This window comes from Sphingomicrobium clamense (genome assembly GCF_019264355.1).
Classification (GTDB): Bacteria; Pseudomonadota; Alphaproteobacteria; order Sphingomonadales; family Sphingomonadaceae; genus Sphingomicrobium; species Sphingomicrobium clamense.
In genome coordinates, this window is sequence record NZ_JAHVAH010000001.1 from 1,831,520 (window position 1) to 1,886,791 (window position 55,272).

Below are 55,272 nucleotides of genomic sequence, written 5' to 3' on the forward strand. Positions count from 1 at the left end.
CAGTTCGGCAATCGGCCGTTCGAAATCGAGATAGGTCTTCATGTGGGAGAGCGGCCTAAAGCGGGCGGGTCATTTGGTCAATCGCGCGAACGCGCCAACGGGTGGCGTGCGTTGACAAGCTCGACCAGCCGCGACGCGTCGACATGGGTGTAGATTTGCGTGGTCGCGATGTCCGAGTGGCCCAAGAGCGCCTGGAGCGCGCGAAGATCGGCGCCGCCCGAAAGTAGATGAGTGGCAAATGCGTGGCGCAGGACGTGCGGGCTGACGCGGTCAGGGGCGATCCCCGCATCCGCAGCCATCTCGCGGACCAGTTGGAACAGGCGAACGCGCGAAAGATGCACTTTTCCTCCCGGAAAGAGCCAGCGCCCGCCCGGATGCACCTCGATCCAGCGACGCACTGCTTCGTGCGCGCGCTCCGAAACGGGCACCAGACGCTCCTTGCCGCCCTTGCCCGCAAGGATCAGGAACGGCTCGCCGCGACGGAGCGCAGTCTTCGGCAACGTCACGAGCTCGGAGGCGCGCAGCCCCGACCCGTAGAGCAATTCGATCAGCGCAAGGTTTCGCAGCGCGAGGGGCCGATCGCTTGCTGCACGCTCTTCGGCTGCTTCGAGCATGCGCTCGACCTCGTGCGGGTCGAGGATGCGGGGGAGCGGTCGTTGTTGCTTAGGTTTTGGCAGGACTGCCGAGGGGTCGTCCGAGCGAATGCCTTCCTCGAACAGGAACGCGTAAAATCGACGTAGCGCCGCCGCTCTTCGCGCCACTGTCGACGGGGCGAGATCCGACCAGGCTTCGCCAAGATGCTTGAGCTGCTCGTCGCTGGCCTCGCCGAGCGGCGAGCCAAGCGCCTCGCGAGCCTTGGCGAGATCGCTTCGATAGGCGAGCAACGTGTTGCGCGCGGCCCCTGCCTCGGCCGCCAGCATGTCGCAGAAGCGATCGACCAGCGCCGCATCTTCTCCCGTCACGCCGGCGCCAGCGCCTCCGCCGCGATCATGCGGGCGAAATAGTCCTGGCCGGTCGCGCGAAGGGCGCGCAGCAGATGATAGAGGTGAAGCGGCGAAATCGAACGCGGCCCGTCGCCCTGCATCGCGACCGCAGCAATCAGCATCACCGTGCCCGCCTCGCCGCGCGCGGCGGCTGCGGTAATGTCGCGAGTATATTTGGTTTCGCTCGACAAGCCGATGTTGAGCATGTCGTTGAACGCGGCCGTCGTTTGCTCGTCCATCCGACCCGTCCCGCCGAGCGCGGCCATGAGAAGATGCGAGCGCCATTTTTCGGGGCTGTCGTCGCGATCCATGAAGTCGTCGATGCGGTCGCGGGTAAGGTCGATGGACGCAGCGTCGGTTACCCCAAGCGCCAGTTGCGCCCAGCTGGGATCGGCGGTGCTTTCGCGCATCTGTTGGATCGGCCTTGCCCAGCGGCCGGCGGTGTCGTCCAATCCCACAGCGAACATCGAGGCGACCAGCTCTGCCGCGTCGTCTTCATAGTCTTCGGACGGAACGAGGCGAGCGGCAGCACGGCCGACGAGCGCACGGCCGGCCCGGCGCTGCAGCGAGCCCTCGTCCGCGATCCAGAGGTCGCGCATGGCGGCGAGACGATCATCGATGCTGGCACCGACAAAAGCGCGGCGCAGGATCAGCGCTTCGCTATTCGCGACCGCATCGGCATCGGCGCGATCGTAGAATTGGGAGTAGAGGTCGGTAATGGCCTGGCCCGAAAAGACCCCCAAGCCGGTTGCGATCCGCGCGGCAGCGAGCCGTTGGTCGACGCCCATCAGCGGCGCCCTGGCATACCAGGCCACCAGCTGCGGGCTGGCCTCATCGACAAGACGGTCGGGTAGCGCGGTGCCGGTTGCAGTGGCGAGGCCATAGCGCCACGCGGTCAGTCGGCTGACCGGCTCCCACTCAAGCGTGACGGCGCGCGCGGTCGCCGACCCAGCCCCGACCAGTTTCTCGGCCAGAGCAAGGTCGATCCCGGACACGCGGCCCCGGCGACGTTCGCGATTGATGGCGTCCGAGGCGACTTCGGGCTGGCCCGAGAGCGCTGCGCAAATCGCGTCGACCAATGGCTCCGCCACCGGCTCGACATCGTCGAGCGTGCGCGGCACCGGGCACATCGCGGCCATGTCCGAACTGGCCAGCGCGGCCTGCAAAGCGACCTGCGAGAATTTTTCGTCATAGTCGCCCTTGTCGACCGTCGCGACCAGCAGACGGGCGGCATCGGCCTCGCCCATTCGCAGGAGCAGCCATGCACGCTCGGCAATCCAGTCGGCCTCGCTCATGCCGCGCGGCGGCGCGCCGTCGGCGAGCAGCGCATTGCGCAAGGCGATATGAACCCAGCGCGACGCAAACGGCGCATCGAGCGACCGCATCAAGGACTTCAGATAGTCGGCACGCGTCCGCCCCCACGGAGCGTCGCCATAATCGGCGGTCGTGGGTAGCGATCGCGCGGCAGTCCCGCGACTGCTGGGCGCGTCGTCGTCCGCGTCGTCCTCGAGCAAGGGCGCGAGCGGATCGTCATCGTCCGCCAAAGCCGTCTCGCCCTCGCTATCGCCAAGACCGTCATTGCTGGCCTGGGACGGCGTCGGTGTCGGCGCTGGCGTCGGGCGAGGCGGCGGCGCGGGCGCGGGTGCGGACGTTGGAGGCGGCTCGTCGAAGCCCGGCGGCAGGATCGATTCGGGGCGATCCTGCGCCAATGCGCCGGCAGCCGCACCTGCCAGCAACAGCGATCCGATCATCAAGCCGATACGGCGATCAGCCATCGCTTTCCTCTTCGGCGACCACGACCGGTTCTTCGATCGTCTCCAGCGGCACAGGGTCGGCCTGGCTGTTGAAGAAGAACAACCCGCCGACGACGAGGATGAGAAGCACGATAAGAATGACGGTCGATCGACCCATGGAACACCTTTCGGAGCAGAATTTCGTTTTACGCTTTTGCCTCAGCGAAACGGTTCAGTATAGCCCTCGCATGGCCCATTCGCTGACTCGAAGGATCGACCGCCCTATCGTGCTCGTCGGACTGATGGGCGCGGGCAAGTCGACCGTGGGCCGGCGGCTGGCGAAACGACTGGGTCTCCCCTTCGTCGACAGCGATCACGAGATTGCTCGCGCGGCAGGGCTCAGCGCCGCCGAAGTCTTCGAAAAGTTTGGGGAGAAGGAGTTTCGCGACGGCGAACGCCGCGTGGTCGCGCGGCTTGTCGATGAAGAACCGAGGGTCATCGCGACAGGCGGCGGTGCATTCCTCGATGAAGGCACACGAAAGCTGCTCGATGAAAAGACGGTGACGGTGTGGCTGGATGCGCCTGTCGAGGTGCTCGCGGAGCGCACGGGTCGCCGCGATACACGCCCCCTTCTGCGCGAGGGCGATCGCGAAAAAGTCCTGGCCGAGCTCGATGCGAAGAGACGCCCCGTCTACGAGCAGGCACATCTTCGTATCGTCAGCAACGAACAGGCGCATGGCGTCGTCGTCGAATCGATCATCTCCGCTCTCGAGGACCATCTCTCATGAATGCCAGGACCGAGATCATGGTGGGCCCCCTCGCCTCGCACGCCGAGGCGCTGGAGGAGGTCGCCAAGGGCGAACCGCTTTTCCTCGTCACCGACCCCCACGTCTGGTCGCTCCAAGGTGAACTGGTCGCGGACCTCGTCGATGTCGTTCCGCACTTCGTGCCGCGGGGTGAGGACGCCAAGAGCTGGCAACATCTCCAGGCGCTGATCGGTGATCTCGCGGCGGCCAATCATCCGCGCAGTCGACCCATTGTCGCGCTGGGTGGTGGGTCGGTTGGCGACCTTACAGGCTTTGCCGCGTCCATCTATCGGCGGGGCTGCCCCGTCATCCACATCCCGACCACCTTGCTGGCACAGGTCGACAGCGCGGTTGGCGGCAAGACCGCAATCGATGCCGAAGGCGAAAAGAATCTCGTCGGCAGCTTCCACCTGCCCGCCATGGTCCTTGCCGATCCGGCATTCCTCGCCACGCTCGACCGCCGACAGATGCGTGCGGGCCTTGCCGAGGTCATCAAATATGGCGCCATCGCCGATCCGGATTTCTTCGCCTGGGTCGGTGCGCATGGCGAGGCAATCCTGTCGGCAGACGCCAATGCCTGCACGCGCGCCGCGACGCATTGCATCGCCGCCAAGCAGGCGATCGTCGAAAGCGACCTTTACGACCTTGGCGGCAAGCGCGCCTTGCTCAATTTCGGGCATACGTTCGGCCACGCGATCGAGTCGGTCGCCGGGCTCGGCAAGGTGCTACACGGCGAAGCGGTCGCGATCGGCATGATGCTCGCCACGCGTCTCTCGGAACGGCTCGGCATCGCCGAGCCGGGGTCGATCGAGTTGATGGCCGACATGCTCGGCCGCACCGGCCTTCCCTCGCGCCTGTCGGATGCAGGACTTGGCGGGCGCGGCGAGGAATTGCTGCCCTACATGCTCAGGGACAAGAAGAACCGCGATGCGCGGGTCATGCTGATCCTGTTGAAACGGATCGGCGAAGCCTTCGCCACCGACGAAATCGAAGCCGAAACGCTTGCCAGCTTTCTGCGCGACGCCGGCTAGTCTTCCTTCGATTCCGGCTCGGGCTCGTTCTCTTCGGGCAGCGCATTGTCGTCGCTGAATGTCAGTTCCTTGCCCGCATGCAGGTCGCCGCTCTGGCTCTGCCGCTCGAGCCGTTCGGCGTCCCGCTTGCGATATTCGGTCTCGACACGTTCGACTTCGGGCTGGCTGACCCCCAGTTCGGCGAGCGCCGCCTTCCCCATGAGCACCGCACTTTCGAACAGTTCGCGGACGCAGAAAGCAAGATCGAGCCCGTCGAGCGAGATGGAATGGCGACGGTCGAAGCTGCGCACCATCACAGCGGCCTGCGGGAAATGCTCCATCACCGATTCAAGCTTTTCTTTCGTCAGTTCGCGCCCGTCGTTGCAGTACAAAATTGCCCTGGCGTTCTCGGCGCCTGCGGTCCGCAACAAGTCGATCTGCGTCCCGTCCCCATAATAGACCTTGGAGCCGAACTCGCCCGCCATTTCGATCTGGTCCGATTTGCTGTCGATCAACGTGACGCCGAAGCGCTTGGCCATCAGCATCTGCGCCACAGTCTGCCCGAACCGGCCGTAGCCGACCACGATCACGCCCTTGTTGGGCGCGCTTTCGGGTCCATCCATCCCCTCGCCGCGATCGACTTCGCGGGCCTCCATCCGGTCGATGATCATCATCAGGAACGGGGTGGAGGCCATCGACAGGGTGATAACCGCGCCGAACAGCGAGACCGCCTCACCCAAGATTAGTTGCGCGCCCTGCGCTTGCGCGAGGAGCACAAAGCCGAATTCGCCCGCCTGGCTGAGCAAGAGCGCGAACTTCAGCGCCTCCCGCTGCGCCATGCCGAACAGGCGACCGAGACCGAAGAGGATCGAGCCCTTCACCACGACAATGGCCGCGGCGATGGCGACGATCATCAGCGGTCGTTCGAGGATGACGCCGATGTCGAGCAGCATGCCGACCGAGATGAAGAAGAAGCCGAGCAGGATCGAACGGAAGGGTTCAACGTCGCTTTCGAGTTCGTGGCGGTAGGGGCTCTCGGCAAGCATCACGCCCGCGATGAACGCTCCGAGCGCGGCCGAGAGGTGCAGCGCGTGCATCAGGGCGGCTGCGCCCACGACGGTGAACAGGCCTGCGACCACGAACAGTTCGCGCTCGCCAATCTTCCCGATCAGACGGAAGAAGGGGTTCAGGACGAAGCGACCGATCAGGATCAGGCCGACGATTGCCCCTACCGTATAAAGCGCCAAAACGAAGCCCGACGGTGCGCTGGGGTCGGCGGGCGCACGCGAAAGCGCGGCGATGATCGTGATGAGCGGGACGATCGAAATGTCCTGCAGCAACAGGACCGAGAAGGCGCGCTCGCCATGCGGCTGATGCAATTCGCCGGTCGAGCGAAGCATAGGAAGGACCTGCGCGGTGGATGACAGGCCCAAGGGCAGGCCGATGGCGAGGCTGGCCTCGAGCGAGAAGCCAAGAAAGGCGTAGATCAATGCCGATAGGGCGAGCCCGCAGGTGACGACCTGCGCGAGGCCGAGGCCGAAAATATCGCGGCGCAGGCGCCAGAGGCGGCTGGGATGAAGTTCGAGTCCGACGATGAACAGCAGGAGGGCGATGCCGAATTCGGACACCGACATGACACTCTCGGCATTGCCGACCAGGCCGAGCAGGTTGGGACCGATGATCGCACCGCCGACGATATAGCCGAGCGTCGCGCCAAGCCCGAAGCGGCGGAAAATGGTGACGAACAGGAGCGCCGCGCCGAGCATGATGGCGCCGTCCATGAGGAGCAGGCCGGTCGCGGCGTGGGGGTTGGCGGCTGCGGCTGCCTCTTCACCTGCCATCGATCGTCTCCCCCAGGGCTTCACTCAACGCTTCGAACGGAAGCAGGATCGCGCCGTGGCGTCCCGTGCGAGGGCGCGCGGGCGCGAGACGGTCGATCTCGGGCCAGTCGCCGGGATCCTCGCTGCTTCCATCGAGCCAATGCTTGAGCGCGGCGATGGCTGCATCGACCTCTTCGCGCGTCTTGCCTCGTGCGTAGCGGGTCATCAGAGTCGCCGCGGCCTGGCCATAGGCGCAGGCCTCGACGCGCACGGCGATGTCGGCGACGCGACGGTCGACGGTGGCGAGGTCGAGCGCGATCGTCGAGCCACACGTGCGACTGCGGCGTTCTACAATGGCGTCGGGATCGGCGAGCTTGCCGTGATGTTCCTGCCCCGCGGCGAGCCGCAGGATGTCCTTGGTGTAAGGCGGCTCGGTCAGCCCCGCCGCCATGTCGTGCCCCCGGGGCCGTCTTCGAGGAGGATCCCGTCCGCCGCAAGCTCGTCCCGGATCCGGTCGGCAGTGGCGAAGTCGCGGGATTGCTTGGCGGCGGCGCGCTCGGCGATCTTGGCTTCGATTGCGGCACCGTCGTCGCCGTCTCCGCCACGGAACCAGTCGTCCTCGCTCCGGGTCAGCAGGCCGAGGAGGTTGGCGCTCGCCTTGAGCGCGGCCGCGTCGTCGATCTGCCCGAGACGCGAGAGGGCGAGCGGGGTGTTGAGGTCGTCGGACAAGGCATCGAGCACGCCCTGCTCGATGTCGCCGGGCGCGGCGTCTCCGACACGGCGATAAAGTCCGTCGAGCGTGGCCTTGGACTGCTCGACCAGCTTCTCGGTCCACGGCAAAGGTTGGCGGTAATGGCCTGAGAGCAGCGCAAAACGCAGCGTCTCGCCGTCATGATGCTCGAGCAGCTTCTCGGGCGTAATGGCATTGCCGACCGACTTGCCCATGCGCTCGGTGCCGAGATCGACGAAGCCATTGTGGAGCCAGTAATTGGCGAGCGGGGCATGGTTCGCGCAGCGGCTTTGCGCGATTTCGTTTTCGTGATGCGGGAAGACGAGGTCGATCCCGCCGGCGTGGATGTCGATGGTCTTGCCGAGGTGTTCGCGGATCATCGCCGAGCATTCGATGTGCCAGCCGGGGCGGCCGCGGCCCCACGGGCTGTCCCAGCCGATCATGGCGTCGGTGGACGGCTTCCACAGGACGAAGTCGGCGGGGTCCTTCTTGAACGGGGCGACCTCGACACGCGCGCCGGCCTCCATCGCTTCGCGGTCGCGGCGAGAGAGGATGCCGTAGTCGGGATCGCTAGCGACCGAGAAGAGCACGTGCTGCTCTGCCTCGTAGGCGTTGCCGCTTTCGATCAGCTCCTCGATCATCGCGATCATCGCCGGGATTTCCTGCGTCGCGTGCGGGGCGATGTCGGGCGGGCGCACGCCCAGCGCGCCCATGTCCTGGAGGTAAAAATCCTCGTAGCGGCGGGTGATGACGCTCGTCTCGAAGCCCTCGTCTGCCGCAGCCTTCATGATCTTGTCGTCGACGTCGGTGATGTTGCGCGCGAAGACGACGTGGCCATCGCCATACTCATGCTCGAGCAGCGTGCGCAGCACGTCGAAGACGACCGCGGGGCGGCCGTTGCCGATATGCGCGCGGCCGTAGACGGTGGGGCCGCAGACATAGATCGTCACGCGATCGGGGTCGGCAGGGACGAAGTCGCGCTTTTCGCGCGCCATCGTGTCGTGGAGGCGGATGGTCACAGCGCGTCCTCCTCGCGCAGGTCGCGGACGATCTCGACAGTCGCCTCGGTGCTGGCGTTAAGCAGCGCGTAGGTCTCGCTCTCGGTCATCCAGGCGGGGCGATCCCCCTCCGGCCCCTGCAGCAGGTCGACGAACAGGTTGGCGACCAGGAAGACGACGGTTGCGGCGACCAGTCCCTTGAGTATGCCGAACCCGCCGCCGAGGAAGCGGTCGATGGGCCCGATGATCGACTTGCGCGTCTTGCCGCCGAGCTTCTTCGCGAGAATGCGGACGAGGATGTAGGTCGGCAGGAAAAGGATCGCGAAGCCGGCGATCAACGCCCACGTGTCGCTCTGGGAGCGGTCACCGAAATAGGCGACCACGGTCGGCAATCCGAATTTCACCGCAAGAATGGCCGCGACCCAGGCGAACAGTGCAAGCACCTCGTGGACGAAGCCACGCACGAAGCCGAGCAGCGCGCCGCCGCCGAGCAGGATGATGACGAAGATATCGAGTGCGGTCATGTTGCAGGATCGCGTAGCGAGCCTGACCGAGCGTTTCTAGCCCCTTAGCGCTCGAGAAGATGATCGACGAGCGCGGAGAGGCGCTCGAAATGCGCGAGCGCGAGCCCGTCCTTGCCCTTCACGCCCTTGGGCACCCACCCCTTGTCGAAACCGAGCTTCGCCGCCTCGCGAGCTCGCAACGCACTGTGCGCGACGGGGCGAATTTCGCCCGACAAGGCGACCTCGCCGAAGACGACGGTGCCAGCGGGAACGGGACGCTCCGACAACGCGGAGACCAAGGCAGCGGCGACCGCCAAATCTGCCGCAGGGTCGGACAGGCGATAGCCGCCCGCGACGTTGAGGTAGACTTCGGTCGAGGCGAAGCTAACGCCGCAGCGCGCTTCGAGGACCGCGAGCAGCATGGCGAGCCGCTGGCTGTCCCACCCGACCGCGCTGCGCCGCGGTGTCGCGCCGCTGGCGAGACGGACGGTAAGCGCCTGTATTTCGACCAGCACGGGGCGCGTGCCTTCGAGTGCAGGGAAAACGGATGTGCCCGCCAATTCCTCACCGCGCTCGGTGAGGAACAAGCTCGACGGGTTGGCGACTTCGTTGAGCCCTTCCGCTTCCATCGAGAATACGCCGATCTCGTCGGTGCCGCCGAACCGGTTCTTGATGGCGCGTAGGATGCGATATTGGTGCGATCGCTCGCCCTCGAACCCAAGTACGGTGTCGACCATATGTTCGAGGACGCGCGGTCCTGCGATATTGCCGTCCTTGGTGACGTGGCCGACCAGCACGAGTGCGGTGCCGCGCTCCTTCGCGAAGCGGACGAGTTCGTGGGCCGAGGCACGAACCTGGCTTACCGTGCCCGGCGCGCCCTCGATCATGTCGCTGTGCATGGTCTGGATAGAATCGATGACGAGGAAGTCGGGCGCGTCGTCACCGAGCGTGGTGAGAATGTCGCGCACGCTAGTCGCCGCGGCCAGCTTGACAGGCGCCTTGCCCAGCCCGAGGCGAAGCGCGCGCAGCCTCACCTGGTCCGCCGCCTCCTCACCCGAAACGTAGACCGCCGATTTACCCTTGCTCGCGAGATTGGCTGCGACCTGCAGCAGCAGGGTCGACTTGCCGATCCCCGGATCGCCACCGATCAGCGTCGCGCTACCCGGCACGATCCCGCCGCCCAGCGCGCGGTCATATTCGGCGATGCCGGTGACCATACGGTCGGGCAGCGCAATCTCGGCGTCGAGCCCGACCATTTCGATCTTCGACCCGCCGCCCTGTAGATTATGCTTCTTGGAAAAGGCAGTGACGACCCCGCCGGCATCCTCGACCAGCGTATTCCAGTCCCCGCAATCCCCGCACTGCCCCTGCCAGCGCGACGTGACCGACCCGCAGGCCTGACAGACATAACGTTTCTTCGGTTTCGCCATGCGCGAATGCTAGCGGAACATTACAGGAACGCAAACCCCTTTTCACCGTGCACCATTGCCGCGCTCTCTTTCAGTCCCTACGCGACTCGCATGAGCCTCCTCCCCGCACCGCTGCGCATTCCCGATTTCCGCGCGTTTGTGACCGCCCGGCTGGCGTCGACCATGGCGCAGATGGCGATGGTGATCGTCATCGGCTGGCAGGTCTACGACATTGCGCGCGAGACGATGGGGGTGAACGCGGCCGCGCTGCGGCTCGGCTTCATCGGGGTCGTGCAGTTCGTGCCCCTGTTTGCGCTGACGCTCGTCTCGGGCCATGTCGCGGACAAGTTCGACCGGCGCTGGGTGGGACGCGCGGCCATTGCGCTCGAGCTCTTCTGCGCCGGCGCGCTCGGCGCGGTCGCGCTCGCCGACGAGATGACGCTGACGCACCTCTACGTCATCGCCGCCCTCCTGGGCGTGGCGCGCGCGTTCGCGGGACCGGCGCTGGGGGCGCTGGCGCCCAATATCGTGCCGCGCGACATCCTCCCCAATGCGATCGCGCTGTCGTCGGTGGCGTGGCAGACCGGCACCATCGTCGGGCCGGCGCTCGGCGGCTACCTCTATGTCGTCTCGCCCGCGACGGCCTATCTGGGCTCGGCCTTCCTGTTTGGCGCCTCGCTGCTGCTGCTCTTCCTGGTGAAGACGCCCGCGCTCCCCGATGCAGGAGAGGAGGCGCCCGACCCGTGGGGACGGATCAAGCGCGGCCTCACCTATGTGCGGCAAAACAAGCTGGTGCTGGGCGCCATCACGCTCGACCTCTTCGCGGTCCTGCTGGCGGGTGCAACCGCCCTGCTCCCCATCTTTGCGCGCGACATATTGCAGACGGGTCCAGAAGGCCTCGGCCATCTACGCGCCGCGCCCGCGATCGGGGCGACGCTGACCGCGGCCTTTTTCGCGATCCGACCCCTGAAGACCAATGTCGGGACCAAGATGCTGTGGGCGGTGGTCGTCTTCGGGGGCGCGACGATCGTCTTCGGCCTGTCGCGCAACATGTGGCTGTCGCTCATCATGCTCGCCATCCTGGGCGCGGCCGACATGTTCTCCGTCTATGTGCGCCAGTCGCTCATCCAGCTCTACACGCCCGACGCGATGCGCGGCCGCGTCGGTGCGGTCTCGACGCTCGCGATCAGCGCGTCGAACGAGCTGGGCGAGGCGGAAAGCGGTTTCCTTGCGGCGCTGATCGGACCGGTCGCGGCGGTCGTCGTGGGCGGCGTCGGCGCGATCCTGACCGTGGGAATTTGGGCGAGACGCTTCCCAGAACTGCGTTTGGCGCGTAACTTCGATCCACCGGACCCCGATAAGTAGCGTTCCTGACGGGAAGAACAGGAGGGCGCATAATGAACGCGGATAACATCCTCGAAACCATCGGCAGGACGCCGAATGTTCGGATGCGGCGATTGTTCGGCGACAGCGAAGTCTGGATCAAGATGGAGCGCGCCAACCCCGGCGGCTCGATCAAGGACCGTATCGCACTGCGCATGGTCGAGGAAGCCGAACGCAAGGGCCAACTCAAGCCCGGCGGGACGATCATCGAACCCACCAGCGGCAACACCGGCGTGGGCCTCGCGATGGTCGGCGCGGTCAAGGGCTATCGTGTGATCCTGGCCATGCCCGACAGCATGTCGATCGAGCGGCGGCGACTGATGCTCGCCTTCGGCGCCGAACTGGTCCTGACGCCCAAGGAAATGGGCATCAAGGATCGCGGTCGCCGAGCGGATCCTGCGCGACACCGACGGAGGCTGGATGCCGATGCAGTTCGACAACCCGACCAATGTCGCGGCGCATGTCGACACGACGGCGCAGGAAATCCTCGCCGATTTCAAGGACAACCCGCCCGATGCGCTCGTCACTGGGGTCGGCACCGGGGGACATCTCACCGGATGCGCTCGCGTGCTAAAGGAGCAGTGGCCCGACATGCTGGCCTTCGGGGTCGAACCCAAATTGTCACCGGTCATCTCGGGCGGTGAGCACACGCCGCACCCGATCCAGGGCATCGGCGCGGGTTTCGTGCCCGGCAACCTCGACACCACAACGCTCGACGGCGTGATGCTGGTCGACGAGAACGACGCTATGGACATGGCGCGACGCTCGGCGAGCGAGGAAGGCGTCCTCGTCGGCATCAGCTCGGGCGCGACGCTCGATGCGATCCGCCAGGTGATCGAGAGAATCGGCGCGGACAAGCGCATTCTCGGGTTCAATTACGACACGGGCGAGCGCTACCTTTCGGTCGAGGGCTTCCTTCCCGCCGAATAGGTTAAGCCCGAAGAAACCATCTTTGTATGAGGGCCGGTTAATAAGCCGGTCGTAAGGTCGTGCGCGCAAAAGGAGCGACCAGACCCAATGCAAGTTGAGCGTTTTCACGGGGCGAGTAGCCAGCAGGACGAGGCTGTCCCCTCGACGGGGGACGCGTGGCTGTTCGACCTGCGCGCGCCCGACAGTTTCGCCGACCGCGAAGTCGCAAGGCTACGACTGGCGCAGGTTCGCCACATCCCGCTCTTCATGATCCTGTCGCATCTGCTGGCTGCCGGCGTGCTGGTGGCCAGTCTCGGGATGGCGATCGAGCCGACGATCGTAGCGATGTTCGGCGGGCTGTTGGCCCTCGACATCTCGGCCTGCCTGATGATGCGATTTCGCAAGCGTGTCGGCCTGCGCTCGCATCATATTCACCGCATCATGGTGGGGTTCGCGCTCGTCACGACTGCGCTTTGGTGTCTGACCGGTTTCGCCGTGTCCGAACTGGATGCGCTCAAGGCCACGCCAATTCCCGAATTCATTGTCGGCGTCGGCGTGCTGGCGCTCGTCATCGCGGCGATGGCGGGCCCGATGCTGACCGTTGCCATCGGCGTCACGAGCACGCTGACGGCAATGTATGTCAACATGCCGATCTATATCTCGATGGGCATCGCGACCGTCACGCTCTTGGTCGGTCTCGTGTCGGTCACGTCGAGCCGCAACCTGCTTCGCTCGGCGCGGCGTCGACAGCAGTTGGAAGCCGACGCACGCAAGGCGCTCCAGTTCATCAACGAGTATGAGACGAGCGGCCAAGGCTGGTTCTGGGAGACTGACGCGGCTGGGCTGCTCACCTATGTCAGCGACCAGCTGGCAGAGGATGTCGGCTGCGAAGCAAAGACGCTGGTGGGACGCAAGCTGACCGAGATTCTCCGGATCGACAAAAAAATCGACGGGAGCGAGACCGAGGACCGCACGCTCGGCTTCCATCTGTCGGCGCGTTTCCCCTTTTCCGACGTCGTCGTGCGGCCGGTCGCGAACGACGATGTCCACTGGTCGATGAGCGGCAATCCGATCTACGACCAGGAGAACCGCTTCCTCGGCTTTCGCGGGCTCGGCAGCGACCTTACCGAAAAGCGCCGAACCGAACAGGAAATTTCACGGCTGGCCCGGTTCGACTCGCTGACCGGCCTGCCCAACCGCGCCAAGATGCGCCAGACGCTCGAGGAAGCCCTTCGCAGCGGGCAGCGTCGGGGCCGCGGCTGTACGCTGTTCCTGATCGACCTCGACCGGTTCAAGAACGTCAACGATACGCTGGGTCACCCGACGGGCGACGCCTTGCTCCGCGAAGTCGGGGCGCGCCTCACCAGCGTGCTGGGCGAGCATGGACAAGTCGGACGCCTGGGCGGCGACGAATTCAAGGCCGTCCTGCCGCGACTGACCGAGACGGGCCTGCTCGAATCCATCGCCCGCAACATGATCTCCGAAGTCTCGAAGCCCTACATTATCGAGGGCCACCGCGTGACCATCGGCACCTCGATCGGGATCGCAGTGGGCGACCCAGGGCGCGGTTGCGCCGACAGCATGATCCGCAACGCCGACCTCGCGCTTTACGCGGCGAAGGCTGCAGGGCGCGGCTGCCACGCATTCTTCGAGCCTTCGATGCACAGCGAGGCGACCGATCGACAGCGGCTCGAGAACGACTTGCGCGGCGCGGTCGAACGCAACGACCTGCACGTCGTGTTCCAGCCGATCGTGCGTGCGGCGAGCGAGAATGTCTGTGGCTTCGAAGCGCTGGTGCGTTGGGACCATCCCGCGCGCGGCGCGATCAGCCCCGAGAAATTCATCAGCGTCGCGGAAGAATGTGGCCTGATCGGCAAGATCGGCGAATTCGTGCTCGATCGGTCGGTCGAACAAGCCAAGCTGTGGCCGGAGAATGTGCGCGTCGCGGTCAACCTGTCGCCGATCCAGTTCAACGACCCGCGCATCGTCGACATCGTCGCCAACACGCTCGAGCGGCACAAACTTCGCGCCGATCGGCTCGAACTGGAAATTACCGAAGGCGTATTCCTGGCCGAGAGCGAGGAGACGGACGACACGTTCGCTCGGCTCAAGGAACTGGGAGTCCGTCTCGCACTCGACGATTTCGGGACCGGCTACTCCTCGCTCGGCTATTTGAAGACGGCACCGTTCGACAAGATCAAGATCGACCAGAGCTTCGTCAAAGGACTGCGCGAGACGGGCGACCGCAACCACGCGATCGTGCGAGCGATCGTGACGCTCGCCGAGAGCCTCGGCATGGATACGACCGCCGAGGGAATCGAGACGCACGACACGCTTGAGGCGATCCGCGCGCTGGGCGTGAGCCAGGTGCAGGGCTTCATCTTCGGAAAGCCGCTACCCGCCGAAGAGGCCGAGCGGGTCGCGCATCGCCAAATTGCGGTGCCCGAAGGCCATGCCGCCAATCGCGAAAAGCGCCATCGCCTGATGCGTCGCGCGGTGACCGCCATCGATGGCGAGGCGACTGAAATCCGCCTCCGCAACATCAGCGCGAAGGGCGCCTTGGTCGAGTGCACCCGTCCGGTCGCCCCGGGCACGGTTCTCGCAATCGACATTGTCGGCGTCGGTCCGGTGGTCGGCACCGTCCGCTGGAGCCAGGCAAATCGCTTCGGCGTTCAGTTCGACGACGTTTTCGACCTGGCGCGTCTCACGGCGACCAAGCAGGAAGTCAAGCCGACGGCGCCGTCGATGAAGCCCTGGTATCTGGAGCAGCCGACGGGCAGCGAAGGCTAGAAAGCCTCCACCGGCAGCGCCATGACGCTGTCCGCACCCGCTTCGACCTTGCGACGCAGCCCCGACGCCTCGCCCAGCTTGCGCGTAGCGTAATAGTTCGCGGTCGCCAGCTTGGCCTCGTGGAACGCCTTGTCCTCGCCGTCGGCATCCTTCAGCTCGGCCGACGCCTTAGCCATTTTCAGCCACATCCAGCCGAGCGTCACCAGACCCATCAGGTCCATGTAGGCATAGGCGCCCGCGCCGACATTGTTGGGATTGGACGGGCCATTCTGCGCCAGCCACATCGTCGCGGCCTGCAGGTGACCGACCGCTTTCTCGAGCGGCTCGGCAACGCCCGCCGGATCGCCCGCTTCTTTCGCGGCGGCGATGTCGGCAGCGAGAATTTCGAAATAGCCGCGGATGGCACGGCCGCCATTCTGCGCCAGCTTGCGACCGACCAGGTCCATCGCCTGCACGCCGTTCGTGCCCTCGTAGATCTGGGCGATACGCGCGTCGCGGACGAACTGGCTCATGCCCCACTCCTCGATATAGCCATGACCACCAAACACCTGCTGCGACTGCACCGTAGTGTCGAAGCCCTTGTCGGTGAGGTAGCCTTTGATGACCGGAGTCAGCAGCGAGATGAGATCGTCTGCAGCTTCCCGCTCCTCGTTGGTCTGCGCCTTGCGGGCGAGATCGACCTGCAGCGCGCCCCACAGGATCAGCGCACGCGCCGCCTCGTTGAACGCCTTGCCGTCCATCAACATGCGGCGGACGTCGGGATGCACTAACAGCGTGTCCGCCCGCGCATCCTGGTCGCGATCCTCGGGATTGAGCGCGCGACCCTGCCGGCGGTCCTTCGCGTATTCGACCGCGTTCTGATAAGCGACCTCGCCCTGCGCGAGACCCTGTAGCCCGACGCCGAGGCGCGCGGCATTCATCATGATGAACATGGCCGCGAGGCCCTTCTCCTTTTCGCCGATCAGGTAGCCCGTCGCCTCGTCATAATTCATGACGCAGGTCGCGTTGCCGTGGATGCCCATCTTGTGCTCGATCGAGCCACAGCTGACCGCGTTGCGCTCGCCGACCGAACCGTCCTCGTTGACGAGATATTTGGGCACGATGAAGAGCGAGATGCCTTTCACGTTGTCGGGGCTGTCGGGCATCTTGGCGAGCACCATGTGAATGATGTTCTCCGACAGGTCATGCTCGCCCGCCGAAATGAAGATCTTGGTGCCCGAAATCTTGTAGGTGCCATCATCCTGCGGAACGGCCTTGGTCTTGATGAGCCCCAGATCGGTGCCGCAATGCGGCTCGGTCAGGTTCATCGTCCCCGTCCAGATCCCCGCGACCATTTTGGGCAGGTAGGTCTGCTTCTGCTCGTCGGTACCCACGACCAGCATCGAGGCGATCGCACCCGCGGTGAGGCCGTGATACATCTCGAAGCCCTGGTTGGCGGCGACGAAATATTCGCTCACCGCGGTCGACAGCGCATGCGGAAGCCCCTGCCCGCCAAACTCCTCGGGGAAGGCCAGCGTCGACCAGCCCGCTTCGCAGAACTGCTTGTAGGCATCCTTGAAACCCGGGGGCGTCGTCACCGACCCGTCCTCGTTGCGTTTGCAACCCACCTCGTCCCCGACGCGGTTGAGCGGCGCAATCACTTCGCTTGCCATCTTGCCAGCTTCGGTTAGCACCGCCTCGACAATGTCCGGCGTCGCATTTTCGAAGCCCGGGAGGTTCGAATAATTCTGCAGCCCGACGATATGGTCGAGAACGTACTTGGTGTCCTTAACGGGGGCATTGTAAACGGGCATGATCAGGTCTCGCTTTGAGTTTCGAGAAGGCGAACGAAGCCTTCCAGTTCTTCGATGGTTTCGTCGATATCGGCTTTCTGACGTGTCAGCGCCTCGATCCGTTCCTTGCACTTGTCGAGCGTCGCGGCCTTCTGCGTCTTCCGCGCATCGCCGAGGTCGTAGAGATCGAGCAGGTCGCCAATCTCGCTCAACGAGAAGCCGACGCGTTTTCCGCGCAGGATCCAGGCCAACCGCGCACGATCGCGCTCCGAGTAGAGGCGCTGGGTGCCATTGCGCTCGGGCGAGATCAGATTTTCATCTTCGTAGAAGCGCAGCGCCCGGGCGGTGACCCCGAACTCTTCGCATAGCTGGCCGATGGTGAAACGCGGTTCGTCCATGGCGCATGAGTTACTTTACGTTTCCGTAAAGGTCAACTGCGTTGCGATGAGCAACCGACCCGCTGCGATCAGCAGATTTCCTCGCCTGCGACATCGGTCAGTGGCGCGGCCTCATCGGAGCGAACAAGCTCGCGCCCCGACAGGTCGACATCACCGCCGCAATAATAGGCGCATGCTGCGGGCGGTTCACCGAACACGAGCCTTTCGCCCTCCATGCGGATCGGGATTTCGCATTGCGTGTCCCCGCGAGGCTTGAACGTGAGCGCGTCGCCCTCGCCCGACAGGCCGCCCTGCGCCATGCAGTTGGCATCGTCCTCGCCGTAAATTACGAAGGCCGCTGCGCCCCCTGCCGCCACGCACAGCCCCCCACGCTCACCCGCGGCATAGATGCCGGGCTCGACTTCCACACCAGTGTCGACCGACTCATCAGGCGCCCCGCAGGATGCCAGCAGCAAGGTCGGAACAATCAGAGTAGAGACGCGCATATCCGGGGCTTTCGTATCGTCACGGGACACCTTGCGTAGGCAGGGGAAAACTTTGTGACAAGATGGCGACAAATCGCGCCGCAGCTCCTATATGAAGGCTTCTGCTCGAAATTATCCGGATTCGCCGCTGTGATGCTGACGACCAACCCGTTCGACGATAAGCTCAAGGAAGAATGTGGCGTGTTCGGCGTCTGGGGCGCCGACCAGGCCGCCAGCCTCGTCGCGCTCGGCCTCCACGCCCTGCAACATCGCGGCCAGGAGGCTGCGGGCGTCGTCACTTACGACGGCAAGGCCTATCACCAATATCGCAACATGGGCCACGTCGCGGGCACGTTCGACAAGCCCAAGGTGATCAAGCGGCTCAAGGGTGGCGCCGGGATCGGCCATGTGCGCTATTCGACCACCGGCGACACCGCGCTGCGCAATGTCCAGCCGCTTTATGCCGACCTCGCCATGGGCGGGTTCGCGCTGGCGCATAACGGCAACCTGTCGAATGCCATGACGCTGCGTCAGGAACTGAACCGTCGCGGTTCGATCTTCCAGTCGACCAGCGACACCGAAGTCATCATCCACCTTCTTGCGACCAGCCAGAAGGATACGCCTGTCGATCGGCTGACCGACGCGCTTCGCCAGGTCGAGGGCGCCTACTCGCTGGTGTGCCTCATGCCCGACGGTCTCGTCGCCTGTCGCGATCCGCTCGGCGTGCGTCCGCTGGTCATGGGTAAGCTCAACGAGACGACCGTATTCGCCTCCGAGACAGTGGCGCTCGACGTGATCGGCGCGACCTTCATCCGCGACGTGGAGCCCGGCGAGCTGATCATCGTCAACGATGACGGCCTGCGCAGTTTTCGCCCGTTCGAGCCCGTGCGCGCACGGCCGTGCATCTTCGAACATGTCTATTTCTCGCGCCCCGACAGCATCATCGAGGGCACGAGCGTCTACGAAACCCGCAAAGCGATCGGTGCGCAGCTGGCCGAGGAATCGCCCTGCGACGCGGACATCGTCGTGCCCATCCCCGATAGCGGCGTTCCGGCGGCGATCGGCTATTCGCAGGCCTCGGGCGTCCCGTTCGAATTGGGCATTATCCGGTCGCACTATGTCGGACGCACCTTCATCCAGCCGACGCAGGACGTGCGCCACCTCGGCGTCAAGCTGAAGCATAATGCCAACTCGGCGCTGATCGCGGGCAAGTCGGTCGTGCTGGTCGACGATAGCGTGGTACGCGGCACCACGTCGCTGCGGCTCGTGCAGATGATGCGCGATGCCGGTGCGCGCGAGGTTCATATGCGTATCGCCTCGCCACCGACCAAATATAGCTGCTTCTACGGCGTTGACACGCCCAAGCGCTCCAAACTCATCGCCGCCCAGATGGGGATCGAGGAGATGCGCGATTATATCAAGGCGGACAGCCTTGCCTTCATCACCCTCGAGGGTCTCTATCGCGCGCTCGGCGACGAACGTGACGACGCCGCGCCACAGCGTTGCGACGCCTGCTTCTCGGGCAACTACCCGACGTCGCTGACCGACCACGAAAAAGAACCGCCCGAGCAGCTCAGCCTGGTCGCCAACAAATAGGAAATTCCATGTCACGTCCGCTCGACGGCAAGCTTGCGCTCGTCACCGGCGCCAGCCGCGGTATCGGTGCCGCGACCGCCGAACATCTCGCCGGCCTTGGCGCCCACGTCATCATGGTCGCGCGCTCGGCCGAAGCGATGGAAGCGGTCGAGGAGCGCATCCATGCTGCCGGCGGGAGCGCGACGCTAGCGCCGATGGACCTGCTGGAGGACGGCGCGATCGGACGGCTGGCGCAGGCCATTTCGGAGCGCTGGGACGCGCTGGATATCCTCGTCCTCAACGCCGCGACGCTCGGTAGCCTCACGCCCGTGCAGTTCATCGATGCCAAGGAATATGGCCGCTCCATCTCGCTCAACCTGCTGGCCAACCAGGCGCTGATCGCCGGCTTCGACCCGATGCTCCGAAAGGCCGATCGCGCCGACGTTTTCGGCGTCACGAGCTCGGTCGGGGCGACGCCGCGCGCCTATTGGGGCGCATACGGGTCCACCAAGGCAGCGCTCGACACCCTGCTGGGTGCCTATGCTGACGAGAATGAGCAGCTCGGCAAGATCCGTGTCCATATCGTCGATCCCGGCGCGACCCGCACGAAGATGCGCGAGCGCGCCTTCCCGGGCGAAAATCCCGACGATCTCAAGGGACCGGAAGTGGTCGCGGAGGCGATCGGCAAGCGCATCCAGTCCGACGAGGCCGGCCGCCTGACGGTCGACGCCTAGTCCTTCATTGCCCGGTAGGCCTCGAGCGCGCGCTCGCGGCCCTCGCGATGTTCGACCAGCTTTGCAGGATATTCGTCGGGCCGCTTGTCTTCGGGCGGGTCGGGGATATCGTCATCTGACAGGTCCGCCAGCTCGGGTACCCATTCGCGGATATAGGCGGCGCTGTCGAACTTCTCCGACTGGCTGAGCGGGGCCATGACGCGCACGAACATGTTGCTGTCGATGCCGGTACCCGCCACCCACTGCCAGTTGGTCCCGTTGGAGCCATAGTCGGCATCGACCAGCGTGTCCCAGAACCACTGTTCGCCCTCGCGCCAGTCGATCAGCAGATGCTTGATCAGGAAGCTCGCCGCGATCATCCGGACGCGGTTGTGCATCCATCCGATCGCCCACAACTGCCGCATGCCGGCATCGACGATGGGGTAGCCGGTGCGGCCCTTGGTCCACGCGTCAAATTCGTCACGCACGGTGGATGAACGGAAATCACGCCATTGGAACGCATTGAAGCGGTCGCGCGCGTTCTTTTCCGGATAATCGGGGAACTGCAGGATCACGTTCTGCGCATAATCGCGCCACCCGAGTTCCTTGAGGAAGGTCGCAACGCTCCCGCCGGCATTCTTGACGCGGTTATAAATGGTCGCTGGCGAGATTTCGCCGAAGTGGAGATGCGGTGAGAGCATCGAGGTGCCTTCGACCGAAGGACAGTTGCGTTGCCCCTCGTAGCGCGATGCCTCGTCCTCGAACGTGGCGAGCCGCTTGCGCGCGCCCTCTTCGCCCGGCTCCCATTCCTCTTCCATCTGGGTCGCCCAGTTCGGACTGGTTGGGAGCAGGCCCCAATCGTCGAGCTTTTCGCTGTCGGGCCAGAAGGATGGCGCGTCGATCTTCTGCGGGCGGCGCATGGGCTCCGATGGGGGCATCCGCTCTTTCAGCGCGCGCCAGAAGGGCGTGAAAATCTTGTAGGGGTTGCCGCTGCCGGTCGTCACGCTGCCGGGCGGGGCAAGATAGTTTCCGTCATGAAGGCACAGGTCGAGACCGCCGGACAACGCGTCCTCCGCCTCGGCCCACCAGGGCTCGTAATGCTGCAAGGCATAGACGCGCTTGGCGCCCACTTCTTCGACCAGGTCGGGCAGCACGTCGGTGACCTTGCCACGTCGCAGGATCAAACGGCTTTCCTTTTCGCGCAGGGTCGCATCGAGGCTCTTGAGGCTGTGATGAAGCCACCAGCGCGAGGCGCCGCCCATCTTGCGATCACCGGGACTCTCGTCGTCGAGAATGTAGACAGGAATGACCGGCCCCTCGGACGCAGCGGCGACCACTGCGGCCTGGTCGGACAGTCGCAGGTCGCGGCGAAACCAGACGATCACGGGGTCACTCATCGGTATCTCCAAGGTCTACGCGAAAGGCGTCGCGCGTCATCTCGCTGTCGAAGCGTTGGTCGCGAAGCCAAACGCGTCCGTCACGTTCCTCGATGAACGGCATGCGGCTCCAGAACAGGAAGGCTTCGACATCGCTCCGGTCGCGCTGCGCGGTCAAGACCGGATGATCGAGCGCAATGTCGCGCGGGCGCCCCGTGACGCTCGGTCCGTCGAGGAAGAGATAGTCGCCGCGCCCGTGCACCCCCTCGCCGCGCCAAAGGATGTTGCGGGCCCAGAAGCGCACCGGCACGGGGTTGGCGACGACGAGCTCGGGCTGGATGCGATATTGCGCTTGGACGAGGCGCGCGCCCTGATTTTCTGCCTGCGCGGTGATCAGGCCGTTGAGGCCGATATAACCAAGGATCAGCCCCAACCCGTAGCGCGCGGGAACGAACCAGCGGCGGTTGCCGCGCCGCTCGCGCAGCTTGCCCAGCGTGAAGGTCATGGCGAGGATCAGCCACAGCCAGATGTCGATGATGAACAGCGTGTCGGCGGCGACCCAGCGGCTAGAGAACGGCTCGAGCAGGCGAATGCCGTAGCTGTTGAGCCAGTCGAGCGCGGGATGGGTCAGCGCGCCGAGATAGGCAAGGCCCAGCAGCGGCAGCGGCTTCACCTCCTGCTTCGCCGGGCGCCAGCGATCCCAGGCGAGCATGATGCCCCAGAGGACGACAGGCAGAACGAGCAGCGCGATCGGCCCGTGGGTGATGCCACGGCGGATGGCGAGACTCTCGGTCCCCAGCAGCGTCGCGAAGGCGTCGATGTCGGGCAGGTTCGCCGCGATGACGAGGGTCGCGGTGGCGCGACCGGTCAGTTTCTTGAGGCCAGCCTGCGAGAGCAGCGCGCCGACGAGGCTGTGGGTGAGATTGTCCATCTCCCCCCACTACGCCCCTAGACTTCGTGCGGTTCCTTGTTGACCTGCCAGGTCTGGCCCTTGGCGACGAGTTTCTGGAGGTCGGGGGTCTTGCCTTCGGAGACAGCGTCGGTTTGCTGGATGACCGCGCTCTCGAATGTAGGAGCCGGGTCTTCGTAGAGGAGGCCGAGCGCGACGGGGAAGATGTCGCCGGGCATTTCGGCGAGGAGCAGCGCCATCGCGCGATTTGTAGGATCGTGGATCAGCACCTCGTCGCTGTCGCCCGCGACGACCTTGAGCGACTTGGTGGCGGTGTCGAAGCCAATGCCCTTCTCGCCATTGGCGAAGAGCATTTTCTCGCCCGCTTCCAGCCAGAGCTGTTTCTCGTCGGCGACGCTGCGGTCGGTGAAGGGCGCGAAGACGTCGTCATTATAGACGATGCAGTTCTGGTAGATTTCGATGAAGGACGCGCCCTTGTGCGCGTGGGCGGCCTTGAGGACGTCGGGCAGCTTCTTGTTCACGTCGATCCCGCGCGCGACGAAGCGGGCGCCCGCGCCAAGCGCGAAGCTGGCGGGAATGGCGGGCCGGTCGACCGAGCCGAAGGGGGTCGAGGGACTGCGCGTACCGATGCGGCTGGTGGGCGAATATTGGCCCTTGGTCAGCCCGTAAATCTCGTTGTTGAAAAGCAGAAGCTGGCAATCGAGGTTGCGGCGCAACAGGTGCATCGTGTGGTTGCCGCCAATGCTCAACGCGTCGCCGTCGCCGGTGATGATCCACACGTCCAGTTCGGGATTGGCGAGCTTTACGCCCGTCGCCACCGCGCAGGCGCGTCCGTGGATCGTGTGGAAGCCGTAGGACGCCATGTAATAAGGGAAGCGGCTCGAACAGCCGATGCCCGAAATGAACACGGTCTTCGCGAGGCTCGCGCCGAGATCGGGCATGGTCCGCTGCACGGCCTTCAAGACCGCATAGTCGCCGCAACCGGGGCACCAGCGCACTTCCTGGTCGGAGGCCCAGTCCTTGAGGGTGGTCACTTCGTTCATGGTCTAGATCCAACCGTTGAGTTTGAGGACGAGGAAGCCGACGACTAGCAGCAGGATGATCAGCGGCCAGGCGTTGATCGGTTTGGGCTGGGGTTCGTTCATGACAGCAGCTCCTCGATGGCGGCTTCGATCTCCGCGATGCGGAAGGGCTGGCCGGACACCTTGTTGAGCGGCTGGGCATCGACGAGGAAGCCGTCGCGCAGCATGGTCTTGAGCTGGCCCATATTCATTTCGGGCACGAGGATCTTATCATATCCGCGAAGCAGCGGCCCGAGATTCTTCGGGAAGGGCGCGATGTGGCGGATGTGAACGTGGCTGACGTCCATGCCCTTGGCGCGGGCGCGGCGCACGGCCTGGTGGATCGGGCCGAAGGTCGAGCCCCAGCCGACCAGCGCGAGCTTGCCGGTCTCGGTGCCGAGGCACACGTCCTGGTCGGGGATGGTGTCGGCGACGTTGGCGACTTTGGCGAAACGCTCCTGCGTCATCTGGCTGTGGGCCGCAGGCGAATAGTCGATATTACCGGTCTCGGGCGCTTTCTCGATGCCGCCGATGCGGTGTTCGAGGCCGGGCGTGCCGGGCTTGATCCACGGACGCGCGCCGTCATCGTTGCGCTCGTACGGCTTGACCGTGAAATCGCCCTCGGGCGCGGTCGCGAACGCGACCGGGAAGGGCTGATACTCGCTCATGTCCGGCACCTTCCACGGCTCGGCCGCATTGGCGATATAGCCGTCGGTGAGCAGCATGACGGGGGTCATGTAGCGGGTCGCGATGCGGCACGCTTCGATGGCGCAGTCGAAGGCGTCGGCGGGCGAGCGCGCGGCGATCACGGGCAGCGGCGCATCGCCATTGCGGCCATAGACCGCCTGGTAGAGGTCGGACTGTTCGGTCTTGGTCGGCAGGCCCGTCGAGGGGCCGCCGCGCTGCGAATTGACGATCACAAGCGGAATTTCGGTCATTACGGCAAGGCCCATCGCCTCACCTTTCAAGGCGATGCCCGGACCCGACGAGCTGGTCACGCCGAGGCTTCCTGCATAGCTCGCCCCGATGGCGGCGCAGATCGCGGCGATCTCGTCCTCCGCCTGGAAGGTGGTGATGCCATATTCCTTGAGGCGCGAGAGGTGGTGGAGCAGCGCCGAGGCCGGCGTGATCGGATAGCCGCCGAAGAACATCGGAAGCCCCGCCATCTGCGCGCCCGCGACGAGGCCGATGGCAAGCGATTCCGCGCCCGTGACGGTGCGGTAGAGACCGGGTTCGGCAGGCGCGGGATCGATCTTGCGCTGCTGGAGCCCCTGCCCGCCCAGTTCGGCGGTTTCGCCATAAGCGTGGCCGGCATTGATCGCGGCGATATTCGCCTCGGCAATCTCGGGCATCTTGGCGAATTTCTGCTTGAGCCAGTCGATGATCGGCGCGCGCTCGCGCCCGAACATCCACAGCGCGAGGCCGAGCGTCCACATATTCTTCGAGCGCAGCGCTTCCTTGTTCGAAAGCCCGAATTCTTTGACCGAATCGAGCGTGCGTTCGGAAATGTCGAAGGCCAGCACCTGCCATTTGGCAAGGCTGCCATTCTCGAGCGGGTTCTCTTCATACCCGGCCTTGTCGAGGTTGCGCTTGGTGAAGGCGCCGGTGTCGGCGATGATCAGCCCGCCCTCGCGAAGCGCGACGACATTGGTCATCAGCGCCGCCGGGTTCATCGCGACCAGCACGTCGGGCGCGTCGCCCGCGGTCTCGATGGCCGAGGATCCGAAATTGATCTGGAAGGCGGAGACGCCGAAGGTCGTGCCCTGCGGCGCGCGGATTTCGGCGGGAAAGTCGGGGAAGGTGGCAAGGTCGTTGCCCGCGAGCGCGGTCGACAGCGTGAACTGCCCGCCGGTCAGCTGCATCCCGTCGCCGCTGTCCCCGGCGAAGCGAACGACAACCGCTTCACCGCCAGCGCCCTGCGCTTCCTCGTCCGTCAGGCAATGGGTGGCCGAAACCATGCTTCATCCTTCGTCCAAAATTTCGTAGGCAGCCCCTAAACCCAAGAGCTGCGCTTCGCCACCCCCAAAGGAAAGACCGATTTGATGGCCAATGACAAGTATCGATTGGGCGCGGGCGTGATGCTGGTCAACGCGCACCGCCACGTGTGGGTCGGCAGGCGGATCGATAACAAGGACGAAGCCTGGCAGATGCCGCAGGGCGGGATCGACAAGGGCGAAGAACCGCTGGAGGGCGCGCTGCGCGAACTGGAAGAGGAAACGGGCATCGCCCCGAGCCTCGTCGAGCAGGTCGAGGGATGCCCCTGTCTCGACCTCAAATACGACCTGCCCGAGACGCTCCAGCCGCATCTGTGGGGCGGCAAATATGTCGGGCAGCGACAGCATTGGTACCTGATGCGCTTCACGGGCAGCGACGAGGACGTCAACATCGCCACCGAGCATCCCGAATTCTCGCACTGGAAGTGGGTCGAGCCGCAGCTGCTGCCCGAGCTGATCGTGCCGTTCAAGCGCGACATGTACCGCGCGATCGTCGATCAATTCTCTCGGTGGCTTTAGGCCGCGCGGCGCGCTAGGACGCGGGCCATGCAGGGACTGAACGAGACCGAACGCACCGCCGTCGAACGCGCCATGGGCGCCCAGAGCGCGATGCTGCGCGACACGATGAAGTGGGCGAAGATCAATTCGGGATCGCGCAACCTGGAGGGGTTGGCCGCAGTCGCCGACGAACTGGCCGACGCGTTTTCAAGCCTGCCGGGCGATCTTGAAATGGTCGAACCGACCACGGTCACCGCGGTCGACGACAAGGGCGGCGAATATGAGCTGCCGCACGGCAAGCATCTGCATATGCGCGTGCGCCCCGACGCGCCGCTCCAGCTGCTCTTTACCGGGCACATGGACACTGTCTTTCCGGTCGACCATCCGTTCCAGAACCTCGACTGGCTCGAGCCCGAAAAGGTGCTTGGCGGGCCCGGCGTCGCCGACATGAAGGGCGGGATCGCGGTCATGCTCGCGGCGCTGCAGGCAGTCGAGCAGAGCGCCGATGCGCAGCGCATCGGTTACGAAGTCATGATCAACTCGGACGAGGAAGTCGGCTCCCTGTCGAGCGCCGCGCTGATCGCGCGCTGCGCCGAGGGCAAGCGCGCCGCGCTGACCTACGAACCCAGCGCGCTGCCCGACGGCACGCTGGCGGGCGCGCGCGGCGGGAGCGGCAATTTCAGCTTCACCATTCGTGGCAAGTCCGCCCATGCCGGGCGCAACCCGCGCGACGGTCGCAACGCGCTGGTCGCCGCGGCCGATCTCGCGCTGCGCCTCAAGGCGGGAATGGACGACACGCTGTCGGTCAATCCCGCCAAGATCGACGGCGGGAGCCCCAACAATGTCGTGCCCGATCTCGCGATCCTGCGCGTGAACCTGCGCCCCGTCTCGACCGAGGACCAGGCGCGGGCCGAAACGCTGCTCGAGCAGAGCGCGGCGGCAGTCGCGAAGGAGCATGAGGTTGCGATCGAGCGCCATGGCGGCTTCGCACGCCCGCCCAAGCCGATGACTCCGCCGATGGAAGAGCTGTTCGGCATCGTCAAGAAAGCCGGCGCGGACCTGGGCCAGGAGATTGGCTGGAAGGCGACGGGCGGCGTGTGCGACGGCAACAATATCGCGGCCAAGAAAGTCCCCGTCGTCGACACGATGGGCGTACGTGGCGGCGCCATTCACTCACCCGACGAATTTCTGATCGTCGAGAGCCTCGCCGAACGCGCGGCGCTCTCGGCATTGACCATCCTCAGGATTGCCAATTCATGACCCACATCATTCGCGCCGCGACGACGAGCGATCTCGACGCGCTTTACGACCTGTCCAAAATCACCGGGGGCGGATTTACCAACCTGCCCCCGGATCGCGGCACGCTGGCCGAGAAGCTGGAGCGGACCGCGGCGAGCTTCGCGCGCGAGGGCGAGACGCAGGAAGACGATCTCTACGTTTTCATGCTCGAGGATCTCGAGACCGGGCGTATCCGCGGCACCTGCCAGGTGTTCGGCAAGGTCGGAGTGACGCAGCCCTTCTACAGCTATCGCATCTCGACGCAGACCCAACAGTCGAAGGAACTCGACCGGATCTTCCGCAACCAGCTGCTGACGCCGTGCAACGACCTTGAAGGGTCGAGCGAAGTAGGCGGGCTGTTCCTGCACCCGGCCGAGCGCGCGGGCGGTCTCGGGCTGCTCCTGGCGCGGTCGCGCTACCTCTTCATCAAGCAGAACCGGCCGCGTTTCGGCGCGCGGATCCTGGCCGAGCTGCGCGGGGTCATCGACCCGGGCGGGCACTCGCCCTTCTGGGACGCAATCGGGGGCAAATTCTTCGGCATGACCTTCCCCGAAGCGGACGAGTTCAACGCCACCAACGGCACGCAATTCATCGCCGACCTATTCCCGCAATCGCCCATCTACGTCTCGATGCTGCCCGAAAGCGCGCAGGCGGTGATCGGGCAGCCGCATCCGACCGGGCGCGCGGCACTGAAGATGTTGCAGAAGGAAGGCTTCGTCTGGGACAATTATGTCGATATTTTCGACGGCGGGCCGACCGTGGTCGCCGCGACCGACAACGTCCAGTCGATCAAGCGGGCGGACTGGTACATTCTAGACGGCGACTGCGACGGCGAGGAGTGCGAGCGGACGCTGGCGGCGACGGGGCGGCTGGCGGACTTCAAGTGCGCATCGGGGCGCGGCAAGATCGAGAAGGGGCACATCCGGCTCGACAGCGCGACGATCGCGGCGCTCGAGCTCGAGCCCGGCGACACGGTGCTGGCGGTGGGGCGCTAGATGATCCGCGAAATCAACTTCGACGGGCTGATCGGGCCGAGCCACAATTATGCCGGGCTGAGCCTGGGCAATCTCGCGTCGACCAAAAATGCCGGCGACGTGTCGCAGCCGCGTGCTGCCGCGCTTCAGGGCATCGAGAAGATGCGCACGAACGTGCAGCTGGGGCTGGTGCAGGGGCTGTTCGTGCCCCAGCCACGACCGGCGGTGGGCTGGCTCGAGCAGCTTGGCGCGGAGTATATGACGGCCGATCATGCGCTGGCGGCCAACGCGATGAGCGCGAGCGCGATGTGGGCGGCCAATGCGGCGACCGTGAGCCCCGCACCCGACACGGCGGACGGGCGCTGTCACCTGACGGTCGCGAACCTCCGGACGATGGCGCATCGAAGTCACGAGTGGCCCTTCACGCTGGCGCAGTTGCGGCTGGCGTTCGGGAATGAGGAGCAGTTCGCGGTGCATGGGCCGGTGCCGACTGCCTTCGGCGACGAGGGCGCGGCGAACTTCATGCGGCTGTGCGAAGGGCATGGGCGCGAGGGTGTCGAGCTGTTCGTCTATGGAGTGACCGGGGGCCCCTACCCCGCGCGCCAGCATATCGAGGCAAGCCGGGCGATTGCGCGGCTGCACGGTCTCGATCCGGCCAAGACGCTGTTCATCCAGCAGTCCGAAGAGGCGATTGCAGCGGGTGCCTTCCACAATGACGTCGTGGCGGTGGCCAACGAGACGATCCTTTTCGCGCACGAAAAAGCCTTTGCGGATCGCGACGGGACGGTGGAGCGGGTGCGGGAAATCTTCCCGGCGCTCGACTATGTCGAGGTTCCGGCGAGCGAGGTGAGCCTTGAGGATGCGATCCGCTCCTATCTGTTCAACGCGCAGCTGGTAAGCCTGCCGACGGGCGAGGCGTGCCTGATCGTGCCGAGCGAGTGCCGCGAGACGCCGAGCGTATGGAAATGGCTGCAGGCGCATCTCGCCTCCAACGGGCCCATCCGCAAGGTCGAGGTAGTGGATGTGCGCCAGTCAATGGCCAATGGCGGCGGTCCCGCCTGTCTGCGGCTGCGCGTCGCGTGCGACCCCGACCATGTCGACCCGCGCTTCCTGGTCGACGAGGCCAAGCTGGATGCGCTGGCGACGGTCGTGTCCAACCATTGGCCCGAGGCGATCGACGCGCGCGAATTGCAGTCGAAAACGCTGGTCAACCAGGTGCGGCAAGCGCACGCCGCGATCGTCGAGGCGTTAAACCTGGGCGAGCTAACGTCGAGTTAATTGACACTTAACCGTCGGCTTTAACGGTTTTTTGGCGGAACTCCGCGCTTGGCACGGCGTTTGCTTAATAATTGCCGATGAAACGACTTGCCCGCCTGTTCACCATCAAGACGCGCTTCGAAGCCGCGCTCGTGACCTATGCGATTGCGCTCGGCGCCGTCGAGCGGGCGGTTGCCTATCTCAACCAGTATCCTGGCGGATGGGGCCTGACGCTGGCACTCGCCTGTTGCGGCGTGGTGTTCATCGCCGGGGCGAAGCTGTTCGATGCCGTCAAGCCGCCCGCACCCTCAATCGCGACCGGGCCGCACATGGCGCCAGTGCGCCGCCACGACCTGCCGCCGCGGCGCCGCGAATTCAGCGATACTCGGCGTACGGCGTCCCGCCGGCCTCGCGCAGCGTCACGGCGCTGACCTCGCACAGATTGACGCCGGTCCACACGATCGGGCCGCTCGACGCCTCGGCGCGAATGTCGAAGGCGCAATCGGGATCGTTGAACGCGACCGACTGACTTGCGTCGGGTGCGGGCGCGGCACCGAGCGGCCGCCACTCGTTCGAGCCGGTGCGGCGGATCGACAGGTTGCCGAGCGCCTTTCCGGTCCCGTTGACCAGCGTGAAGTCGGTCGCCTGCGCCGAAACGGCGGCGGGCGTAGCGAGCGCCATCAGCGGCGCGACAAGAAGCATCTTCCACATGGCGGTTAACGTAGCGCATTTCGTCGGAAGATTGAAATCATCCATCGTTACCGACGTTTACGGCTGATTTACTTTTCCCTGCCAAGTTCGCTTGGTCGTGTTTGTCCTATTGGGGAGGAATCAAGTGCGTACAGAGTCCGATCACCGTTTCTATTCGCGCCGCGCCGCCGAAGAGCGTCTCGCCGCGCGACGATCGGTCACCGACGCCGCCCGCGAACGACACAAAATGCTCGCCGCCGAATTCGCGCAGCGGGCAGTCCAGTACCAGCCGATCGGGGCGTAAGACGCCCCTTCAGCGCCGATTTCGTACGAGGTCGGCGCGCAGATTATAGTCGCTCAACACCGACTGTATCCCCCCGACGAACCAAGCATCATTGCGGACATCGGATCGATGCACATATTTGTGCGTCGGCGTCGCGTTGAATGTCTCGATTCTAGAACGTCCTGTTTCTCGAGACATTCGACATAGATCGCCGTTGTGGAACGCGCAGGCGTCGGTCGCCCTCCAATTAACGAGGACTCCTCTTAGGGGGTCATGGACCACGCAGCGTGCCACAGCAAAAAGGCCGCCTCGGCATATGCCGAGGCGGCCTTTGTTCATTTCGCCAGAAGGGAAATGGCGCGCCCGGAAGGATTCGAACCTCCGACCACCTGATTCGTAGTTTCGGATCGGCTGTTGCTCCATTTTGCCGCGTTTTTCTTTTTTGACAGAAAACTCGGGATAATGGCAACAATGGCTTGCACGTTCTTGCCTCGCGTTGCCGCTCGTGTGATTACTAAGTGATTACTGGAGGACTTTCTGATGGCTGTTCAGAGGATCACAAAATCAAGTGTCGATGCACTCAAGCCTGGGCCGCGCGACCAATATATCTGGGACGATCGGCTCAAAGGATTTGGCGTTAAAATCACGCCGGCTGGCGGCATCTCGTATGTGGTTCAATATCGGCCGAACGGTTCGCGCGGCAATCCGCGGCGAACAACGATCGGGAAACATGGCCCCCTCACCCCGACGCAAGCTCGAGACAAGGCGGAGGAAACTCTTCGGAACTTGAGGTTGCATGATATCGACCCGATCGAAGAGAAAAGAGCTAAGGCCAAAGCAAAAGTCGACTTGGCGTATCCGGCTTACGCCAAGCGCTTTGTCGACACTTACGGCAAGCGCAACTGGTCGAGCCATACGCAAGCAGACAACCGGCGCTATCTCACTGCGGCCGATGAGCCTCCAATGCAGGCGCTCGGCTGCATGGCAATGCACGAGATCCAGCGGTCGGACATTGCTGCGGTGTTCGATCTGGTGCCTGACGATCAGCCGGGGCGTGCTCGCAATCTTTGGGCTGCCCTGCGCAAACTTTTGAATTGGGCAGTGGAGCGCGGCGACATCGATCGTTCACCGGCGGAGGGATTCAAGGGCCCTAAACCCGTCAAGCCGCGCGATCGGGTTCTGGATGACCGTGAGATAACGCTGGCTTGGCGTGCAGCACACGAACTGGATTATCCGTTCGGACCATTCCTCAGGGTTCTCATCGCGACTGGCCAACGTCGAAACGAGGTTGCCGGCATGGACTGGCGCGAAGTCGATCGAGACAGCGCATCGTGGACGATCCCCGGCGACAAGACGAAGAACGGCCAGCCTCATTTCGTGCCGCTAAACGAGCTCGCGATCGCAGCGCTCGATGGCATCGTCGGCGAGGACTGGCCGTCCAGCGGCCTCATTTTCTCGACCACGGGCAAGACGCCGATCAGCGGGTTTGCTCGAGCCAAGCGGTCGCTGGACGAGGAAATGACCAAGTTGAACGAGGACGAGCCAGTCAATGCGTGGAGGCTTCACGATCTGCGGCGAACTTTCGCGACAGGAATGCAGAGGCTAGGGATCCGCTTCGAAGTCACAGAGGCCGCGCTGAATCACATTTCTGGCGCCCGCTCAGGAGTCGCCGGCGTCTATCAGCGTCATGATTGGCACAATGAGAAGATCGTCGCGATGAAGGCTTGGTCCGATGCACTCATCAGACTTGGCGAAGGGCGCAAATCCAAGCTTGGCGATGACGTAAACGAGGGCTCAAACGTGGTTGCGATCAATGCCTAGTTCGACGCTCGAAATCGATATGAGTGCGCTTGCCGACTTTCCCGCCGTCGATCGTGAAAAGGTCACATGGGCCATCGAAGTTCACAACGCCAATCTTGATCGGCTGGAGGGTGCGCCAACAACTTCCGAAAGCATCAATTTGATGAGGTCTGCCGCGGCCGATTTGAAGAAGGCCAAACACAAATTGGAGCGGGCGAATATGACCAAGATCATGGCCGACACGGAGGCCGAACGCGTCGCTGCCATCGAACGTGACATCATTGATGAAGCCGACCGGGTGTCCTCATTGAAGCCCGTACAACTCCGAAATCGAGCGTCCATCTGGCTGGTCGCGCACTGCGCAAGCATATGTTCCGACGCGGGGTATCCGGTCAACGCATCGACGGGTGGCGCGTTATATGCGGTGCTAGCTGTCGTGCACAAAGCCGCCAAAACCGCGAGCCGGACGGGTAAGGAGCCGCGGATTGAGCACCAAATCCGCTATGCAATGAATGATCGGCTCTTAAGGTCATATCGACCTGGATGACGGCTCACCTTGCAAACCTACCTTAGAAATTGGGGGAGAGTTTCAAGCCTGTTTAGATGGAAGGGCTAGACAAGACGGAGAAAGATGCTCCCTTGAAAGGAGCATGAAATGCGACGACTAATGACAGAAGCGGAGGCCTCCATTCGGACGGGGCTGGCGGCTTCCACTCTCCAAAAACAGCGGGTCCGGGGTGACGGTATCCCATATGTGAAGATCGGGCGAAGCGTCCGTTACGACTCTGATGTCGTGGACGAATGGCTTGATGCTCGGACTGTGTCGTCGACCTCGCAGGCGATCGCCTCATGACCAGACCGCCCAAAAAGATGGGGCCCGTTCGGCGGCAGGCCCCGTGTTCCGATCTGGTGACGACCGAGCGAACCTACAGACCCTACTCTGATGGCGGTAAACTCGCAAGGCGAAGCTGGGCCAATCGTCCTGTCTACGGACGCAATGGCTTCTGGTTGGAGGTTCGCCATGGATAAAAGATCAGCAATCAAAAACGGGAACGATCGAACCTGGCGACGGCACCTCCGCGGCGATCTTCGGGGCAGCGAGGAGGAATGCCACCTCAAGCGAGTGACGGGCTATTTCGGATACGAGATACCGAACGCTTTTTCTCTGAGCTGCCTGGTTGCGTCCGGCCATTGGGACGATCTGGCGGATTTGGCCATCTCGGAACAGGAGGGCGGCGTTCTTGTGCTCGACCTCACAGTAGGCGCCAAGGACGCGAATGATTGATGGCTCGGAAGAAGCGTCATCAGCCGCGCGACCGTGCTGACCTACGCGGCGGGACTTTCATCGGCCTGCCTTCCACCGTCGCTGACTCGCCAGCCTATGTGGATCTGGAACCCTACGACCGCGCGGTGCTGCTCGAGATCATGCGAGCCTTCAACGGAGGCAACAATGGCAAGATCGGCATCAGCTACGCCACGATCGGCAAGCGTCTAGGTAGTCGGAACAACCGGCGCATCTCGCAAGCAATGGGCAGGCTCATCACGCATGGAATGATCGCCGAGCCTACGGACCACTCATGGACCGAACGACGTGCGCGTGAGTATCGCCTGACGTTTATCAGCACGACCGATGGGCGCGGAATGTCGACCCCGGCGACGAATGACTATCGCCACTGGACCCCAGACAGAGAAAAAATCAGCGGTGACGCTCCGACACTAGAGACCCCCTCGTCTGGTGACGCTCAAACACCAGAGCCTGTTTGGACTGGTGACGCTGGGACACCAACGACTTTCCATTCTCCCTCTAAGGAGCCGAAAGGGGGGGATGGTCAATCTGGTGACGGAGAGACACTACATATACTTAAGCCATACGGTGGCGAACAATTGGGGGATGAAAATACCCCCCTTAAATCGGGCGGCCGAATTTGCGACGACTGCGGACAGGCCTTCAAGCCTGGCCCGCATCGTCATCAGCGATACTGCGACGAGCGTTGTCGAAGCCGTGCCGAAAAGCGCCGGTTCCGCGAACGGCAGCAGGCGACCGGATGATGTCAGACAGGCGGCTGATCTGTGATGACGAACTTTCGGCGGCAAATTGTTTTCGATGCCGAGCATTTGGTTTGCTCGCGACGATAGATGCCCAGAAGGCCTCCGTCCTAACGTCCGAAACGACCGCGAGCGATGGATTGCTTAGCAGTGGCAAGCGAAGGGACCTACCCCATCCTGTCACCGCTCCGTGCACGCGCGCGCGAGATCGTCGTGGAAAATGGCGACGCGCTGATCTACAGTCAGGGTATCGCAATAGGAAAAACTGGCGAAACGGGGCGTCCAGTAATCAAATTGGTAAGCATTTGAGGTGCACACGATGACGATCTACTCTAAACAACTAGCCGAGCGCATCTGCCAGGCAATCGCTGACGGCCATTCGCTTGCTGCCATCGAGAAGATGGAAAAAATGCCTTGCAAGCGGACGATTATTCGATGGCGAACCGAACATGCAGAATTTGACGCTGCCTATCGTGACGCCCGAACGGTGGATGCAATAAATGTGGAGGACCAAGTACGGCAACTGGTCGAGACCGTTAACTGCAAAGATTCTGCGGCAGCCGCCAGAGAAAAATTCCAAATGCTGAAATGGCTCGCAGCGGTTAAGTCACCTCGAGAATACGGCAATCGTACGGAGGTCAGTCATGAGACTCGAATGAACTTGGCTGAGGCCATCAGTGCGGCGCGAAAGCGAGCGGGTATGACTAGTCAGAACATTTCGCAGCGTTCGTCCAATGAGTAGGGCTGCTGACGGCATGCGCCCCCATTGCTGACTTTCCGGTTCGCTCTTAACCTACCCCAAACCTGCCGTTCAAAAGCCCAAAGCCGGAGCCCGCTTGATCCAAAACCAATAACCACGAAGCAGATTGCTGCGAAGCTGAGATTGGGATCTTCTCGGCTCACACGCAATCGCTACAGATCGAATTTCAAGCGTGGTGCGCTTAGAATAGCGGTTCGGCGGAAAAAGGTAGGTTGGAGTTACTGGCCAGACTTGAATGGCCGAGCCGGCTCTCAACGAAGCGGCGCTAATTTGCCGTTTCAGGGGAAATCGGCTGTCCTCGTTTTTGCGACATCACCTCTGCAGCGTTCGCAGCGATGTGCGAAAGTAGAACTTCCGGCCCTTTGTCCAAATATCGATCTACGATTGGTCCATTGACAAAGAGAAACTGCAGATGAGTAGTCTGGGTGATTTCTTTCGCGTAGGCGATCGCTTCGCTGGTGAAATCGCTTGTGGTGACCACCGCCACAACATGTGCTTTCGTGTAGATGGCCAGCCCAACTTCCTTCGCGACATCACCCAAGCCTACACGACCTGCGACGCACTTGCATTGGAAGTTCCACCTCGAGAATAATAGGTTTTTCCCTTCCGCCGTGAGATCCACTTCAGCGTAAGCAGTCTCACGGCTTCGCAATCGAAAAGCACGGGGCTCGATACCAATGTCGAGGATCATTTTGAGAGCTAGGAGCTCTAATCCCAGCCCCCTATCGAACTTCTCGTCGCTTTCGAGCAAACTTTTCACATCTGATAGAGGCATGTCGATCTTTGCTCGAAGATCGGCAGGAATGACTTGATCAAAGTCTGGCAAGACTGACTCAATCGGTATGCCCATCAGCCTAGCTGATGGTTTTATGCTGCCGCTCTTGCCGCCGCGGCCCGCACCCGCGTGTCGAGGGGCTTCCAGCCATCCCGCTAGTGCGAGTGGATTGACTATCTTGGCCCTCATCTGATCTTCGTCGAAGTGCGCACGATGATGAGCCAAACACTCATCGATGACCCGCTTCGCGGGGATTTCGGTGCCGCCCGTTCCCTCGCTCATTCGCCTCAGCGCTTGAACAAAAATTTGCTGGTTAAGTGGTAGATCAGAAAAATCTGATCGTTCCGATCCGGAAATACCCAATACCGCCTTCATTCTGGCATCGTCCGGAACAGGTGGTTGTCGGCCCTGCTTGGTAAACAAGCCAGCCTCGATCATCCAGTTCAATAGGGTCGTGTGGTCGGTGGTTGCAGTGGACAGGTCTGTAATGCCAACTCGTTCAAGTTCTTTTTTCAGGGTCGCTTTCGTGACCTGTTCAGTTCTGGTGTTCAGCGACCGGACGGCATCGATTAGAGCCATACCATTCATATTATCGACAATATGACGAACGAGCTTCGCCGCCCCATCCTTGGAAGTTTTCGCGGTAGCAATGTCTTTTCCGACCGCTGTCAAAGCGAGAGGATCCCGCGTAATTAGACCCAAGTTTGTGAGGGTGGCCGGCACATTCGTACTCGCACGCTTATTGTTAGCGCTGGCGAAGAATACTCTATCCCACTCTTTTACGACATCATCCCAATTAGGGGCTTTTGAGGCGACTATCTGCAAAGGCCGACGCACGTCTCCGATTATGCCCGGCGAAAAATCGTTGAATGACGGCAGTCGTTTCATGCGGCCTCGCAGAGATTTTTACCGATTGCTTCGGAGACGCTCCGTCCGATGGCTGCAGCCAGTTTGGGAGGTACAGCATTCCCGATCTGCCTCCATTGCTGCTCGATCGTACCCGCCAGCTGAAACTCATCTGGAAATGTCTGTAAGCGTTTAATCTCCGCGATCCTCAAAATACGATTCCGCCAATGGAATGGCCCCATATTATTAGAGCGGCGTGCCTGTATCGTCCAAGACGGTAGCTCCGGACTTAGCTTCAGAAGGAACGACCAATATCGTCCTCTCCACTGAAATTTCGGTTCGGGGTGTCCCCTCTTTTCCGTGAAATATAGATAGTTGTCTCCGGGTGGCACTTGGCAAAGCAAGTCATGGTGTTTCCCGCCTGCAAAGTGCCCACGGTCACAAGCATTCGCTTCAGTGTCGAGATCTTTTAGAACCTGACCTGAAGTGACCCATGGAAGTTTCCCGTCGCGGGCTTCCTTGTCGTGAGTGGGCTCGGGCAACTTTATTTGCCCCTCGAGGGACCCAAGAACGAAGCAGCGCTCGCGAATTTGAGGCACACCGAAGTCCGCCGCATTTAAAACGCCCGTCGTCACCTTATAACCTATTGCCTCTGCGCGTCTTATGATCGTCTCTAACGCCTCCGAATGCACTTTATAAGCCAGGCCTTTGACGTTCTCCAGAATGAAGGCGCGAGGTCTGAACCAGTCGAGCATCTTCAAATACCCGTCAACTGTTTCCCAACCATTCGGGTCGTCTAAGGCACGCGGCTTGTCCTTCCGGTAAAATCGACTTTTTGAGAAAGGAGGACATGGTGGGCCACCCGCTATGAGATCGATCTTCTCCGAAATTTTGCCGAGCTTAGCTTGGAAGTCTGCTCGAGATAGCGTGCCGATCCGACCGCAAAGGAACGGCACTTCAGGTGAATTCACTCGCCATGTTTCTTCACAGAGAGGCTCGGAGTCGGAAGCGAGCACCGTCTTAAAGCCCGCCTCATGAAGCCCGACATCCAATCCGCCGCAGCCACTGAAAAGACTAATACTACGCATTCACGCCCTCTTTCACGGCGACTGCGGCAACCACAGCATCGACCATCACTCTTGCTAGCGGTGGTGGCACAGCATTGCCCAACTGCCTAACCCGCTCTCTCCGGCTTCCCGCAAATTCGTAATCTGCAGGAAAACCCTGCAGCGCAGCCATCTCGACAGTGCGCAGTCGGCGATTGTTCCAATGAAATGGCCCAGTCCAAGGGCCTGGCGATGCTGCAATCGTCCATGAAGGGCGGTCGGGGGACAGCTTCAGCAAAAAATTCCAGAAACGAGTTTCAGCTACGAATGTCGGGTTCGGATGGCCCGCCCACTCAGTGTGAGCCTTGTAGTTCGAGCCGGGTGGAACTGTCCTCAGGTGCTCAGCCCAGCGACCCTTAATAATCTCTTCAGGCTCGTGAAATTGCGGCTTATCCAATCCATCAAGAGCCTCCCCAGCTGTGACAGCTGGCTTCAAGCCACTCTCCCCCTTCAGAGTGTGCGTCGCTTCGGGCGCAACGGGAGCTCCGAACTTACTCCCTAATAGAAAAACCCGCTCCCGTGCCTGAGCCACACCGTACTTCGCGGCATTGGCTGTAATCTGGGTGACCTTGTAGCCCGCTGCTTCAGCGGCATTTCGAAACCCCTCGAGCACGGGTCGGTTTCTTGGATGCTTTATGCTCGGGACATTCTCAAAAACGAACCCTTCAGCGTTGCTCTCGTAAATGAGGCGCCAGAACTCTTCGACGAGAGTTCTACGCGCATCTGGGCGAGCTTCGGTCGGAGCGGCAGGGCGCTCCATTTCAACACCTGCAGCACGTGCGCGCCTGTATCGAGATTCCTCTCCGTCCTCGACCCAGTAGGCAGCTTTGGAAAAAGGTTGGCAGGGAGCTCCGCCCACTACGATCAATGGATCTCCGGGCGTAAGGTTTGCGGCAGCCCGAAGCTCCAAACCCGTTAGCTGCGATACGTCTGCCTCAATTACGGCACCGTGGTACTCCGCGTTAGCTCGAAGCGTTTGGCACGCGGTCGAGTCTATCTCAACGCAAGCTCGGACGTCGCATCCAGCTTGCGTGGCACCAACGCTTAAACCGCCCGCTCCCGCAAAAAGATCAATGACTGCAAGACCTCTTCCCGACGTTAGCGTGACTGCTGATGAGGAAATGGCCTCCCGCAATCCGCCGTCGTTCCGATCTATTTCCGGCAACCCCATTTCTTAGCTCCGTCCGCGTAGGTCGAGTGGCAGCTGCGTTTCTTCGATGCCATCAATGAGAAGATCGACCGCGTATCTCACGAGCCACGCGACGCTCACCCGATTGCGCTGCGCCAATTCTTTAAGGGCGGCCTCCTGTGATCGAGTCAGTGATGCGGTGACCCTGACTATCCCCTCATCTGCGATCATCAAAAATGCTCCATATCCCGCAACTGGCGTCACACTGCATCATGCATCAAAATGATGCAAGAACGGAACATTTAGTGATCATGGCTAATTGCCGTGTAGCTGACTACTCAGACGATTGAAGGCGCCTTGGCGCCGCGTCCGCTAACACAGCGCGCCGACCAATAAGCGGACACTCGGATTACGGCCCATTAGCCGTCGAACCTCTCGGTGGAACGAGAGGCCCTATCGAACGGCCGGAATGGGGTGGAAAGCGGACGCCCGTCCAAAATAAAACAGCGTGAACCACAAATGCCCGTGTCTCCACAAATATGTTAATTTGTGTTAAAGGCCCCCGATTGGAAACGAGAACAGAAAGTTCGCCTTTCCCTGTAGGCGTAGCAAAAACGTTTAACAGGAGGGACGAAGTGTTTCCGAAACTTACCGCTTTCAGCTTGCTATCCTTAGCCTGTGCTACGATCGCACTTGCAGAGCCGCCAGCCGGAAAAGGAAAGCCAGACAAGGGAGGCGGCGGCGACGGCTCTCCGTCATCTTTCGACCCAGAAATCCTTTACCAGTACAACGGCCAACTTCGTTTCGCGAACCTCGCCGGCGATCAAGCAGTCCTAGTACACGAGAACGCGAGCTTAAATGGTTTCGACCTGTCAAGCGATGTGTCGAAGCGCATTGTTTATACCGACGGAGATCTTTTTCTGCGGACATGGCAGGTAGCGGACCCCGAGAGTGCTTTTCTCAGCGAGCCGACGCAGGTCACGAGCGGATACCGCGTAGTCGACCCGGATTTCTCTCCCGACGATCGGCGGGTGGTCTTCACTGATGGCGCGCGTGGCATCTTCATGGTCGACCTGGATACATCGGATGTCGTCACGTTTGTGACGCCGATCGAGGCCTTCTACCTTCGTTCGCCGCGCTGGAGCCCAGATGGAACGTCGGTCGTATTTTATGGGGGTTACGAGGGTGACCGAGCACTTTGGCGGCTTGATCTCACCGATTTGTTGGATGTCTCGCAAAGTCAGCGGCCCACGCCAAAAAGGATTGCGACCCAAGGGGTCGACTTCGACGACCAGTTTCTCGATATTTCCCGTCCCAAAGACGGCAGTGACCCGGTCATTGCAATCAGCAGTGTGGGACCGGAAAAACGACTTGCCTTATTGAAGCTCGATGGTTCCCCAGCCCCAGTCGTCCAAACGGTCGAAGGCAAAATCTGGGGCTTCAACTGTGACAATACGGCCGTGATCCATCGCGACCTTTCGGGTAGGAAAGCGGTCATTTCGATCACCCAACTAAGTAACGGCGCTAGAGAGATTTGGCTGCGAGGTGACAAAGCGGGGACCAAGACCGATTGGCTGCCAAAGGCCGATTGCTAAATGTCGATTACAGTTTGGCTACAAATGCTAGCATCGATGATAGAGGTTAGCTGCCCTGATCTTCAGAGATCGGAATGTGCAGTTTCGATTGAGCGTTCCGAAGGCTTAGTCTGGGTTGAAAGAAGAGCTCAGGAGAGCGTTGGACCGGTCCGATACGGTCGCAGAACGGTGCATCCGGCCGGACTGCTGGATGTTGAAGTTGTCGCGGTCCCCTACCGACCCCCTCTCATGTCCGACAAACGCCCACCCCCGCTAAAAGACCTCCGGGGCGACCCGGCCGCGCAGGAGGCGTTCGACCGAGGCGCCGTGCCTGGCGACTTTGTCTCGCCACCAGCAGCCATTCGTTGAGGACACGGGACTTTGAGCGACGATGTTGTTGAAGAACTGCTGAGCTTTGTGTCCGCACTTTGGGTCGTTCGCTGCCTGGTCGCTTTCGGGGTAGTTTGCGGACCTTCAATGCAATCTAATGTTCTCCGTGCTAGCTATTTTGCATCAGCAAAGACCAAATCAATTCATTGCGTGAGGAGGATTTCATGCCCGAGGAGCAGACGCAGGTCGTGAATGGCGACAAATGCAAGGTCAGTGCCGGAGTCCACAAAGGCAAGACAGGACTGGTGGAGGACCTTAATCGCAGCAAGGGGGGTAATCTGACGATTACCGTTCGTCAGGACGATGGCACTCGCTTCAAAACTCTTGCGCGAAGCGTTGAGAAAATCTGAATTGCTTAGGTCCGCAATTGGGTCGTTAGCGGTCGTTGAGGCCACGCTCTGGCCGAACGGCTGATTTTATAGATTGTGATACCAAGAACGGACGGTCTTCTACCGGCCCAAGATCTCCCCCAATCGACAACGGTAACGGCGCTACCCTTGATGGAATTAGCTAGCTCACTGCAATAGCGATTTTCCATTTCCACCACGTCTAGGCACGTTCCGAATCGCAATTGGAACGTCTAGGCACGTTCCGAATCGCAATTGGCCGTGGCGGATGCGTTTTCGCAAATCCTACTCGATTGCTTACCATTTGGTTACTGAACGCAAAAACCCCCGCCACATTGGGCGGGGGAAATGCAAGCTAAGTGCTTGAGAAGAAATGGCGCGCCCGGAAGGATTCGAACCTCCGACCACCTGATTCGTAGTCAGGTACTCTATCCAGCTGAGCTACGGGCGCTGAGTGACGCGGCTGATAGTCAGGGGAGCGGAGCGATGCAACCCCCTCTTTTCGAGAAAATCGCGCCGCGCCCGATTGTCGCGCTCTCGCTCGCAGCCTAAAGCAAGGGCGATGCGCCGCTTCGCCTGCCTCTTCGTCGCCCTTGCCGCGACCGCCTGTTCGACCACGCCGATCGATGCGCCGTCGCTCGAGACGCGCCCGGGCGAATTGCTCGATCCGCGATTGCCGGTCGAGGATCCGAACGCGGTGCAGCGGGCCGTCTCACCCTCGGTGCGCGCGCAGCTGGATGGGCTGCTGGCGACCGCCCAGGACGGCGCGCGCGTGTTCGAGATCATGGCGACAGGGATCGTCCCCAACATCGAGGCGGCGGGCGAACCCGGTAGCGAAAGCTGGACCGCCGCGACAGAGCAACTCTCGCGCCTCGACGCGTCGCGCGAGCCAGTCGCGCGGGCGCTGGCCGATGTCGATGCGCTCGCGACGCGGTCGATCGCGCAGGAAGGCTGGGTCAATCCGTCGGATCGCGACGCCATTGCCCAGACGGCGGAGCGGATTGCGGTGATCGATGCGCGGTTGGCGGCGCAGATCGACCGGCTGACCGGGATCCTCAACCCCTAGAGCGCCACGCGCTCGCGTCGATCAGCCATTGCCGCGCAGGGCCGTATTTGGGGCTGTAGACGGGGTCGGTATAGGCCAGCTCTGGATCCTCGATCATGCCGAGTTTGCGCATCAGCTTCTGGCTCGCGACATTGTCGGTAACGGTGACCGCGCTCACGCGCTCGGCTTCGAAGCGGTCGAAGGCGAGATCGAGACAATGCGCGGCCGCCTCGTAGGCGTAGCCCTGCCCCCATGCGCTCTCGCGGAAGCGCCAGCCGATCTCCATCTCGCCCTGGTTGGGCGCGCCGTCATAGTTGAGCTTCTTGAGGCCGCAGAAGCCGAGCATCTCGCCGTCTTCCTTACGCTCGACGATCCAGAACGTGTGTCCAAAGTCGCATTCGTAGGATTGGAGCCGTTCGCAGTTTTCGCACCATTTTTCGTAGGACTGTTCGCCGCCGAGGTAACGCATGACCGCGGGCGTGTTCATGATGTCATAGAAGCGTTTGCAGTCACCCTCGCCCCAGCTGCGTAGGACCAGCCGGTCAGTTTCGGTCCGGAAGGCCATCGGCGCTTTTCCTGCGGGCGATAAAGTAGAGCGCGGTGCCGACGACCGCAAACCCACCGAGCGTCAGCCACTGGTCGGACGACGTCTGGGTCGCGGCCCAGATGGACAGCGTCAACGCGACGGGTGCAGCGATAAATATCGTCGGATTGAGCGCCGGCAGGCCCGCCTGTGTCCGCAGGCGCGGCAGGGAAGCGATCGAGGCGACGTAGGCCATCAGCCGTGCCAGCGTGCTGACTGCGGCGAGCGCCAGGAAATCGTCCTGCAGCGCGAACAGGATGGCCCCCGCGCCGAAGAACAGGATGCTGTTGGCGGGCGTGCCCCAGCGCGACACTTTTCCGAACCATTCAGGGAGCAGGCCGTCATCGGCCAGCGCAGGCGGCATGCGGCTGGCGGAAGTGTGGCCGGCGGTCAGGTTGGCGAGCACGCTCATGACGATGGTGGCGGCGATGAGCAGTGCCCCGACATTGCCGCCATAGAGCTCGGCCAGCGCGGTCAGCGGCGCCTCGGGTCCGGTGCCCGCGATGGCGCTGTGACTATAGGCCCATTGCAGCCCGAAATAGATCATCGTGACCACCGCGAGCCCCAATAGGAGCGCGCGCGGCATGGCGCGGCGGGGATTGCGCGTCTCGCCCGCCGGGATGGTCGCATTTTCGAACCCGACGAAGGCGTAGAGCGCGGCGAGCGCGATCCCTTCCACCGCACTGAATTGCGGCAGGGTGATCGGTCCGGGTGCCGCGGCCGATGCCAACCCGACCGCCATTAGGACGAGCAAGGGCAACAGCTTGAACAGGGTCATCGCCCCCAGCACGGCGACGACACGCTTGATGCCGACGATGTTGATGATCGTCAGACCGCCAAGCACTACGACGATCAGCACGACCTTGGCCGCGCCCGCACCGACGACCGGCCACAAGGCGGCGGCATAGGCGACCAGCACGAGGACGTTGGCGCCCTGACTGATCAATCGCGCCGCGAAGAAAGTCCAGCCGACGACAAAGCCTGGATAGTCGCCATAGGCATCACCGACATAGCGCTGCGGTCCGCCCGAGCGATCGGTAAGCTTGGTCAATTCGGCAAAGCAGACGACGATCGCCATCACGAGCACGCCGCCAATCAGCAGCAACCATGGCGCGAAGGTGCCGACCGCGGCATGCAGGGCCTCGGGCAGCCCGAAAATGCCCGCGCCGATCAGCCCGTTGACGACGATGAACAGGACGCCGAGCGTCCCCATGTCGCGGCGATATTTTCCCCCCGCGTCGGTCATGCGAGTTTCCTGGCAATCTCGAGCGCGTGATAGGTGAGGATGCCGGTGCAGCCTGCACGTTTGAAGGCGAGCAGCGTTTCCATGATCATCGCGTCGCGTTCCCCTGCCCCGGTCGCGGCAGCGGCCTCGAACATCGCATATTCACCGCTGGTCGAATAGGCGAAGATCGGGGCTTCGAACGCGTCGCGAGCACGGGCGATGATGTCGAGATAGGCAAGACCCGGCTTGACCATCACGAAATCGGCGCCTTCGTCGAGATCCTGCTCGATCTCGCGCAGCGCCTCGGCGCTGTTGCGAAAATCCATCTGGTAGCCGCGCTTGTCGCCTTTCAAGCGGTCGCCCGACCCGACGGCCTCGCGGAAGGGACCGTAGAAGGCCGAAGCGTATTTCGCCGAGTAGGCCATGATCGCGGTGTTGGTATGACCGTTTTCCTCAAGCACCTCGCGGATCGCGCCGATACGGCCGTCCATCATGTCTGAAGGCGCGACGATGTCGGCACCGGCGCGTGCCTGGACGATGGCCTGCTGCGCGAGAATGGCGACCGTGCGGTCATTGTCGACGCTGCCATCGTCGGCGAGGAGGCCGTCATGGCCGTGGCTGGTGTAAGGGTCGAGCGCGACGTCGGCCATGACGCCAATGTCGGGCACGGCGTCCTTGATCGCGGCAATTGCGCGGCAGACGAGGTTGTCGGCGTTGAGCGCTTCCTTGCCATCGTCGCTGCGACGGTCGGCGGGAGTGTTGGGAAACAGCGCGACCAGCTTGATCCCGGCATCATGTGCTTCGCGAGCACGCTCGACCAGCAAGTCGATGCTCCAGCGCGACACGCCGGGCAGCGTGCCGATCGGCTGCTCCTCCTTGTCACCATCGACCACGAAGAGCGGCCATACGAGGTCGCTGGGATGGAGGCGATGCTCGGCGAGCAGGTCGCGCATCCAGGCCGATTGACGTCCACGGCGCAGGCGAAGGGCGGGAAAATGGCTCATGCACGCGCCTTAGCGCGGGTTGGCCAAGGAAAGAAAGTCGCCTTGGCGGGTTCTTCATCCATGAGTGAGGCTTCCCCCAAACAGGCGATCCTGGTCGTCAACGCCATGAGCCGGCGCGGCGAAGAAGCGTTCGAGCAGGCGTGCGAACTGATCGAGGGGGCAGGCATCGAGCTGATCGAGCGCCATGCGGTCGACGATCCGAACGATCTGCGTCCGACGATCGAACAAGCGATCCAAAAGGCGCCGATGGTCATTGTCGGCGGGGGCGACGGGACGATTTCGAGTTTTGCCGGCAGCTTCAAGAACAAGGATACGGTGCTCGCCGTGTTGCCACTCGGGACCGCCAACAGTTTCGCCCGCACGCTCGGCTTTCCGATCGAGCTGGAAGAGGCGGCGCAGGCGATTACGGACGGCAAGGTCGAGAAAATCGATCTCGGTTGCATCGACGGCCACTGGTTCGCCAATGTCGCCGCGCTCGGCCTCTCGCCGCTGATCGCCGAGACGATACCCGACAAACTCAAGAAATATCTGTCGTTTCTCGGCTACATCCTGTGGGCGGCCTATATGGCCTTCCGTTTCCACCCGTTCCGGTTGACCGTCGACATTGACGGCCAGCGCGAGACGCACTGGTCGACCGAGGTGCGGATCGCCAACGGGCGCTTTCACGGCGGGGTCGAGCTGGTCGAGGATGCCGACATTGAGGACGGGCGGATCACGGTGCAGGCGATCACCGGCAAGTCGCTCTGGCACCTCGCCTGGAGCTGGTTCACGACCGTCTTCCACCTGCGCGCACGCGAGCGGACGTGGCGCGAGTGGGAAGCGCCCGAGCTCAAGCTCGAGACGCAGCCCCCCAAAAAGATCAGCGTGGACGGCGAAATCCGCGCCTCGACCCCGTGCGAGGTCAAGGTCATGCGGCACGCGATCCGCGTCGTCGTGCCCGCCTAAGAGAGCCGCTCCAGCGCGGCGCGGAGGCGGTCGGCCTCTTCCTTGCGCGCGGCATGGTCTGCGCGCGCTTTTTCGACCGCTTCGGGCTTGGCGCGCTCGACGAAATTGGGGTTGCCCAAGCGCCCTTCGAGGCTTTTCACTTCCTGGTCCGCCGCTTCGACCGACTTGGCGAGACGCGCGCGTTCGGCATCGAGGTCGATCGCACCGTCCAAGCTGATCAAAAGTTCCTCTTCGCCAGCATTTACTCGCATGACAGGACCACCGCGCTCACCTGCAGCAGCGTGAACAGAAACGCGGGCCAATCGAACAATCTCGGAATCGAACTTCGAGATACGATCGAGTAGCGGCTCATGATTTCTTGACAGGTTTGCGGTCAATCTTTGGCCGGGCGGGACGTTTAGGTCAGCACGGGCAGAGCGGATATTAGTAATGAGGCTCTGGAGCCAAGCAATCTGCGACTTCGCCTCGGCGTCAACCACTGCCTCAGGCTCGGGCCATTTGGCGGTGATCAGCGGATAGTCGTCGCGCGTACCCGCCCCCATTGCGGCCCACAATTCTTCGGTGACGAAGGGCATGAAGGGGTGGAGCATGACGAGGATCTGGTCGAACGCCCAGGCGGCGACCGCCTTGGTCTCGTCGTCCATCTCGCCCTTGATGAGTTCGAGATACCAGTCGCAGAAGGTGCCCCAGGCGAAATGGTAGATGGCGTCGGCCATGCCGTCGAAGCGCAGTTCGTCGAAGGCTTTCTCCAGCTTGGCGAGCGTTTCCACGACTTCGCCGATGATCCACTTGTTGACGGGCTTGGTTGCGGGCGGCGCTGCGACGGTCTCGGACGCGCCGATACCGTTAGCCTGCAGGAAGCGCGCGGCGTTCCAGATCTTGGTCGCGAAGTTGCGATAGCCCTCGACGCGCTTGTCATCCATCTTGATGTCGCGGCCCTGGCTTTCCATCGCCGCCATGAAGAAGCGCAGCGCGTCCGCGCCATAGCGGTCGATGAGGCCGAGCGGGTCGACGACGTTGCCCTTGGACTTACTCATCTTCGCGCCGTCGGCGGCGCGCACGAGGCCGTGGAGGTAGAGCTTGGGCCACGGGTTTTCGCCCGTCAGCTGGCGCCCCATCATCATCATCCGCGCATCCCAGAAGAACAGGATGTCGAAGCCCGAGACGAGCAGGTCGTTGGGATAATGTTTTTCAAGCAGGTCGGTCTTCTCGGGCCAGCCGAGAGTCGCGAAGGGCCACAAGGCGGAGGAGAACCACGTGTCGAGCACATCTTCGTCGCGCTTGAGCGTGACGCCCTCGCCCGCCTGAGCCTGCGCCTCTTCTTCGGTCATGGCGACGTAGGGCGTGCCGTTCTCGTCATACCAGGCCGGGATGCGGTGGCCCCACCAGAGCTGGCGGCTGACGCACCACGGCTGGATATTCTCCATCCAGTTGAAGAAGGTCTTCTCCCACGTCTTGGGGACGATCTCGACGTCGCCATTCCTGACCGCCTCGATCGGCTTCACCGCGAGCTTTTCGGCGTCGACATACCACTGGTCGGTCAGCCACGGTTCGATCACCACGCCGCCGCGATCGCCGAAGGGCGTCTGGATGGTGCGGGGTTCGGCGTCATGCTCCTCGCCGTCCTTGTCGACGTGCGGGATGAGGTAGCCGTCGGCCTTCATGCGCGCGACGACCGCTTCGCGCGCGCCGTCGACGCCGTCGCGCTTGAAGCGGTGGAGGCCGATAAACTCGTCGGGGATTAACCCGTCGGCGGTCTGGCAGACATTGCCGTCGCCATCGAGCATGTTGAGCATTTCGGCAGGTTTCATGCCTGCCCGCTTGCCGACGTCAAAATCGTTGAAGTCGTGGCCCGGCGTGATCTTCACGCAGCCCGAGCCCAGCTCGGGATCGGCATGTTCGTCGGCAACCACGGGGATCTGGCGACCCGTGATCGGGTGATCGATCATCTTACCGATGACCGAATGGTAGCGTGGATCGTCGGGGTGCACCGCGACCGCCATGTCGGCGAGCATCGTTTCGGGACGCGTGGTCGCGACCTCTAGATAGTCGTGACCCTCGCTGGTCTTCACACCGTCCGCCAAGGGGTATTTGAAGTGCCAGAAGCCGCCCTTGGTCTCGATCGTCTCGACTTCGAGATCGGAGATCGCCGTCTTGAGCTTCACATCCCAGTTCACCAGCCGCTTGTCGCGGTAGATCAGCCCGTCATTGTATAGGTCGACGAACACCTTGAGCACGGCCTCGCTGAAATGCGGGTCCATGGTGAACTGCTCGCGGCTCCAGTCCATCGAGCAGCCGAGACGACGGAGCTGGCGGGTGATCTGGCCCCCGCTTTCTTCCTTCCACTCCCACACCTTCTGCACGAATTCGTCGCGCGAATAGTTGGTGCGCTTATCCTGCTGCGCCTCCAGCTGGCGCTCGACCACCATCTGGGTGGCGATGCCGGCATGGTCGGTGCCCACGACCCACAGCGCATCCTTGCCGCGCAGCCGCTCGTAGCGGATCATGATGTCCTGCAGCGTATTGTCGAGCGCGTGGCCGATATGGAGCGAGCCGGTGACGTTGGGCGGCGGGTTGACGATCGTATAGGGCTCGGCGTCCGGCCGCTCGGGGCGGAACAGGCCGTTTTCTTCCCAATGCTGGTACCATTTGGCCTCGATCGGGCCCGGTTCGAACGTCTTGGCTAGCTCGGTCATAGGGGGAGCGACTAGAGACAGCCGCTCCCACCATCAAGACTATTCCGCCTCTTCAGCGGTCCAGCGATCCATCCACTCGTGCACCTCGTTATGCCAGCGGACCGAGTTGGCGCCATCGAGCACCCAGTGGTTTTCCTCGGGGAAGACCAGCAGCTTGGAGGGGATGTCGCGCTCCTGCAGCGCGGTGAAGGCGCCGAGTCCCTGGCTGTAGGGCACGCGATAATCCTTGAGCCCGAGCACGACGAGCATCGGCGTCTGCCACTTGTCGACATGGTTCACCGGATTCCACTTCTCGTACATGTCGGCGGCCTCGGCATAGCTGCCGCCCATGTCCCAGCGCGGGAACCAGAGCTCTTCCGTCGCATAGTAGAAGCCGCGCATGTCGAAGAGGCCATTATGGTTGATCAGGCAGTCGAACCGGTCGGGCCAGTTCCCCGCGATCCAGTTCATCATGTAGCCGCCATAGGACGCGCCGAGCGCGCAGATGCGGTCGCCGTCCAGCTCGGGATATTCGTCGAGCGCGTAGGCGAGACCCTTCTGCAGGTCCTCGAGCGGCTTTCCGCCCCAGTCCTGGTTGATGCTGTCGGTGAAGTCCTGCCCGTATCCGGTGGAGCCGTGGAAATCGACCGACACGACGGCATAGCGTCCCGCCGAGAGCGCGCGCGGGTTCCAGCGGGTCGACCAGCTATTCCCGAAGCTGCCCTGCGGCCCGCCATGGACCACGAAGGCGATAGGAAGGTCCTCGGTGGCGCCCGACGGCTTGAGGCGGAAGCCCCAGACCGTGTCGCCTTCCGCGCCTTCGAAGCTGAACTTCTCCCACTCGATCGGATCGAGCTGTTTGAGCATTTCGCTGTTGAAGTAGCTTTGCTGCGTCACCGTCCCGCCTTCGGGCGCGTAGAGGAACAGCTCGGTCGGCATGGCGAGATTGTTCATCGAGAAGAGAATGCGGCCGTCATCGAGCGGCACGGCATTTCCGGCATTGCCGTCGCGCGTGAGGCGCTGTCGCGCGCCGGTGGCGACGTCGATGCGGTAGAGCGGGTGCTCCATGACTTCGCCCACCCCGACGATCAGCGAGCTGCCGTCAGGCGTCCAGGCGATCGAACCGACCGACAGGTCCCAGTCCGCGGTCAAGGCACGCGTCTCGCCGGTCGCGAGGTCGCGCAGCATGACGCTCATCTTGTCGCTCTCGTAATTCGGGCGCTCCATCGCCGCATATGCGAGCCACTGGCCGTCGGGCGAGATGGACGGGAGGTTGTCGTGCGCTTCGTTGGCGTCGGTCAGGTTAACCGGCGCCGCGCTGCCGTCGATCGGCGCCGCGTAGAGATCGAGATTGGTCGAAGTGGGCTCGGCCGACCCGCCCTCGCGCTGGGCGAAATAGACGATTCCGTCATTCGACACGGCGACTTCCTCGCTGCCGCCGAAGGGGCGCGAGGGGGTGTTGCCGGTCAGGCCCCGCCCGACGATTGCGCCGTTGCCGGCCATCTGCCCGTCGACGATGCGGAAGCCGTAAAGCTGCGCCTTTTCGCCCGGCGTGACCCACGTGTCCCACTGGCGAACGAAGATTTCGTCATATTCGAGCGCATTGCCGATTTCGTCCGCCGCCTCGACATTGGCGCAGGCGAAGTCTTCGCAGGCGAGATCGCGCGAGGCGAGTAGGACGATGTTCGAAGCATCGGGCGACAGGACGAAGTCGTCGATCGATCCGGCCGACAGGTTGGAGACTTGCGTGGCATCGCCATCACCCTCGACCCAGCGATGGACCTGGTCGTCCCTGACGAACCAGATCGCGCCGTCGCCGCCATAGCGTGCGCCCCCGGCGCCATCGAGCGCGGGCACATGCCGCTGCGTCCCGTCCGCCATCGAATGGATGTAATAGGCCGAACGACGTCCCGACATATCGTCCTTGGCATAGGACACACGAACCAACGCCTTGCTGCCGTCGGGCGAGACGGACGGCGCGCCGATGCGGGCGAATTTCACCAGGTCCTCGGCCGTCATGGGCCGCGCGTCGGCGGATGCGGGAAGGGCCCAGCCGGTGGTGGCGAGGGCGGCGGCGAGCGCGGTCAGCGCGGTGCGAGTCTTCATGGACGCGGAAGCTACGCCTTCCGCAGTGAAGCGCAAGTGTTAGAGCTTGCGACCGGTAATCCGGGAAATTTCGGCGCGGACATGCTCGTCGACGATGCCGGGCAGCCGCTCGTCGAGCCATTGCTTGAGCATCGGGCGCAGCATGTCCCGGACCATGTCCTCGAACGGGTTGGCGGCGGCAGCGGTCGGGTCGGACTTGGTGACTTCGCCCAACTGCTCGAGGCTCGCGCGGGTGTTTTCGGCGACTTCTTCGGCCATCAGGCTGGCGACGGCCGCGGGCTGCGCCGACGGTTGGTGCCCGGTTCCGTCCGCCGGCACTTCGGCCATGCTCTCGTCGAGTTCGAGGATCTCGTTCTCGTCGTGGGACTCGTTGTCGGGACTGTCGGAGTCGCGAAACTCCTTCTCTTCCGCGATCACCTTTTTGATCGAGGCGAGAATATCTTCCATCGATGGTTCCTGCGCTGCGGCCATGGGCGCACCTATTGCTGAAAATCCGCCGTGTGTCACGCCTCAGCGCGTGGGCGTGGCCACAGGTTCCGGGTCGGGGTCGCCCGCCCAGTCCATGATGTCGCCCGCCACGCGGCGATAATTGCCGAGCGGATCGTAGAGCGCAGTGCCCTCGAGATTGAGGTCCTCGGCCTCGGCCTGACCCATCACGTCGAGCAGGCGGAAACCCGCGACATAGGCGTCGCGTTCGGCCGTCGCGAGGCTGACCTGGCTGTTGAGCAGCTCCTGCTCGGCGTTCAAGACATCGAGCACGTCGCGCGAGCCGATCGACTGTTCGAGACGCGCGCCTTCCTGCGCCAGCTCATTGGCCTCGACCGCGACCTGGTTGGCGGCGATGGCGCGCTGGGCGGCTTCGTAGGTGGCGAAGGCCGAGCGGGCATCGGCGATGACCGCGCGCTCGACCGCGACGCGGCGTTCGAGCAACTGCGATTCGAAGGCTTGTGCCTGCCGGATACGCGCGCTGGGAGCGCCGCCCTGATAGATCGGGATACGCGAGCTGACCCCGACCGAGGTCGACGTTCCCGAGTTGGGGATGGCCGACGGGTTGCTCCCAAGCGCGTTGAGATAGGTGCCGCTGCCAACCGCCGACAGCGTCGGCAGGCGCGCGCCCTTGGCAGCCTTGGTGTCGAAGCGCGCCGCAGCCGCATTGGCGACGATCGCCTCGAAGTCGGCATTATAGGCAAGCGCGATATCCACCGCCTCTTCCGCCGTTTGCGGCAGCGGCGGCAGCGGGGGCGGGGGCGCAAGATCGCCCGGAAAGACGCCGATCACTTCGCGAAATGTCTCGATGGCCGAGGCAAGACGCCCTTCGGCAGACGCAAGATTGGCCTGCGCGAGCTGGAGCCGCGCTTGGGACTGCGCGACGTCGGTGCGAGTGACGTCGCCGATTTCGAACCGGTCGCTGGTCGCCTGCAGGTTGGTGTCGAGCACGCGGACCTGGTTCTGGTTGAGTTCGACAATGTCACGGTTGAGGCGCACGTCCATGTAGGCCGCAACCGCCTGTACGAAAATGTCGCCTTCGACCGCGCGCAGAGTGGCTCGGCCCGCGGCGACACGCGCCTTGGCGGCGCGGATGCCGTTCTTGACCTGCCCGCCGCGAAATAGCGGCAGCGAGAGGTCGACCCCAACGCTGAGATCGGGACCCTTGGGCTGGGTCGATTCGAGGATACCCGAGCGCGTGAGATCGCGATTGATGCCGGCAACCGCCGACAGGCTGGGCCGCGCGCCCGAACGAGCCAAAGCGACGCCAGCATCGTCACCGCGCAGCGCGGCGCGCTCCCCGGTCAGCGTCGGATTGGTCTCATAGGTCAGCGACAGCGCCTCGGAGAGCGTGTCGACATCCTGCGCCGCCGCGGGCGTGACCATGGCACCTGCCAGAAGCAGCAGGGTCAAACGGACGGGCTTGGACATCGGATACTCCCCCTCCCCGGGGCATGGTGACTAGAAAGCGAAGGCCTCGACCTTGGCGAATTGCGGCAGGACGGGCAATTGCGCATCGGCGAACGGATGAAGCGCCAGACGATCGTCCACCTTCACCCCGCGCGCGAGGCGCGTGACGCCACCGTCGAAAATGCCGGTGACGAGCTGGCCGCCATCGACCAGCTGCTTGCGATAGGCGGCGGGCAATTCCTCGACCGCGCCGACGATCAGGATCAGATCGTAAGGTCCGCCCTTGGCGTGACCCTTGTCGAGCTTGCCCTTGGCGGCCTTGGACGGTTTGGGACCGATCGGCGCTTCGTCGTCGAGCGCGACCGTCTCGAGACCCATCTCGTCGAGCAGCGCGGCGGCATAGTTGCTCCCGGGCCCCACCACGAGCGCCTTGTCTCCGGGCGACAGGGTCGCTTCGGTGAGCATCATTCCCAGCGCGGCAGGCGCAATCAGCGCGCGTCCTTCGCCCAGCGGGACCGAGCGGTCGCGATAGGCGACGCCGGCGCGCTCCTCGGGCACATAGTCTTCGCGCGGGACCGCGGCAAAGGCCGCGAGCACGGCCGGATCGTTGACGCCCTGGGGGCGAAGCTGGCTGTCGATCATGATGCGGCGCAAATTCTCGCTGTCGGCGATCATCGGTGGGTTCGTCCTTTTTCGTCTTGCTGTATCATACCGATAATACAGTGGCTGTTCAAGCACCCTCTACTGCGCATATCCGCCAACGCCAACCCGCCTTGTTCAGTTGCGCGTTGACAAGCCCACACCATATTGTCCAAAGCGCAGCCCGCACCACGAGAGGTCCGGTGGCGGAGTGGTGACGCAGCGGACTGCAAATCCGTGTACGCCGGTTCGATTCCGGCCCGGACCTCCAACTTCTCGAAACTGGCGGAAAAGTCAGGCGGCGCGGATGGCGCTGCCGCTGTCGCCTGCCACGACGACGCGGTCGCGGCCGCCCCGCTTCGCGTCATACAGCGCCAGGTCGGCGCGGCGCAGCGCGGCGTGAATGGGTTCCTTTTCGCGCCAGCGCGTGAGGCCGATCGAGGTCGTGGTTTCGACGAACTGCTCGCCGCCATCGATGCTGAGCGCTGCGATGCGTTCGCGTATTTCCTCGGCGCAAGATTGCGCTTCGTCCATGCTCTGCGCGGTGTGCAGGAGCACGAATTCCTCCCCGCCCAGCCTCGCGGCGACACCATGGTCCTGGACATGCTCGACATTGGCGAGGATTGCACCGACGCGGCGCAGATATTCGTCGCCGACAAAATGGCCGTGCGCGTCGTTCACCGCCTTGAAGTGATCGAGGTCGATGATCATCGCGTACCAGTCGCGCCCCCGGTCGCGACGGACTGCGATGGCATGGGCCTCTTCTTCAAAGGCGCGGCGATTGCGCACGCCCGTCAGCTGGTCGAAGCGGGCGAGCTTGTCGGCACGGTCGAGCGCTTCGCCAAGCTCGAGATTGAGCGTGCCGAGCGTGTCCGCCATCTGCCGGTTTTCGGCATCGAGGCGAATGGTGCGGCGCGTGTCACGCGATAGGCGAAGCGCGAATCCGGAAATGATGACGAGGAGACCGACCAGCGTCACCGCGAACGGCAGCACTTGGTCGAGATTCGCAAGGAGGTGCGCACCGCACACCACCGTAAAGCCGCCCACGAACGACCACATGGCGCGGGTCACCGGGCTGACCACCATCGTCACGATGGTCAGGCCAACCAGTACCAGCGCGACGAGCGAAAGCGCCTCGATACTGGCCAGTGCCGAAACGGGGATGACGATGATGATCGACGCCCAACTGGCACCCCCGAAAAACAGGCTGACGCACATGCGATTGATGCCCGGCAGGAGCGGGCGGCCATTAGCGACGTCGCGTTCGAGCAATTTGCCCATCAGTCCGGTCATCCCGACCGTGACCAGCCGCAACACGAGCGCGACCATCAGGAGCTTCCAGAAGGGCGCGAAGAGAGCGACAAGCGCGATGAGGAAGGCCCCGGCCGCGTTGGCGAGCGCACCCGCATTGGCACGCCGAACCATCAACGCAATGAAGTCGCGTTCCTCGGGCGTGTCGAAACTGGCGAAGGCGGGTACGATACTCATTGCGTCGCACCTAGCAGGCAAAACATAAGACGCGCTTAATGCTATTAGTCGAAAAGGCCGCACAGGCGATTGCCCGATGACGCGTTTGTCGCTAGGCGGCGCGGCCATGACGATCAAGACCCGATGGCTGTTGCCGTTTGCCGCCCTCGCGCTCGCTGCCTGCGATGCGCAGACCACCACCGCCGATCCCGTCGTCAGCGACGCCTGGGCCCGCGAGACGCTGGAAGGCCAACCGATGGGTGCGGCCTACTTCACCATCACCAACGAGGGTAGCGACCCGATCAAGCTGGTTGGCGTGTCGAGCGACGCATCGAACGGCGCGAGCCTCCACAGTTCGGTGATCGAGAATGGCGTTGCCAGCATGCGGGCCATCGAGGGCGGACTGGTGATCGATGCAGGCGAGAGCGCGACGCTCGAACCCGGCGGCGACCATGTCATGTTCGAAGGACTGACCGGCCCGCTCGCCGAAGGCAGCACGGTACCGTTGACCCTTCGCTTCGAGGACGGGAGCGAGATGACCGTCGACGTTGCGGTTGTGGGAGCGGGCGAACGATGACCCGGCTGCAGATGATCCTG

The 55,272-nt window shown here is 63.1% G+C and carries 53 protein-coding genes, 2 tRNA genes and 1 pseudogene (2 of these 56 only partly in view); 25 read left to right on the plus strand and 31 right to left on the minus strand.

Annotated features, from left to right (window positions below; genetic code table 11):
• The 4 genes in view from KTQ36_RS09390 to KTQ36_RS09400 are tightly spaced (at most 35 nt apart) and all read right to left on the minus strand, a layout consistent with a single transcriptional unit that may run on beyond the window.
• A protein-coding gene (locus tag KTQ36_RS09390) for an acetyl-CoA carboxylase carboxyltransferase subunit alpha (RefSeq protein WP_218633405.1) crosses the window boundary here: on the minus strand, positions 1-42 show its 5' end (the start). 900 nt of this gene lie to the left of the window's left edge; 42 of the gene's 942 nt are visible here — the first part of the coding sequence; the start codon lies at positions 40-42; its stop codon lies beyond the left edge, outside the window.
• Positions 43-77: 35 nt separating this feature from the next.
• Complete coding sequence (locus KTQ36_RS09395; protein ID WP_345777701.1) at positions 78-962, minus strand: tyrosine recombinase; 885 nt, start codon at positions 960-962, stop codon at positions 78-80.
• Positions 959-2,758 (minus strand): serine/threonine-protein kinase, encoded by a 1,800-nt coding sequence (locus tag KTQ36_RS11445; protein ID WP_255554496.1) that lies wholly within the window; start codon positions 2,756-2,758, stop codon positions 959-961. Before KTQ36_RS11445 ends, KTQ36_RS09395 begins: the two co-directional genes overlap by 4 nt.
• Positions 2,751-2,894: a hypothetical protein gene (locus tag KTQ36_RS09400; RefSeq protein WP_218633407.1), complete on the minus strand. Its 144-nt coding sequence runs from the start codon at positions 2,892-2,894 to the stop codon at positions 2,751-2,753. The genes KTQ36_RS11445 and KTQ36_RS09400 overlap by 8 nt, the downstream gene beginning before the upstream one ends.
• A 70-nt stretch (positions 2,895-2,964) precedes the next feature.
• On the opposite strand from KTQ36_RS09400, the gene KTQ36_RS09405 reads away from it, so the two are divergent.
• Positions 2,965-3,504 (plus strand): shikimate kinase, encoded by a 540-nt coding sequence (locus KTQ36_RS09405; RefSeq protein ID WP_218633408.1) that lies wholly within the window; start codon positions 2,965-2,967, stop codon positions 3,502-3,504.
• Positions 3,501-4,553: a 3-dehydroquinate synthase gene (aroB, locus tag KTQ36_RS09410; protein WP_218633409.1), complete on the plus strand. Its 1,053-nt coding sequence runs from the start codon at positions 3,501-3,503 to the stop codon at positions 4,551-4,553. The genes KTQ36_RS09405 and aroB overlap by 4 nt, the downstream gene beginning before the upstream one ends.
• Here the strand turns inward: aroB and KTQ36_RS09415 are convergent.
• Genes KTQ36_RS09415 through radA form a run of 5 tightly spaced genes read right to left on the minus strand, consistent with a single transcriptional unit; the run spans position 4,550 to position 10,013 of the window.
• A complete protein-coding gene (locus KTQ36_RS09415; RefSeq protein WP_218633410.1) occupies positions 4,550-6,373 on the minus strand; it encodes a cation:proton antiporter domain-containing protein in 1,824 nt (607 codons plus the stop codon). The two genes, aroB and KTQ36_RS09415, sit on opposite strands and share 4 nt — an antisense overlap.
• Entirely contained in the window at positions 6,363-6,803 is a 441-nt protein-coding gene (locus KTQ36_RS09420) for an iron-sulfur cluster assembly scaffold protein (protein ID WP_218633411.1), read from the minus strand. Before KTQ36_RS09420 ends, KTQ36_RS09415 begins: the two co-directional genes overlap by 11 nt.
• The gene (gene cysS, locus KTQ36_RS09425; RefSeq protein WP_345777702.1) at positions 6,788-8,101 is read right to left on the minus strand and encodes a cysteine--tRNA ligase; all 1,314 of its coding nucleotides are present in this window, start codon (positions 8,099-8,101) and stop codon (positions 6,788-6,790) included. The genes KTQ36_RS09420 and cysS overlap by 16 nt, the downstream gene beginning before the upstream one ends.
• Positions 8,098-8,604, minus strand: a complete 507-nt coding sequence (locus KTQ36_RS09430; protein ID WP_218633412.1) for a CvpA family protein — start codon at positions 8,602-8,604, stop codon at positions 8,098-8,100. Before KTQ36_RS09430 ends, cysS begins: the two co-directional genes overlap by 4 nt.
• A 44-nt stretch (positions 8,605-8,648) precedes the next feature.
• Entirely contained in the window at positions 8,649-10,013 is a 1,365-nt protein-coding gene (gene radA / locus KTQ36_RS09435; RefSeq protein WP_218633413.1) for a DNA repair protein RadA, read from the minus strand.
• Positions 10,014-10,103: 90 nt separating this feature from the next.
• Between radA and KTQ36_RS09440 the strand changes: the two genes are divergently transcribed.
• From KTQ36_RS09440 to KTQ36_RS09450, 3 genes and pseudogenes are all read left to right on the plus strand, one after another.
• Complete coding sequence (locus tag KTQ36_RS09440; protein WP_218633414.1) at positions 10,104-11,357, plus strand: MFS transporter; 1,254 nt, start codon at positions 10,104-10,106, stop codon at positions 11,355-11,357.
• Between the two features lie 32 nt (positions 11,358-11,389).
• Positions 11,390-12,305, plus strand: a pseudogene (cysK, locus tag KTQ36_RS09445) (cysteine synthase A).
• Between the two features lie 87 nt (positions 12,306-12,392).
• A complete protein-coding gene (locus tag KTQ36_RS09450) occupies positions 12,393-15,074 on the plus strand; it encodes a putative bifunctional diguanylate cyclase/phosphodiesterase (RefSeq protein WP_218633415.1) in 2,682 nt (893 codons plus the stop codon).
• On the opposite strand, the gene KTQ36_RS09455 is transcribed toward KTQ36_RS09450, so the two are convergent.
• From KTQ36_RS09455 to KTQ36_RS09465, 3 genes are all read right to left on the minus strand, one after another.
• Complete coding sequence (locus KTQ36_RS09455; RefSeq protein WP_218633416.1) at positions 15,071-16,867, minus strand: acyl-CoA dehydrogenase C-terminal domain-containing protein; 1,797 nt, start codon at positions 16,865-16,867, stop codon at positions 15,071-15,073. The two genes, KTQ36_RS09450 and KTQ36_RS09455, sit on opposite strands and share 4 nt — an antisense overlap.
• Before the next feature lie 2 nt (positions 16,868-16,869).
• On the minus strand, positions 16,870-17,244 hold the full coding sequence (locus tag KTQ36_RS09460; protein ID WP_218633417.1) for a MerR family transcriptional regulator: 375 nt from the start codon (positions 17,242-17,244) through the stop codon (positions 16,870-16,872).
• Positions 17,245-17,312: 68 nt separating this feature from the next.
• Complete coding sequence (locus tag KTQ36_RS09465) at positions 17,313-17,729, minus strand: hypothetical protein (RefSeq protein WP_218633418.1); 417 nt, start codon at positions 17,727-17,729, stop codon at positions 17,313-17,315.
• Between the two features lie 132 nt (positions 17,730-17,861).
• Between KTQ36_RS09465 and purF the strand changes: the two genes are divergently transcribed.
• Together purF and KTQ36_RS09475 are read left to right on the plus strand one after the other, a co-directional pair.
• On the plus strand, positions 17,862-19,304 hold the full coding sequence (purF, locus tag KTQ36_RS09470) for an amidophosphoribosyltransferase (protein WP_218633419.1): 1,443 nt from the start codon (positions 17,862-17,864) through the stop codon (positions 19,302-19,304).
• Positions 19,305-19,312: 8 nt separating this feature from the next.
• Positions 19,313-20,017 (plus strand): SDR family NAD(P)-dependent oxidoreductase, encoded by a 705-nt coding sequence (locus KTQ36_RS09475; RefSeq protein ID WP_218633420.1) that lies wholly within the window; start codon positions 19,313-19,315, stop codon positions 20,015-20,017.
• Here the strand turns inward: KTQ36_RS09475 and KTQ36_RS09480 are convergent.
• The 4 genes from KTQ36_RS09480 to KTQ36_RS09495 all read right to left on the minus strand — a co-directional run bounded on the left by KTQ36_RS09480 (position 20,014) and on the right by KTQ36_RS09495 (position 25,301).
• Positions 20,014-21,393 carry a cryptochrome/photolyase family protein gene (locus tag KTQ36_RS09480; protein WP_218633421.1) on the minus strand — a complete coding sequence of 460 codons (1,380 nt, stop codon included), beginning with the start codon at positions 21,391-21,393 and terminating at the stop codon, positions 20,014-20,016. The two genes, KTQ36_RS09475 and KTQ36_RS09480, sit on opposite strands and share 4 nt — an antisense overlap.
• On the minus strand, positions 21,386-22,303 hold the full coding sequence (locus tag KTQ36_RS09485; RefSeq protein ID WP_218633422.1) for a metal-dependent hydrolase: 918 nt from the start codon (positions 22,301-22,303) through the stop codon (positions 21,386-21,388). The genes KTQ36_RS09480 and KTQ36_RS09485 overlap by 8 nt, the downstream gene beginning before the upstream one ends.
• Before the next feature lie 17 nt (positions 22,304-22,320).
• Entirely contained in the window at positions 22,321-23,325 is a 1,005-nt protein-coding gene (locus KTQ36_RS09490) for a 2-oxoacid:ferredoxin oxidoreductase subunit beta (protein ID WP_218633423.1), read from the minus strand.
• Between the two features lie 98 nt (positions 23,326-23,423).
• Positions 23,424-25,301 (minus strand): 2-oxoacid:acceptor oxidoreductase subunit alpha, encoded by a 1,878-nt coding sequence (locus tag KTQ36_RS09495; RefSeq protein ID WP_218633424.1) that lies wholly within the window; start codon positions 25,299-25,301, stop codon positions 23,424-23,426.
• A gap of 84 nt (positions 25,302-25,385) precedes the next feature.
• Between KTQ36_RS09495 and KTQ36_RS09500 the strand changes: the two genes are divergently transcribed.
• From KTQ36_RS09500 to KTQ36_RS11515, 5 genes are all read left to right on the plus strand, one after another.
• Positions 25,386-25,856 carry an RNA pyrophosphohydrolase gene (locus tag KTQ36_RS09500; RefSeq protein WP_218633425.1) on the plus strand — a complete coding sequence of 157 codons (471 nt, stop codon included), beginning with the start codon at positions 25,386-25,388 and terminating at the stop codon, positions 25,854-25,856.
• Positions 25,857-25,883: 27 nt separating this feature from the next.
• Entirely contained in the window at positions 25,884-27,095 is a 1,212-nt protein-coding gene (locus KTQ36_RS09505; protein ID WP_218633426.1) for a hydrolase, read from the plus strand.
• Positions 27,092-28,108, plus strand: a complete 1,017-nt coding sequence (locus KTQ36_RS09510; RefSeq protein WP_218633427.1) for an arginine N-succinyltransferase — start codon at positions 27,092-27,094, stop codon at positions 28,106-28,108. The genes KTQ36_RS09505 and KTQ36_RS09510 overlap by 4 nt, the downstream gene beginning before the upstream one ends.
• Complete coding sequence (locus KTQ36_RS09515) at positions 28,109-29,365, plus strand: N-succinylarginine dihydrolase (protein ID WP_218633428.1); 1,257 nt, start codon at positions 28,109-28,111, stop codon at positions 29,363-29,365.
• Between the two features lie 77 nt (positions 29,366-29,442).
• A complete protein-coding gene (locus KTQ36_RS11515; protein WP_345777703.1) occupies positions 29,443-29,775 on the plus strand; it encodes a hypothetical protein in 333 nt (110 codons plus the stop codon).
• Here KTQ36_RS11515 and KTQ36_RS09525 read toward each other — a convergent pair.
• Positions 29,720-30,055, minus strand: a complete 336-nt coding sequence (locus KTQ36_RS09525; RefSeq protein ID WP_218633429.1) for a hypothetical protein — start codon at positions 30,053-30,055, stop codon at positions 29,720-29,722. The genes KTQ36_RS11515 and KTQ36_RS09525 overlap by 56 nt on opposite strands.
• A 124-nt stretch (positions 30,056-30,179) precedes the next feature.
• Here KTQ36_RS09525 and KTQ36_RS09530 point away from each other — a divergent pair, with 124 nt between their 5' ends.
• The 6 genes from KTQ36_RS09530 (at position 30,180) to KTQ36_RS09560 (ending at position 34,905) form a co-directional block, all read left to right on the plus strand.
• Entirely contained in the window at positions 30,180-30,338 is a 159-nt protein-coding gene (locus KTQ36_RS09530) for a hypothetical protein (RefSeq protein ID WP_218633430.1), read from the plus strand.
• 519 nt (positions 30,339-30,857) lie between these two features.
• On the plus strand, positions 30,858-32,138 hold the full coding sequence (locus KTQ36_RS09535; RefSeq protein ID WP_218633431.1) for a tyrosine-type recombinase/integrase: 1,281 nt from the start codon (positions 30,858-30,860) through the stop codon (positions 32,136-32,138).
• Between the two features lie 19 nt (positions 32,139-32,157).
• Complete coding sequence (locus tag KTQ36_RS09540; protein WP_218633432.1) at positions 32,158-32,664, plus strand: hypothetical protein; 507 nt, start codon at positions 32,158-32,160, stop codon at positions 32,662-32,664.
• Positions 32,665-33,138: 474 nt separating this feature from the next.
• Positions 33,139-33,402 (plus strand): hypothetical protein, encoded by a 264-nt coding sequence (locus tag KTQ36_RS09550; protein WP_218633434.1) that lies wholly within the window; start codon positions 33,139-33,141, stop codon positions 33,400-33,402.
• The gene (locus tag KTQ36_RS09555; protein ID WP_218633435.1) at positions 33,402-34,166 is read left to right on the plus strand and encodes a hypothetical protein; all 765 of its coding nucleotides are present in this window, start codon (positions 33,402-33,404) and stop codon (positions 34,164-34,166) included. The genes KTQ36_RS09550 and KTQ36_RS09555 overlap by 1 nt, the downstream gene beginning before the upstream one ends.
• Before the next feature lie 316 nt (positions 34,167-34,482).
• The gene (locus KTQ36_RS09560) at positions 34,483-34,905 is read left to right on the plus strand and encodes a terminase small subunit-like protein (protein WP_218633436.1); all 423 of its coding nucleotides are present in this window, start codon (positions 34,483-34,485) and stop codon (positions 34,903-34,905) included.
• A 283-nt stretch (positions 34,906-35,188) separates the two neighbouring features.
• Here the strand turns inward: KTQ36_RS09560 and KTQ36_RS09565 are convergent, their stop codons facing one another.
• Genes KTQ36_RS09565 through KTQ36_RS11565 form a run of 4 tightly spaced genes read right to left on the minus strand, consistent with a single transcriptional unit; the run spans position 35,189 to position 39,010 of the window.
• Positions 35,189-36,586, minus strand: coding sequence for a restriction endonuclease (locus tag KTQ36_RS09565; protein WP_218633437.1), 1,398 nt, complete (start codon positions 36,584-36,586; stop codon positions 35,189-35,191).
• Positions 36,583-37,632: a DNA cytosine methyltransferase gene (locus tag KTQ36_RS09570; RefSeq protein WP_218633438.1), complete on the minus strand. Its 1,050-nt coding sequence runs from the start codon at positions 37,630-37,632 to the stop codon at positions 36,583-36,585. The genes KTQ36_RS09565 and KTQ36_RS09570 overlap by 4 nt, the downstream gene beginning before the upstream one ends.
• Positions 37,625-38,821 (minus strand): DNA cytosine methyltransferase, encoded by a 1,197-nt coding sequence (locus KTQ36_RS09575; protein WP_218633439.1) that lies wholly within the window; start codon positions 38,819-38,821, stop codon positions 37,625-37,627. Before KTQ36_RS09575 ends, KTQ36_RS09570 begins: the two co-directional genes overlap by 8 nt.
• Positions 38,822-38,824: 3 nt before the next feature.
• Positions 38,825-39,010, minus strand: coding sequence for a ribbon-helix-helix protein, CopG family (locus KTQ36_RS11565; protein WP_218633440.1), 186 nt, complete (start codon positions 39,008-39,010; stop codon positions 38,825-38,827).
• A gap of 404 nt (positions 39,011-39,414) precedes the next feature.
• Between KTQ36_RS11565 and KTQ36_RS09585 the strand changes: the two genes are divergently transcribed.
• Together KTQ36_RS09585 and KTQ36_RS09590 are read left to right on the plus strand one after the other, a co-directional pair.
• A complete protein-coding gene (locus KTQ36_RS09585; protein ID WP_218633441.1) occupies positions 39,415-40,374 on the plus strand; it encodes a TolB family protein in 960 nt (319 codons plus the stop codon).
• Positions 40,375-40,907: 533 nt separating this feature from the next.
• A complete protein-coding gene (locus KTQ36_RS09590; protein ID WP_218631848.1) occupies positions 40,908-41,093 on the plus strand; it encodes a KOW motif-containing protein in 186 nt (61 codons plus the stop codon).
• 371 nt (positions 41,094-41,464) lie between these two features.
• Here the strand turns inward: KTQ36_RS09590 and KTQ36_RS09595 are convergent.
• Positions 41,465-41,541 (minus strand) — tRNA-Arg (locus tag KTQ36_RS09595).
• 111 nt (positions 41,542-41,652) lie between these two features.
• Between KTQ36_RS09595 and KTQ36_RS09600 the strand changes: the two genes are divergently transcribed.
• The gene (locus KTQ36_RS09600) at positions 41,653-42,156 is read left to right on the plus strand and encodes a hypothetical protein (RefSeq protein ID WP_218633442.1); all 504 of its coding nucleotides are present in this window, start codon (positions 41,653-41,655) and stop codon (positions 42,154-42,156) included.
• Here KTQ36_RS09600 and KTQ36_RS09605 read toward each other — a convergent pair.
• From KTQ36_RS09605 to hemB, 3 genes are read right to left on the minus strand one after another with little or no spacing between them, the layout of a single operon-like run.
• A complete protein-coding gene (locus KTQ36_RS09605) occupies positions 42,146-42,700 on the minus strand; it encodes a GNAT family N-acetyltransferase (protein WP_218633443.1) in 555 nt (184 codons plus the stop codon). The genes KTQ36_RS09600 and KTQ36_RS09605 overlap by 11 nt on opposite strands.
• Positions 42,678-43,964: an APC family permease gene (locus tag KTQ36_RS09610; RefSeq protein ID WP_218633444.1), complete on the minus strand. Its 1,287-nt coding sequence runs from the start codon at positions 43,962-43,964 to the stop codon at positions 42,678-42,680. Before KTQ36_RS09610 ends, KTQ36_RS09605 begins: the two co-directional genes overlap by 23 nt.
• Positions 43,961-44,947 carry a porphobilinogen synthase gene (hemB, locus tag KTQ36_RS09615; protein WP_218633445.1) on the minus strand — a complete coding sequence of 329 codons (987 nt, stop codon included), beginning with the start codon at positions 44,945-44,947 and terminating at the stop codon, positions 43,961-43,963. The genes KTQ36_RS09610 and hemB overlap by 4 nt, the downstream gene beginning before the upstream one ends.
• A gap of 60 nt (positions 44,948-45,007) precedes the next feature.
• Between hemB and KTQ36_RS09620 the strand changes: the two genes are divergently transcribed.
• The gene (locus tag KTQ36_RS09620; RefSeq protein ID WP_218633446.1) at positions 45,008-45,892 is read left to right on the plus strand and encodes a YegS/Rv2252/BmrU family lipid kinase; all 885 of its coding nucleotides are present in this window, start codon (positions 45,008-45,010) and stop codon (positions 45,890-45,892) included.
• Here the strand turns inward: KTQ36_RS09620 and KTQ36_RS09625 are convergent.
• From KTQ36_RS09625 to KTQ36_RS09645, 5 genes are read right to left on the minus strand one after another with little or no spacing between them, the layout of a single operon-like run.
• The gene (locus KTQ36_RS09625) at positions 45,889-48,588 is read right to left on the minus strand and encodes a valine--tRNA ligase (protein ID WP_218633447.1); all 2,700 of its coding nucleotides are present in this window, start codon (positions 48,586-48,588) and stop codon (positions 45,889-45,891) included. The two genes, KTQ36_RS09620 and KTQ36_RS09625, sit on opposite strands and share 4 nt — an antisense overlap.
• Positions 48,589-48,627: 39 nt before the next feature.
• Positions 48,628-50,673: a dipeptidyl-peptidase 5 gene (locus KTQ36_RS09630; RefSeq protein WP_218633448.1), complete on the minus strand. Its 2,046-nt coding sequence runs from the start codon at positions 50,671-50,673 to the stop codon at positions 48,628-48,630.
• Positions 50,674-50,712: 39 nt separating this feature from the next.
• Positions 50,713-51,144, minus strand: coding sequence for a DUF2497 domain-containing protein (locus tag KTQ36_RS09635; protein ID WP_218633449.1), 432 nt, complete (start codon positions 51,142-51,144; stop codon positions 50,713-50,715).
• 39 nt (positions 51,145-51,183) lie between these two features.
• Positions 51,184-52,590: a TolC family outer membrane protein gene (locus KTQ36_RS09640; RefSeq protein WP_218633450.1), complete on the minus strand. Its 1,407-nt coding sequence runs from the start codon at positions 52,588-52,590 to the stop codon at positions 51,184-51,186.
• A gap of 30 nt (positions 52,591-52,620) precedes the next feature.
• Positions 52,621-53,244 carry a protein-L-isoaspartate O-methyltransferase family protein gene (locus tag KTQ36_RS09645; RefSeq protein WP_218633451.1) on the minus strand — a complete coding sequence of 208 codons (624 nt, stop codon included), beginning with the start codon at positions 53,242-53,244 and terminating at the stop codon, positions 52,621-52,623.
• Positions 53,245-53,405: 161 nt separating this feature from the next.
• Here KTQ36_RS09645 and KTQ36_RS09650 point away from each other — a divergent pair.
• Positions 53,406-53,479: transfer RNA gene (locus KTQ36_RS09650), tRNA-Cys, on the plus strand.
• 23 nt (positions 53,480-53,502) lie between these two features.
• On the opposite strand, the gene KTQ36_RS09655 is transcribed toward KTQ36_RS09650, so the two are convergent.
• Positions 53,503-54,696, minus strand: coding sequence for a GGDEF domain-containing protein (locus tag KTQ36_RS09655; protein WP_218633452.1), 1,194 nt, complete (start codon positions 54,694-54,696; stop codon positions 53,503-53,505).
• Between the two features lie 106 nt (positions 54,697-54,802).
• Between KTQ36_RS09655 and KTQ36_RS09660 the strand changes: the two genes are divergently transcribed.
• Both KTQ36_RS09660 and KTQ36_RS09665 read left to right on the plus strand, forming a co-directional pair.
• A complete protein-coding gene (locus KTQ36_RS09660; protein WP_218633453.1) occupies positions 54,803-55,252 on the plus strand; it encodes a copper chaperone PCu(A)C in 450 nt (149 codons plus the stop codon).
• Positions 55,249-55,272, plus strand: partial view of an SCO family protein gene (locus KTQ36_RS09665; RefSeq protein ID WP_255554504.1) — the 5' end (the start) only. The gene runs 576 nt beyond the window's last position; only the first 24 of its 600 coding nucleotides appear in the window; its start codon is at positions 55,249-55,251; its stop codon lies beyond the right edge, outside the window. The genes KTQ36_RS09660 and KTQ36_RS09665 overlap by 4 nt, the downstream gene beginning before the upstream one ends.

Excerpts from the sequence above, each read along its gene's own strand:
- KTQ36_RS09400 (WP_218633407.1), bottom strand. The coding sequence starts at position 2,894 with ATGGGTCGATCGACCGTCATTCTTATCGTGCTTCTCATCCTCGTCGTC.
- KTQ36_RS09570 (WP_218633438.1), bottom strand. The coding sequence starts at position 37,632 with ATGCGTAGTATTAGTCTTTTCAGTGGCTGCGGCGGATTGGATGTCGGG.
- KTQ36_RS09630 (WP_218633448.1), bottom strand. The coding sequence starts at position 50,673 with ATGAAGACTCGCACCGCGCTGACCGCGCTCGCCGCCGCCCTCGCCACC.
- purF (WP_218633419.1), top strand. The coding sequence starts at position 17,862 with ATGCTGACGACCAACCCGTTCGACGATAAGCTCAAGGAAGAATGTGGC.
- KTQ36_RS09450 (WP_218633415.1), top strand. The coding sequence starts at position 12,393 with ATGCAAGTTGAGCGTTTTCACGGGGCGAGTAGCCAGCAGGACGAGGCT.
- KTQ36_RS09475 (WP_218633420.1), top strand. The coding sequence starts at position 19,313 with ATGTCACGTCCGCTCGACGGCAAGCTTGCGCTCGTCACCGGCGCCAGC.
- KTQ36_RS09460 (WP_218633417.1), bottom strand. The coding sequence starts at position 17,244 with ATGGACGAACCGCGTTTCACCATCGGCCAGCTATGCGAAGAGTTCGGG.
- KTQ36_RS09510 (WP_218633427.1), top strand. The coding sequence starts at position 27,092 with ATGACCCACATCATTCGCGCCGCGACGACGAGCGATCTCGACGCGCTT.
- KTQ36_RS09660 (WP_218633453.1), top strand. The coding sequence starts at position 54,803 with ATGACGATCAAGACCCGATGGCTGTTGCCGTTTGCCGCCCTCGCGCTC.
- aroB (WP_218633409.1), top strand. The coding sequence starts at position 3,501 with ATGAATGCCAGGACCGAGATCATGGTGGGCCCCCTCGCCTCGCACGCC.
- KTQ36_RS09620 (WP_218633446.1), top strand. The coding sequence starts at position 45,008 with ATGAGTGAGGCTTCCCCCAAACAGGCGATCCTGGTCGTCAACGCCATG.
- KTQ36_RS09415 (WP_218633410.1), bottom strand. The coding sequence starts at position 6,373 with ATGGCAGGTGAAGAGGCAGCCGCAGCCGCCAACCCCCACGCCGCGACC.
- KTQ36_RS09555 (WP_218633435.1), top strand. The coding sequence starts at position 33,402 with ATGGCTCGGAAGAAGCGTCATCAGCCGCGCGACCGTGCTGACCTACGC.
- KTQ36_RS09575 (WP_218633439.1), bottom strand. The coding sequence starts at position 38,821 with ATGGGGTTGCCGGAAATAGATCGGAACGACGGCGGATTGCGGGAGGCC.
- KTQ36_RS11565 (WP_218633440.1), bottom strand. The coding sequence starts at position 39,010 with ATGATCGCAGATGAGGGGATAGTCAGGGTCACCGCATCACTGACTCGA.
- KTQ36_RS09525 (WP_218633429.1), bottom strand. The coding sequence starts at position 30,055 with ATGTGGAAGATGCTTCTTGTCGCGCCGCTGATGGCGCTCGCTACGCCC.
- KTQ36_RS09535 (WP_218633431.1), top strand. The coding sequence starts at position 30,858 with ATGGCTGTTCAGAGGATCACAAAATCAAGTGTCGATGCACTCAAGCCT.
- KTQ36_RS09490 (WP_218633423.1), bottom strand. The coding sequence starts at position 23,325 with ATGAACGAAGTGACCACCCTCAAGGACTGGGCCTCCGACCAGGAAGTG.
- KTQ36_RS09420 (WP_218633411.1), bottom strand. The coding sequence starts at position 6,803 with ATGGCGGCGGGGCTGACCGAGCCGCCTTACACCAAGGACATCCTGCGG.
- KTQ36_RS09485 (WP_218633422.1), bottom strand. The coding sequence starts at position 22,303 with ATGGACAATCTCACCCACAGCCTCGTCGGCGCGCTGCTCTCGCAGGCT.
- KTQ36_RS09495 (WP_218633424.1), bottom strand. The coding sequence starts at position 25,301 with ATGGTTTCGGCCACCCATTGCCTGACGGACGAGGAAGCGCAGGGCGCT.
- KTQ36_RS09465 (WP_218633418.1), bottom strand. The coding sequence starts at position 17,729 with ATGCGCGTCTCTACTCTGATTGTTCCGACCTTGCTGCTGGCATCCTGC.
- KTQ36_RS09640 (WP_218633450.1), bottom strand. The coding sequence starts at position 52,590 with ATGTCCAAGCCCGTCCGTTTGACCCTGCTGCTTCTGGCAGGTGCCATG.
- KTQ36_RS09645 (WP_218633451.1), bottom strand. The coding sequence starts at position 53,244 with ATGATCGCCGACAGCGAGAATTTGCGCCGCATCATGATCGACAGCCAG.
- KTQ36_RS09600 (WP_218633442.1), top strand. The coding sequence starts at position 41,653 with ATGCGCCGCTTCGCCTGCCTCTTCGTCGCCCTTGCCGCGACCGCCTGT.
- KTQ36_RS09540 (WP_218633432.1), top strand. The coding sequence starts at position 32,158 with ATGAGTGCGCTTGCCGACTTTCCCGCCGTCGATCGTGAAAAGGTCACA.
- radA (WP_218633413.1), bottom strand. The coding sequence starts at position 10,013 with ATGGCGAAACCGAAGAAACGTTATGTCTGTCAGGCCTGCGGGTCGGTC.
- KTQ36_RS09500 (WP_218633425.1), top strand. The coding sequence starts at position 25,386 with ATGGCCAATGACAAGTATCGATTGGGCGCGGGCGTGATGCTGGTCAAC.
- KTQ36_RS09590 (WP_218631848.1), top strand. The coding sequence starts at position 40,908 with ATGCCCGAGGAGCAGACGCAGGTCGTGAATGGCGACAAATGCAAGGTC.
- KTQ36_RS09480 (WP_218633421.1), bottom strand. The coding sequence starts at position 21,393 with ATGAGTGACCCCGTGATCGTCTGGTTTCGCCGCGACCTGCGACTGTCC.
- KTQ36_RS09605 (WP_218633443.1), bottom strand. The coding sequence starts at position 42,700 with ATGGCCTTCCGGACCGAAACTGACCGGCTGGTCCTACGCAGCTGGGGC.
- KTQ36_RS11445 (WP_255554496.1), bottom strand. The coding sequence starts at position 2,758 with ATGGCTGATCGCCGTATCGGCTTGATGATCGGATCGCTGTTGCTGGCA.
- KTQ36_RS09515 (WP_218633428.1), top strand. The coding sequence starts at position 28,109 with ATGATCCGCGAAATCAACTTCGACGGGCTGATCGGGCCGAGCCACAAT.
- KTQ36_RS09430 (WP_218633412.1), bottom strand. The coding sequence starts at position 8,604 with ATGACCGCACTCGATATCTTCGTCATCATCCTGCTCGGCGGCGGCGCG.
- KTQ36_RS09655 (WP_218633452.1), bottom strand. The coding sequence starts at position 54,696 with ATGAGTATCGTACCCGCCTTCGCCAGTTTCGACACGCCCGAGGAACGC.
- KTQ36_RS09405 (WP_218633408.1), top strand. The coding sequence starts at position 2,965 with ATGGCCCATTCGCTGACTCGAAGGATCGACCGCCCTATCGTGCTCGTC.
- KTQ36_RS09625 (WP_218633447.1), bottom strand. The coding sequence starts at position 48,588 with ATGACCGAGCTAGCCAAGACGTTCGAACCGGGCCCGATCGAGGCCAAA.
- KTQ36_RS11515 (WP_345777703.1), top strand. The coding sequence starts at position 29,443 with ATGAAACGACTTGCCCGCCTGTTCACCATCAAGACGCGCTTCGAAGCC.
- KTQ36_RS09565 (WP_218633437.1), bottom strand. The coding sequence starts at position 36,586 with ATGAAACGACTGCCGTCATTCAACGATTTTTCGCCGGGCATAATCGGA.
- KTQ36_RS09635 (WP_218633449.1), bottom strand. The coding sequence starts at position 51,144 with ATGGCCGCAGCGCAGGAACCATCGATGGAAGATATTCTCGCCTCGATC.
- hemB (WP_218633445.1), bottom strand. The coding sequence starts at position 44,947 with ATGAGCCATTTTCCCGCCCTTCGCCTGCGCCGTGGACGTCAATCGGCC.
- KTQ36_RS09455 (WP_218633416.1), bottom strand. The coding sequence starts at position 16,867 with ATGCCCGTTTACAATGCCCCCGTTAAGGACACCAAGTACGTTCTCGAC.
- KTQ36_RS09550 (WP_218633434.1), top strand. The coding sequence starts at position 33,139 with ATGGATAAAAGATCAGCAATCAAAAACGGGAACGATCGAACCTGGCGA.
- KTQ36_RS09610 (WP_218633444.1), bottom strand. The coding sequence starts at position 43,964 with ATGACCGACGCGGGGGGAAAATATCGCCGCGACATGGGGACGCTCGGC.
- KTQ36_RS09440 (WP_218633414.1), top strand. The coding sequence starts at position 10,104 with ATGAGCCTCCTCCCCGCACCGCTGCGCATTCCCGATTTCCGCGCGTTT.
- KTQ36_RS09505 (WP_218633426.1), top strand. The coding sequence starts at position 25,884 with ATGCAGGGACTGAACGAGACCGAACGCACCGCCGTCGAACGCGCCATG.
- KTQ36_RS09560 (WP_218633436.1), top strand. The coding sequence starts at position 34,483 with ATGACGATCTACTCTAAACAACTAGCCGAGCGCATCTGCCAGGCAATC.